General features: G+C 65.1%; 49 protein-coding genes (2 of these 49 cut by a window edge). 23 read left to right on the forward strand and 26 right to left on the reverse strand.

Features of this window, described 5'->3' with window-relative positions:
- From FJ979_RS08270 to FJ979_RS08295, 6 genes are all read right to left on the reverse strand, one after another.
- Positions 1-200, reverse strand: the start of a protein-coding gene (locus tag FJ979_RS08270) for a gamma-aminobutyraldehyde dehydrogenase (protein WP_140580506.1). It extends 1,228 nt beyond the left edge of the window; only the first 200 of its 1,428 coding nucleotides appear in the window; the start codon lies at positions 198-200; its stop codon lies off the left edge, out of view.
- A gap of 63 nt (positions 201-263) precedes the next feature.
- Complete coding sequence (locus FJ979_RS08275; protein ID WP_140556820.1) at positions 264-1,079, reverse strand: ABC transporter permease; 816 nt, start codon at positions 1,077-1,079, stop codon at positions 264-266.
- Positions 1,069-2,034 (reverse strand): ABC transporter permease, encoded by a 966-nt coding sequence (locus tag FJ979_RS08280; RefSeq protein WP_140497058.1) that lies wholly within the window; start codon positions 2,032-2,034, stop codon positions 1,069-1,071. Before FJ979_RS08280 ends, FJ979_RS08275 begins: the two co-directional genes overlap by 11 nt.
- A gap of 223 nt (positions 2,035-2,257) precedes the next feature.
- Positions 2,258-3,256: an ABC transporter ATP-binding protein gene (locus tag FJ979_RS08285; RefSeq protein WP_140580508.1), complete on the reverse strand. Its 999-nt coding sequence runs from the start codon at positions 3,254-3,256 to the stop codon at positions 2,258-2,260.
- Between the two features lie 188 nt (positions 3,257-3,444).
- Positions 3,445-4,599, reverse strand: a complete 1,155-nt coding sequence (locus FJ979_RS08290; RefSeq protein WP_140559728.1) for an ABC transporter substrate-binding protein — start codon at positions 4,597-4,599, stop codon at positions 3,445-3,447.
- 125 nt (positions 4,600-4,724) lie between these two features.
- Positions 4,725-5,651: a LysR substrate-binding domain-containing protein gene (locus FJ979_RS08295; protein WP_027023699.1), complete on the reverse strand. Its 927-nt coding sequence runs from the start codon at positions 5,649-5,651 to the stop codon at positions 4,725-4,727.
- A gap of 88 nt (positions 5,652-5,739) precedes the next feature.
- On the opposite strand from FJ979_RS08295, the gene FJ979_RS08300 reads away from it, so the two are divergent.
- Positions 5,740-6,189, forward strand: coding sequence for an Rrf2 family transcriptional regulator (locus FJ979_RS08300; protein ID WP_140513008.1), 450 nt, complete (start codon positions 5,740-5,742; stop codon positions 6,187-6,189).
- Entirely contained in the window at positions 6,179-7,078 is a 900-nt protein-coding gene (locus FJ979_RS08305; protein WP_140580510.1) for an NAD(P)/FAD-dependent oxidoreductase, read from the forward strand. Before FJ979_RS08300 ends, FJ979_RS08305 begins: the two co-directional genes overlap by 11 nt.
- Before the next feature lies 1 nt (position 7,079).
- On the opposite strand, the gene FJ979_RS08310 is transcribed toward FJ979_RS08305, so the two are convergent.
- Positions 7,080-7,850, reverse strand: a complete 771-nt coding sequence (locus tag FJ979_RS08310; protein ID WP_140497069.1) for a DeoR/GlpR family DNA-binding transcription regulator — start codon at positions 7,848-7,850, stop codon at positions 7,080-7,082.
- A 443-nt stretch (positions 7,851-8,293) separates the two neighbouring features.
- On the opposite strand from FJ979_RS08310, the gene FJ979_RS08315 reads away from it, so the two are divergent.
- Positions 8,294-9,172 (forward strand): phosphotransferase family protein, encoded by an 879-nt coding sequence (locus tag FJ979_RS08315; RefSeq protein WP_140497071.1) that lies wholly within the window; start codon positions 8,294-8,296, stop codon positions 9,170-9,172.
- 4 nt (positions 9,173-9,176) lie between these two features.
- Positions 9,177-11,630 (forward strand): FAD-dependent oxidoreductase, encoded by a 2,454-nt coding sequence (locus FJ979_RS08320; protein ID WP_140580512.1) that lies wholly within the window; start codon positions 9,177-9,179, stop codon positions 11,628-11,630.
- Here the strand turns inward: FJ979_RS08320 and FJ979_RS08325 are convergent, their stop codons facing one another.
- Positions 11,631-12,263: a class I SAM-dependent methyltransferase gene (locus tag FJ979_RS08325; protein ID WP_181181775.1), complete on the reverse strand. Its 633-nt coding sequence runs from the start codon at positions 12,261-12,263 to the stop codon at positions 11,631-11,633.
- Positions 12,264-12,367: 104 nt separating this feature from the next.
- On the opposite strand from FJ979_RS08325, the gene FJ979_RS08330 reads away from it, so the two are divergent.
- Positions 12,368-13,270 carry a phosphotransferase family protein gene (locus FJ979_RS08330; RefSeq protein ID WP_140580516.1) on the forward strand — a complete coding sequence of 301 codons (903 nt, stop codon included), beginning with the start codon at positions 12,368-12,370 and terminating at the stop codon, positions 13,268-13,270.
- Here the strand turns inward: FJ979_RS08330 and FJ979_RS08335 are convergent.
- The 3 genes from FJ979_RS08335 to ilvD all read right to left on the reverse strand — a co-directional run bounded on the left by FJ979_RS08335 (position 13,267) and on the right by ilvD (position 17,690).
- A complete protein-coding gene (locus tag FJ979_RS08335) occupies positions 13,267-14,190 on the reverse strand; it encodes a DMT family transporter (protein ID WP_140580517.1) in 924 nt (307 codons plus the stop codon). The genes FJ979_RS08330 and FJ979_RS08335 overlap by 4 nt on opposite strands.
- Before the next feature lie 102 nt (positions 14,191-14,292).
- Positions 14,293-15,573, reverse strand: coding sequence for an amidohydrolase family protein (locus tag FJ979_RS08340; RefSeq protein ID WP_140580519.1), 1,281 nt, complete (start codon positions 15,571-15,573; stop codon positions 14,293-14,295).
- Positions 15,574-15,845: 272 nt separating this feature from the next.
- Complete coding sequence (gene ilvD, locus FJ979_RS08350) at positions 15,846-17,690, reverse strand: dihydroxy-acid dehydratase (protein WP_140512994.1); 1,845 nt, start codon at positions 17,688-17,690, stop codon at positions 15,846-15,848.
- 269 nt (positions 17,691-17,959) lie between these two features.
- Here ilvD and FJ979_RS08355 point away from each other — a divergent pair, with 269 nt between their 5' ends.
- Positions 17,960-18,427 (forward strand): VOC family protein, encoded by a 468-nt coding sequence (locus tag FJ979_RS08355; RefSeq protein WP_140497085.1) that lies wholly within the window; start codon positions 17,960-17,962, stop codon positions 18,425-18,427.
- 170 nt (positions 18,428-18,597) lie between these two features.
- Here the strand turns inward: FJ979_RS08355 and FJ979_RS08360 are convergent, their stop codons facing one another.
- Complete coding sequence (locus FJ979_RS08360) at positions 18,598-20,190, reverse strand: peptide chain release factor 3 (RefSeq protein WP_140497087.1); 1,593 nt, start codon at positions 20,188-20,190, stop codon at positions 18,598-18,600.
- A gap of 140 nt (positions 20,191-20,330) precedes the next feature.
- On the opposite strand from FJ979_RS08360, the gene FJ979_RS08365 reads away from it, so the two are divergent.
- Complete coding sequence (locus FJ979_RS08365) at positions 20,331-21,398, forward strand: FAD-binding oxidoreductase (protein WP_140580521.1); 1,068 nt, start codon at positions 20,331-20,333, stop codon at positions 21,396-21,398.
- A 42-nt stretch (positions 21,399-21,440) separates the two neighbouring features.
- Here FJ979_RS08365 and FJ979_RS08370 read toward each other — a convergent pair whose 3' ends face one another.
- Both FJ979_RS08370 and FJ979_RS08375 read right to left on the reverse strand, forming a co-directional pair.
- The gene (locus FJ979_RS08370) at positions 21,441-22,235 is read right to left on the reverse strand and encodes a class II glutamine amidotransferase (protein ID WP_140580523.1); all 795 of its coding nucleotides are present in this window, start codon (positions 22,233-22,235) and stop codon (positions 21,441-21,443) included.
- Positions 22,236-22,249: 14 nt separating this feature from the next.
- Entirely contained in the window at positions 22,250-22,498 is a 249-nt protein-coding gene (locus FJ979_RS08375) for a DUF6356 family protein (protein ID WP_140580525.1), read from the reverse strand.
- A gap of 115 nt (positions 22,499-22,613) precedes the next feature.
- Between FJ979_RS08375 and FJ979_RS08380 the strand changes: the two genes are divergently transcribed.
- The 5 genes from FJ979_RS08380 to FJ979_RS08400 all read left to right on the forward strand — a co-directional run bounded on the left by FJ979_RS08380 (position 22,614) and on the right by FJ979_RS08400 (position 26,291).
- Complete coding sequence (locus FJ979_RS08380; protein ID WP_140497095.1) at positions 22,614-23,084, forward strand: Lrp/AsnC family transcriptional regulator; 471 nt, start codon at positions 22,614-22,616, stop codon at positions 23,082-23,084.
- Between the two features lie 97 nt (positions 23,085-23,181).
- A complete protein-coding gene (dut, locus tag FJ979_RS08385) occupies positions 23,182-23,667 on the forward strand; it encodes a dUTP diphosphatase (protein WP_140523635.1) in 486 nt (161 codons plus the stop codon).
- Positions 23,667-24,326, forward strand: a complete 660-nt coding sequence (locus FJ979_RS08390) for an HAD family phosphatase (protein ID WP_181167621.1) — start codon at positions 23,667-23,669, stop codon at positions 24,324-24,326. Before dut ends, FJ979_RS08390 begins: the two co-directional genes overlap by 1 nt.
- A 152-nt stretch (positions 24,327-24,478) precedes the next feature.
- The gene (locus FJ979_RS08395; RefSeq protein WP_140523629.1) at positions 24,479-25,279 is read left to right on the forward strand and encodes an oxaloacetate decarboxylase; all 801 of its coding nucleotides are present in this window, start codon (positions 24,479-24,481) and stop codon (positions 25,277-25,279) included.
- Positions 25,280-25,292: 13 nt separating this feature from the next.
- On the forward strand, positions 25,293-26,291 hold the full coding sequence (locus FJ979_RS08400; RefSeq protein WP_140580526.1) for a proline racemase family protein: 999 nt from the start codon (positions 25,293-25,295) through the stop codon (positions 26,289-26,291).
- Positions 26,292-26,302: 11 nt separating this feature from the next.
- Here the strand turns inward: FJ979_RS08400 and FJ979_RS08405 are convergent, their stop codons facing one another.
- Positions 26,303-27,016 carry a sulfate transporter family protein gene (locus FJ979_RS08405; RefSeq protein WP_140580528.1) on the reverse strand — a complete coding sequence of 238 codons (714 nt, stop codon included), beginning with the start codon at positions 27,014-27,016 and terminating at the stop codon, positions 26,303-26,305.
- Between the two features lie 418 nt (positions 27,017-27,434).
- Positions 27,435-28,337 (reverse strand): EamA family transporter, encoded by a 903-nt coding sequence (locus tag FJ979_RS08410; protein WP_140497107.1) that lies wholly within the window; start codon positions 28,335-28,337, stop codon positions 27,435-27,437.
- A 199-nt stretch (positions 28,338-28,536) separates the two neighbouring features.
- Here FJ979_RS08410 and FJ979_RS08415 point away from each other — a divergent pair, with 199 nt between their 5' ends.
- Both FJ979_RS08415 and FJ979_RS08420 read left to right on the forward strand, forming a co-directional pair.
- Positions 28,537-29,529: an adenosine kinase gene (locus FJ979_RS08415; RefSeq protein WP_140523618.1), complete on the forward strand. Its 993-nt coding sequence runs from the start codon at positions 28,537-28,539 to the stop codon at positions 29,527-29,529.
- Between the two features lie 470 nt (positions 29,530-29,999).
- Positions 30,000-30,701 carry a hypothetical protein gene (locus FJ979_RS08420; protein ID WP_140580530.1) on the forward strand — a complete coding sequence of 234 codons (702 nt, stop codon included), beginning with the start codon at positions 30,000-30,002 and terminating at the stop codon, positions 30,699-30,701.
- 42 nt (positions 30,702-30,743) lie between these two features.
- Here FJ979_RS08420 and FJ979_RS08425 read toward each other — a convergent pair whose 3' ends face one another.
- The gene (locus FJ979_RS08425; RefSeq protein WP_140497115.1) at positions 30,744-33,023 is read right to left on the reverse strand and encodes an NADP-dependent malic enzyme; all 2,280 of its coding nucleotides are present in this window, start codon (positions 33,021-33,023) and stop codon (positions 30,744-30,746) included.
- A gap of 217 nt (positions 33,024-33,240) precedes the next feature.
- On the opposite strand from FJ979_RS08425, the gene mutS reads away from it, so the two are divergent.
- A complete protein-coding gene (gene mutS, locus FJ979_RS08430) occupies positions 33,241-36,003 on the forward strand; it encodes a DNA mismatch repair protein MutS (protein WP_140580532.1) in 2,763 nt (920 codons plus the stop codon).
- Positions 36,004-36,087: 84 nt separating this feature from the next.
- Here the strand turns inward: mutS and FJ979_RS08435 are convergent, their stop codons facing one another.
- From FJ979_RS08435 to FJ979_RS08445, 3 genes are all read right to left on the reverse strand, one after another.
- Complete coding sequence (locus FJ979_RS08435; protein ID WP_140580534.1) at positions 36,088-36,933, reverse strand: aldo/keto reductase; 846 nt, start codon at positions 36,931-36,933, stop codon at positions 36,088-36,090.
- 78 nt (positions 36,934-37,011) lie between these two features.
- Positions 37,012-37,404 carry a DUF305 domain-containing protein gene (locus FJ979_RS08440; RefSeq protein WP_140556843.1) on the reverse strand — a complete coding sequence of 131 codons (393 nt, stop codon included), beginning with the start codon at positions 37,402-37,404 and terminating at the stop codon, positions 37,012-37,014.
- A gap of 43 nt (positions 37,405-37,447) precedes the next feature.
- Positions 37,448-39,952 carry a heavy metal translocating P-type ATPase gene (locus FJ979_RS08445; RefSeq protein ID WP_140580536.1) on the reverse strand — a complete coding sequence of 835 codons (2,505 nt, stop codon included), beginning with the start codon at positions 39,950-39,952 and terminating at the stop codon, positions 37,448-37,450.
- Positions 39,953-40,139: 187 nt separating this feature from the next.
- Between FJ979_RS08445 and FJ979_RS08450 the strand changes: the two genes are divergently transcribed.
- The 5 genes from FJ979_RS08450 to FJ979_RS08470 all read left to right on the forward strand — a co-directional run bounded on the left by FJ979_RS08450 (position 40,140) and on the right by FJ979_RS08470 (position 47,278).
- Positions 40,140-42,941, forward strand: coding sequence for a [protein-PII] uridylyltransferase (locus FJ979_RS08450; RefSeq protein WP_140580538.1), 2,802 nt, complete (start codon positions 40,140-40,142; stop codon positions 42,939-42,941).
- Positions 42,942-42,987: 46 nt separating this feature from the next.
- Positions 42,988-44,595 (forward strand): murein biosynthesis integral membrane protein MurJ, encoded by a 1,608-nt coding sequence (gene murJ, locus FJ979_RS08455; protein WP_140556847.1) that lies wholly within the window; start codon positions 42,988-42,990, stop codon positions 44,593-44,595.
- Positions 44,596-44,767: 172 nt separating this feature from the next.
- Positions 44,768-45,835 (forward strand): tryptophan--tRNA ligase, encoded by a 1,068-nt coding sequence (gene trpS / locus FJ979_RS08460; protein ID WP_140497129.1) that lies wholly within the window; start codon positions 44,768-44,770, stop codon positions 45,833-45,835.
- A 103-nt stretch (positions 45,836-45,938) separates the two neighbouring features.
- Complete coding sequence (locus tag FJ979_RS08465; RefSeq protein ID WP_140497131.1) at positions 45,939-46,430, forward strand: universal stress protein; 492 nt, start codon at positions 45,939-45,941, stop codon at positions 46,428-46,430.
- Positions 46,431-46,708: 278 nt separating this feature from the next.
- Complete coding sequence (locus FJ979_RS08470) at positions 46,709-47,278, forward strand: NifU family protein (protein WP_140497133.1); 570 nt, start codon at positions 46,709-46,711, stop codon at positions 47,276-47,278.
- A gap of 149 nt (positions 47,279-47,427) precedes the next feature.
- Here FJ979_RS08470 and FJ979_RS08475 read toward each other — a convergent pair whose 3' ends face one another.
- Entirely contained in the window at positions 47,428-48,045 is a 618-nt protein-coding gene (locus FJ979_RS08475; RefSeq protein WP_140580540.1) for a L,D-transpeptidase, read from the reverse strand.
- A gap of 223 nt (positions 48,046-48,268) precedes the next feature.
- Between FJ979_RS08475 and cueR the strand changes: the two genes are divergently transcribed.
- The 3 genes from cueR (at position 48,269) to FJ979_RS08490 (ending at position 49,836) form a co-directional block, all read left to right on the forward strand.
- Entirely contained in the window at positions 48,269-48,688 is a 420-nt protein-coding gene (cueR, locus tag FJ979_RS08480) for a Cu(I)-responsive transcriptional regulator (RefSeq protein WP_140497137.1), read from the forward strand.
- Between the two features lie 50 nt (positions 48,689-48,738).
- Positions 48,739-49,158, forward strand: a complete 420-nt coding sequence (locus tag FJ979_RS08485) for an OsmC family protein (protein WP_140512955.1) — start codon at positions 48,739-48,741, stop codon at positions 49,156-49,158.
- A gap of 177 nt (positions 49,159-49,335) precedes the next feature.
- A complete protein-coding gene (locus tag FJ979_RS08490) occupies positions 49,336-49,836 on the forward strand; it encodes an MmcB family DNA repair protein (protein WP_140497303.1) in 501 nt (166 codons plus the stop codon).
- A gap of 242 nt (positions 49,837-50,078) precedes the next feature.
- Here the strand turns inward: FJ979_RS08490 and nhaA are convergent, their stop codons facing one another.
- The 5 genes from nhaA to FJ979_RS08525 all read right to left on the reverse strand — a co-directional run.
- On the reverse strand, positions 50,079-51,275 hold the full coding sequence (nhaA, locus tag FJ979_RS08500) for a Na+/H+ antiporter NhaA (RefSeq protein ID WP_140580542.1): 1,197 nt from the start codon (positions 51,273-51,275) through the stop codon (positions 50,079-50,081).
- Positions 51,276-51,572: 297 nt separating this feature from the next.
- Positions 51,573-52,136 (reverse strand): ActR/PrrA/RegA family redox response regulator transcription factor, encoded by a 564-nt coding sequence (locus FJ979_RS08510; RefSeq protein ID WP_140497143.1) that lies wholly within the window; start codon positions 52,134-52,136, stop codon positions 51,573-51,575.
- 63 nt (positions 52,137-52,199) lie between these two features.
- Positions 52,200-53,531 carry an ActS/PrrB/RegB family redox-sensitive histidine kinase gene (locus FJ979_RS08515; RefSeq protein WP_140580648.1) on the reverse strand — a complete coding sequence of 444 codons (1,332 nt, stop codon included), beginning with the start codon at positions 53,529-53,531 and terminating at the stop codon, positions 52,200-52,202.
- Between the two features lie 72 nt (positions 53,532-53,603).
- On the reverse strand, positions 53,604-56,195 hold the full coding sequence (gene hrpB / locus FJ979_RS08520) for an ATP-dependent helicase HrpB (protein WP_140580544.1): 2,592 nt from the start codon (positions 56,193-56,195) through the stop codon (positions 53,604-53,606).
- Positions 56,196-56,242: 47 nt separating this feature from the next.
- Positions 56,243-57,071, reverse strand: partial view of a DMT family transporter gene (locus tag FJ979_RS08525; RefSeq protein WP_140497147.1) — the 3' portion only. Its footprint extends 62 nt past the window's final position; the window shows 829 of its 891 coding nt (coding positions 63-891); its start codon lies off the right edge, out of view; its stop codon occupies positions 56,243-56,245.

Raw genomic sequence — 57,071 nt, forward strand, 5'->3', positions numbered from 1 at the left:
AGATAGCCCGAGCGCTGCGCGGGCGTGGTACGCGACCAAGCCGTGAACGCCTTCCCGGCAGCCGCCACCGCCGCCTCGATCTGCGCCGGGCTCGCCTCGGGGAGATTGAGAATGGTCGCCCCGGTCTTCGGATTGAGGACCGACTCCTCGGTCTCGGTGCCTTTCTCGAACTTCGAGCCGATCAGCATCTGGGTGTCCATTGGTTTCTCCTTGAAGAGGAGCGAATGCGAATAGTGCTACCCGCTATTCCCTATTCGCTGTTTTCATTTCCCGCTGCCGGCGATCTGGTCGCCGTCGCGGGTCAGGTAGTAGGCGGCGAGGATCGGCAGCAGCGTCACCAGCACCACCACCATCGCCACGACATTGGTGACCGGGCGCTGGCGCGGGCGGATCAGTTCTTCAAGCATCCAGATCGGCATCGTCTGCTGCTGGCCGGCGGTGAAGGTGGTGACGATGACCTCGTCGAACGACAGCGCGAAGGCCAGCATGCCGCCGGCAAGCAGCGCCGTGGCGATGTTGGGCAACACGATATGCCGGAAGGTCTGGAAACCATCCGCGCCGAGATCCATCGAGGCCTCGATCATCGAGCCCGAGGTGCGGCGGAAGCGGGCAACGGCATTGTTGTAGACGACAACCACGCAGAAGGTGGCGTGGCCGAGCACGATTGTCCAGAACGAGAACGGAATGTCGGCCAGCGCGAAAGCCGAACGCAGCGCAATGCCGGTGATGATGCCGGGCAGCGCGATCGGCAGGATGACCAGCAGCGAAATGGTTTCACGGCCGAAGAATTTCGTCCGTGACACCGCGGCGGCGCACAGCGTGCCGAGAACCAGCGCGATGGCCGTCGAGATGGCGGCGACGCGCACCGAGAGCGACAGCGCTTGCCACACGTCCGGCCGGTTCCAGGTGACGGCGAACCACTGCGTGGTGAGCCCCGGCGGCGGCCAGACGAAGCTCTTCTCTTCGGTCGTGAAGGCATAGACGAAGATCAGCAGGATCGGTAGATGCAGGAACAGCAGGCCGCAGGCCGCAGCGATCTTCAGGCCAAGCGGAGCCGATTGGGCACGGTCAGAGCGCATCGAAGGCCCCCATGCGCTTGGCGCCCCAGAGATAGAAGCCCATGATGACGATCGGCACCACCGTGAAGGCGGCGGCGAGCGGGATGTTGCCGGCCGTGCCTTGCTGCGAATAAACGGCCTGGCCGATGAACAGGCGCGACGTGCCGATGATCTGCGGGATGATGTAGTCGCCCAATGTCAGCGAAAAGGTGAAGATCGAGCCGGCGACGATCCCCGGCAGCGCCAGCGGGAACAGCACATTGCGGAAGGTCTGGCCTGGCGAGGCACCGAGATCGGAAGAGGCCTCGACCAAATTGCCGGGCACGCGCTCGAGGGCTGCCTGCACCGGCAGGATCATGAAGGGCAGCCAGACATAGACGAAGACGATGAAGGTGCCGGTGAAGGACACCGACAGCGAGTTGCCGCCGACGACCGGCAGCGACAGCCACGCATCGAGCAACCACAACAGGTTCAGCTTGGCGAGCAGCCAGGTGAGAATGCCTTCCTTGGCCAGGATCAGTTTCCAGGCGTAGATCTTGACCAGGTAGCTCGACCACAGCGGCAGCATGACGCCGAGATAGAACAGCGCCTTCCAGCGGCCGCGCGCATAGCGCGCCGCGTAGTAGGCGATGGGGAAAGCGACGACGGCCGAGGCCAGGGTCACCAGGGCCGCCATCGTCACCGTGCGCAGGATGATGTCGAGATTGGCGGCCTGCAACAGGTCGCCATAGGTCTTCAACGTGAACTCACGATTGATGAGGCCGGAGAACTCGTCGATCGAGAAAAAGCTCTGCGCCAAAAGAGCGAACAACGAGCCGATGTAGACGATGCCGAGCCACAGGACCGGCGGCAGCAGCATAAGCAGAAGGAGCAGTTGCGGCCTGCGCCAGAAGAGGTCGGAGAGCGCGCCGCGTATGCCGCCGCTGCCGGGCAGGATGGCAGGGGCTGGGCTGGGGTTGAGCGCGGCAATGGTCATGGGGCCGCCGTGTGCTGAAGAGAATTATATGAGAGGCCGCGTTCTGCGTCGCCCCCCTCTGTCCTGCCGGACATCTCCCCCTCACGGGGGGAGATTGGCAATTTCTCGGCCTCGCCAATTCTGCGACGTTGGAAATTGGCGAAACCCGAAAGGGCAGCCAATCTCCCCCCTTGAGGGGGAGATGTCCGGCAGGACAGAGGGGGGTGCTTCGCGCAAGCCTTCATCACACCGGCTCGTCCATCAAATGCAGGCTCTCGCGGTTGAAGGTGAGCACCACCGCCTCGCCTTCCCTGGGCAAGGCCGTGCCGGCAGGCACGATGGCGTGCAATTTCAGACCGTCGGCATCGAGCGCCAGCCTGGTGGTCGCCCCGAGATAGTTAGTTGAGACGAGGCGCGCGGCGACGCCCTCGCCGCTCGCCGCGCGGCCGACGCGGATGGATTCGGGGCGCAGGCTGCCCCAGCCGCGCTGGCCGCAATAACGCTGGACGAAATCCGGCGGCAGCACGTTGGAGGAACCGACGAAATCGGCGACGAAGCGAGTGCTCGGCCGCTGGTAGATATCTTCCGGCGTGCCGATCTGCATGATCCTGCCGTCGTTGAAGACGGCGACGCGATCGGCCATCGACAGCGCCTCGCCCTGATCGTGGGTGACGAAGACGAACGTTATGCCGAGCGCCTTTTGCAGCGACTTCAGCTCTTCCTGCATGTTCTCGCGCAATTTGAGGTCGAGCGCGCCGAGCGGCTCGTCGAGCAGCAGCACCTTGGGCTGGTTGACCAGTGCGCGGGCCAGCGCGACGCGCTGGCGCTGACCGCCGGAAAGCTGGCCGGGGCGGCGGGCGCCGTAGCCGGGCAGCCTGACCAGCGACAGCGCCTCTTCCGCTGCCTTGTGCCGCCCGGCTTTGCCGACGCCCTTGACCATCAAACCATAGGCGACATTGTCGAGCACATCGAGATGCGGGAACAGCGCATAGTCCTGGAAGACGGTGTTGACGTTGCGGCGATAGGGCGGAACACCCTCGGCGCGCTCGCCGAAGATCGAAATCGAACCCGCCGTCGGCTGCTCGAAGCCGGCAATGAGGCGCAGGCAGGTCGTCTTGCCGGAGCCCGACGGCCCGAGCATGGCGAAGAACTCGCCAGGCACGATTTCGAGGTCGACCGTGTCGACGGCGCGCACGCTGCCGAAATGGCGCGAGACTTTTTGAAAGGAAACGGCTGAGGTCATGGAGTGTCCTGATCTGCCGGGCTCATCGATCTCAGGCGGCGCCGCCCCTCATCCGCCTGCCGGCACCTTCTCCCCGTGAAGGACAGGGAAAGGGACGCGCGCCAACGCTGGCGATACCCTCTCCCCGTTCTTCACGGGGAGAGGGTAAGGGTGAGGGGCGGCGCCGGCTTCGGCAAAGTAAGGCTAGGTCACCGCCCGCCGATGACGCCGATATAGTCCGACACCCAGCGGTAATAGGGCACGCACTGGTCGTTCTGGGTGGCGCATTTGGTCACCGGCGTCTTCCAGAACTTGATCTTGTCGAAATTTTCGTAGCCGTTGGTCTTGCAGCCTTCGTCGGTCAGCAGCTCGTTGCCCTTGCAGGCGGCGGGGACGACCGGCAGCGAGCCGAACCAGGCCGAGACGTCGCCCTGCACCTTGGGCGAAAGCGAGTGTTCGAGCCACATATAGGCGCAGTTCGGATGTGCCGCGTCGGCTTCCATCATGGTGGTGTCGGCCCAGCCGGTGACGCCTTCCTCCGGCACGGTCGAGGCTATGGGCTTCTTGGCCGCGATCAGCGTGTTGACCTGGTATGGCCACGAGCCGGAGGCAACCACGCCTTCGTTCTGGAAATCGTCGACCTGGATGGCGGCGTCGTGCCAGTAGCGGCCGACCAGCGTGCGCTGGACGCGCAGCAACTCAAGCGCGGCCTTGTACTGGTCCTCGTTCAACTCATAGGGGTCCTTGATGCCGAGCTCCGGCTTGTGGAACATCAGGTAGTTGGCGGCATCGGCAATGTGGATCGGGCCGTCATAGGCCTGGACGCGGCCCTTGTTGGACTTGCCGTCCGGCAGCTTCATCTCCTCGAAGACGATGTTCCAGCTCTTGGGCGCTTCCTTGAAGACATCGGTATTGTACATCAGCACGTTCGGCCCCCACTGGTAGGGAACGCCGTAATGCACCTTGTCGACGGTGAACCAGGGGGCGTCCTTGATGCGGTCGTCGACCGTCTTCCAACTCGGGATGAGATCGGTATTGATCGGCTGCACGCGCTTGCCGGCAACGAGGCGCAGCGATGCATCGCCCGAAGCGGTGACGAGGTCGAAGCCGCCCTCGTTCATCAGCGAGACCATCTCGTCCGACGTGTTGGCGGTCTTGACGTTGACCTTGCAGCCGCTTTCCTTCTCGAAGGCGGTTACCCAGTCATAGCCCTTGTCGGTTTCGCCACGCTCGATATAGCCCGGCCAGGCGACGATATTGACCTCGCCTTCACCTTTGCCGAGTTCCGTGACCTGAGCGATGGCCTGGCCGGAGAAGGTCAGCGCGACCGTCAATGCAGTGCATGACTTCAGGAATGAATTCATCGTCGATCTCCCATTGATAGGGCCCGCGCTTCGGCGGCGGCTTGTTCCCTGAAGCGAAGTTGCTGTGAAAATCCCGGTTTCGCAAATTCATTTATCAGAAGGGGGATATCGGTTTTTCCGATAGATCAGCGGCCGTTCTTGTCGGGGCGCTGGCGAACCATGCGCTGCGACTGCGCCAGGCCGATGAAATCGCGCGCAGCCTGCGGCAGGCCGGAGCCGCGGCGCCAGACCATCCCGACCTGGACGACGGGTAGGGCACCGGAGACGTCGCGCGATTCGATGCGGTCGCCTTCCAGCGACCACGGCCGGTAGACGAGGTCGGGCAGCAGCGCCACGCCCGCGCCGGTGGCGACAAGGCTGCGCACCGCTTCGACCGAACGGGTGCGGAAGGCGACATGCGGCTTGGCGCCGATTGCCGTCAGCAGCTTGCCGGTGTTCTCCTCGATCTCGTCGACGGTCAGCATGATCAGCGGCTCCGAAGCGATGTCGCCGATGCCGATGATGTCGGCGCCGGCGAGCGGATGCCCGAGCGGCAGCCACAGGCGGTAAGCCGAGACTTCGAGGATTTCGGATTGCAGCGCGGTTCGGTCGCGCAGATTGGACGTGACCATGACCGCGATGTCCAGCTTGCCGCCGATCAGCAGATGCTCGAGATAGTCGCCATTGTCCTCGATTGCCGAGACCTCGACGCCGGGATAGGCACGGCGGTAGCGGGCAAGCAGGTCCGACAGCACATAGCCGGCGACCAGCGAGGTGACGCCGAGCTGCAGCCTGCCGCCCGCTGTCGCCTGCTCGCCGAGGAAGGCGCGGCGCGCATCGGACACATCGGCCAGGATCTTGGTGGCATGACGCAGGAACTGGTGGCCCTTGTGGGTGATGTTGAGGCCGCGCGGATGGCGGTCGAACAATTCGACGCCGAGGTCGCCTTCGAGCTCCTTGATCGCTTCGGTGACCGAGGATTGCGAAATGGAGAGGTTCTGCGCGGCACCCGACACCGTGCCCTGCTCGGCGACGGCGATGAAGAACTGCAACTGGCGGATGGTGAAAGCCATGGCCCGGACTAAACACGGCGGAGACGACGCTGGGAAGTGGAACGGATCGGCAACTTGACGGCCCCAGAATCGTAACTAAATAAGTTACATGAAACGCAACAGCCGGCTGTCTTCCACCTTGCACATTCTGGTCCACATGGCCGAGAAGCCCGAGCGGGCGCTGACCTCGGAGCAGCTTGCCACCTTCATCCATACCAATCCGGTCGTGGTGCGCCGCACCATCGCCGGATTGCGGGATGCCGGCATCGTCACCTCGTCACGCGGACACGGCGGCGGCTGGCTGCTCGGGCGCCCGCCCGACGAGATCTCGCTGGCCGAAATCAGCGCCGCGCTTGGCGAGACGCTGCTGCCGTTCGGCACCGAGCCGGAGAGCCCCGGCTGCCTTGTCGAGCAGGCCGTCATCGCCGTCCTCGACGATTTTCGCATCGCGGCGGAGAAGCTGCTGGCGGAAAAGCTCAGCCGTATCACGCTGGCCGACCTGACCGCCGACTTCCGCCGCCGTTACGACCTCATCGGAGTCTCCAGCCATGCAGTATGATCTTGCCGTCGTCGGCGGCAGCTTTGCCGGCCTGTCCGCTGCCATCCAGGCGGCCCGGGCCCGGCGCAACGTCCTGGTGATCGACGCCGGCCAGCCCCGAAATCGGTTCGCCGCGCATTCGCACGGCTTCCTCGGCCAGGACGGGCGCACGCCAGGCGCCATCCTGGAGGAGGCAAGACGGCAGTTGCTAGCCTATCCGACGGCTCGCCTTGTCAACGGACGTGCGGACAAGGCGGTCGCCAATAGCAGCAGCGACTTCGAAATCAGCACAGAGGGCGGCGAGACCTTTGGCGCCGCGCGGCTGGTTCTGGCCACCGGCGTGCGCGACATCCTGCCGGAAGTTCCCGGGCTTGCCGAGCAGTGGGGCAAGACCGTGCTGCACTGCCCCTATTGCCACGGCTACGAGGTTTCCGGCGGGCCGCTTGGCGTGCTGGCGACCGGGCCCATGTCCCTGCATCAGGCGCAGTTGATCGCCGACTGGGGCGACGTCACGCTGTTCGGCAATCGCCTGATCGAGCCCGATGCCGAACAGATGTCTGCCCTGGAAGGCAAGAATGTGAGGTTCGAACCCGCTGCGGTCGCCGAACTGCGGGAGGATGGCACGGGCGGCTTGACGGTGATCCTCGACGACGGCCGAAAGGCCGGGGTTCGCGCGATATTCACCGCGCCGCGCAATAGCATGGCGAGCCCGATGGCCGAACAGCTCGGTTGCGGCTTCACGGACGGTCCCCTTGGCCCGGTGATATCAATCGATGACAGGCAGCAGACGACGGTTCCCGGCGTCTACGCCGCCGGGGACGCGTCACGCGCGATGCACAACATCGCCTTCGCCGTATCGGGCGGCGCCTTCGCCGGCATATGCGCCCACCAGTCGCTGGTATTCGGTTAGCTCAGGCTGCCTCGCCCGCGACGCTGAGCCGCGCGCCGGCCTGCGCCAGGCCAGCAGCGATGTCGCGCGGCGGCGGCCGGTCGGTGGCGAGCTCGGAAAAGCCATCGAAGCCGCAGACCTGGACCAGGCCTTGGCGCCCGAACTTGGAATGATCGGTGACGACGAGCGAACGCTGGCCGCGCGACAGCACCATGCGGGCGAACTCGGCCTCGTCGAGATCGTAATCCATGACACCCGTCACCGCATCGACGGCACCCGTCGAGATCACCGCATGGCTGACCGAGAAGCGGCTGACGAAGTCGATGGCCGAGGCGCCGAAGGCGGCGCCGGAATCGCTGCGCAGCTCACCGCCGGCCATGTAGACCTTGTTGCCGTTGACGGTGGCCAGCGTGCGGGCGATGTCGGATGAGTTGGTGACGACCGTCAGCCGCCGATGGCCGAGCAGTTCACGCGCCAGGAACGAGGTGGTCGTTCCCGTGTCGAGCATGATCGATTCGCCGTCGCGGATGGTGGCGGCGACCATGCGGGCGATGAGGCGCTTGGCCTCGGCGTTCTCGCGCATGCGCCGTTCGAACGGCGCTTCGCCGATCGTCGACGGCAGGCCGACGGCGCCATGCATCTTCAGGAGCGAGCCGTCGCTGGTGAGGGGCTTGACGTCGCGGCGCACGGTCTCCAGCGAAACGCCCAGCCGGTCGGCCAGGCTGGCAATGGTGACGGTGCCTTCCTCCTGCAGAAACCGCAGGATTTCGCCGTGCCGCTTGGAATGGCTCATCGGGTCATTTCCAGTCGCGCCATGATGCAGTGACCGCTTCTATGGCAAATCTGCCGCATATTACAAGGAATCTCGAAAGAATACGGGCAGGAAAGCAGAAAAAGCCACAGAATCTCGTTGACAACGTGGCTTACCCGGCGTGACACTGATGCCGTGTCAGGCTCGCACTGCCACGGAAAAGCGATAGCGGAGCCTGATCCGAATTTGTGTGCCCCAAGGTCTGGAAACTGCCTGACGCGAGGGCGACTGGAAGAATTTTCTCATCCGCGGGGGCGGATGCCGGCCTCGAAGAGCCCGGCACGTGGGGCTCGTCGGTGCGGCGCGGGATACCGATCCCGAATGCCGCGCCGGCGAGGTCTTTGCCAGAACGAGCGTCCGGACAAACGGCGGGTCGTCACGGCGGCGCCGCCCCGTCGGCGCCTTGCCGTACGAAGGGCGAATTCATGACGGCCGAGGACCGCATCCGCGCCCTGCCTTGCTGGACAGGCAGCGTCGAGATCGAGCCGCTGCCCGGCGGGCTGAGCAATGCCAATTATCGGGTTAAGGACGCCGCCGGGAGGCATGTCGTGCGTTTCGGCAGGGACTATCCCTTCCACCACGTCTTTCGCGAGCGTGAGGTGATGACCGCACGCGCCGCGCATGCCGCCGGTTTCGCGCCGGCGGTCCGCCATGCCGAACCCGGCATTCTCGTGACGGAGTATCTCGGCGCCAAGACCTGCCTGGCTGAGGACGTGCGCGCCAATCTCGGCCGTGTCGCCGCCCTGATGCGCGGCTTCCACCGCGAGATGCCCAACCACGTCTCCGGTGCCGGCTTCATGTTCTGGGTGTTCCACGTCATCCGCGACTATGCGCGCACGCTGGAGGACGCCGGCAGCCGCAAGGCGAGCGACCTGCCGCGTCTGCTGATGCTGGCCGACGAGCTCGAACGCGCCCAGAAACTGCTGCCGATCGTGTTCGGCCACAATGATCTTTTGCCGGCGAATATTCTCGACGACGGCAGCAGGCTATGGCTGATCGACTTCGAATATGCCGGCTTCAATACCGCGATGTTCGACCTTGCCGGCGTCGCCTCGAACGCCGGCATGAGCGACGAGGAATCCTTCGCCTTCCTGACCGCTTATTTCATGAAGGAGCCGGATGAGGCGATCCGCCGCTCGCATGCGGCCATGCAATGCGCCTCCCTGCTGCGCGAGGCGATGTGGAGCATGGTTTCGGAACTCTACCTCGACGTGCCCGGCATCGACTACGTCGCCTACACGGAAGAGAACCTGACGCGGCTCGACGCCGCGCTGGAAAACTACCGGACAAAATACGGGACCTGAATTCATGACCTTGCCAACCCAGGCAGCGATCGTCGTCATCGGCGGCGGCATTATCGGCTGCTCGACGGCCTACCATCTGGCCCGCGACCACAAGGCAGATGTGGTGCTGCTCGAACAGGGCAAGCTGACCTCGGGCTCGACCTGGCACGCCGCCGGCCTGGTCGGGCAGCTGCGCTCGTCGGCCTCGATCACCCGCGTGCTCAAATATTCGGTCAACCTCTACAAGGGGCTGGAGGCCGAGACCGGCCTTGCCACCGGCTGGAAGATGAGCGGGTGCCTGCGCCTTGCCACCAATGCCGACCGCTGGACCGAGTACGAGAGGCTGGCGACGACAGCCAAGAGCTTTGGCATGGACATGCAATTGCTGTCGCCGGCGGAGGTCAAGAACATGTGGCCGCTGATGGAAACCGGCGATCTCGTCGGCGCTTCCTGGCTGCCGACCGACGGTCAGGCGAGCCCATCCGACGTCACCCAGTCGCTGGCCAAGGGCGCGCGCATGCATGGCGCAAGGCTTTACGAGGAAGTGCGCGTCACCGGCTTCGAGATCAAAGGCGGCCGCATCATTGCGGTGAAGACCAACATGGGCGACATCGCCTGCGACAAGGTGGTGAACTGCGCAGGACAATGGGCACGGCAGGTTGGCGCCATGGCCGGCATCAACGTGCCGCTGCAGCCGGTGAAGCACCAATTTATCGTCACCGAGAAGATCGACGAGCTAGCGACCGATGTCCCGACCATCCGCGACCCGGACCGGCGCACCTATTTCAAGGAAGAGGTCGGCGGGCTGGTGATGGGCGGCTATGAGCCAAACCCGCAGGCCTGGACGACTGATCTCCCCGGAGGCGACGTGCCCAATGACTGGGAGTTCCGGCTGTTCGACGACGACTATGATCATTTCGAACAGCATATGAGCCAGGCGATCGCGCGCGTGCCGGCGCTGGAAACCGTCGGCGTCAAGCAGATGATCAACGGGGCCGAGAGTTTCACGCCGGACGGCAATTTCATCCTCGGCGTGGCGCCCGAATGCGCCAACATGTTCGTCGGCGCCGGCTTCAACGCCTTCGGCATCGCTTCGGGCGGCGGCGCCGGCTGGGTGCTGGCGCAATGGGTGGTCGATGGCGAGGCGCCGTTCGATCTGTGGGTCGTCGACATCAGGCGCTTTTCCAGCCTGCACCGCGACCGGCACTGGGTCCGCGAGCGCACGCTGGAAGCCTATGGCAAGCACTACACGATCGGCTTTCCACATGAGGAGTATATTTCCGGCCGGCCGCGCATCGTTTCGCCACTGTACAACAGGCTGAAACAGCATCGCGCCGTGTTCGGTTCGAAGCTCGGCTGGGAGCGGCCGAACTGGTTCGCCCCCGAAGGCGTCGAGCCGCGTGACGTCTATTCCATGGGCCGGCAGAACTGGTTTTCAGCCGTCGGCGACGAACATCGCCATGTGCGCGAGAAGGTCGGCATCTTCGACCAGTCGTCCTTCGCCAAATACGAACTGACCGGGCCCGACGCGCCGAAGGCGCTGGACTGGATCTGCGCCAATGACGTCAACAAGCCGGCCGGCCGGCTGACCTATACGCAGCTTCTCAACACGCGCGGCGGCATAGAGGCCGATCTCACCGTGTCGCGGTTCGGCGAGGACAGGTTCTATATCGTTACCGGCACGGGCTTCCGCACCCATGACTTGTCCTGGATCAGCGACCATGTCGAAAAGGAGCTCGACATCACGCTCACCGACGTCACCGAGGATTTCGGCACGCTGTCGCTGATGGGACCGCGCGCCCGCGAAGTGCTGGCCGGCGTGACCGATGCCGACGTTTCCAACAGCGGTTTCCCATTCGGCCATGCCCGCGAGATTGTCGTTGCCGGCCACACCGTGCGGGCGTTGCGCGTCACCTATGTCGGGGAACTCGGCTGGGAGCTGCACGTGCCGATCTCCGCAACCGGCGAGATCTTCGACGCGTTGATGTCGGCAGGCAAGCAACATGATATCCGCCCGGTCGGCTACCGGGCCCTGGAATCGCTGCGACTGGAAAAGGGCTATCGCGCCTGGGGCTCCGATATCACCCCCAACGACACGCCGCTGGAAGCCGGCCTCGGCTGGGCGGTGAAGCTTCGCAAGAACACGGATTTCGTAGGGCGGCGCGCCTTGGAGAAAATCACTGGCGGGCCATTGAAGAAGCGTTTCGCCGGCTTCACGGTCGACGATCAGGACGTCGTGCTCGTCGGGCGCGAGACGATCCTGCGCAATGGCGAGCCGGTCGGCTATCTCAGCAGCGGCGGCTATGGCTACACCGTGGAGAAGAACATCGGCTACGGCTATGTGCGCAATGCCGACGGCGTGAGCGACGATTTTCTCGCCTCGGGCCGCTATGAGCTGGTCGTGGCGATGCAGCGCACGCCGGCAAAGATCCATCTCGAGCCGATGTATGATCCGGCCGGGAACAGGATCAAAGCCTGATCAGTTCACACGCAAGGCGAGGCAGCGGCTGGGCACCGTGTCGGCCTCGCCCGGCATCGAGACGTACGGGCGCGTTTCCTCGATGCGGGTGACCAGCCCCTGCGCCTCCAGCTCCGCGACCCGCGCGTTAAAGCCCAGATCCCAGATCGTATTCTTGACCGTCAGCACGATCACGCCGCCCGGCCGGCAGATGCGGATCAGTTCGTCCAGCCCTTCGGCACCGACATGGCCCGAGGTAAAGACGCCGGCCGAGATCACCCCGGCATAGGCATTGTCGGCAAAGGGCAGCGGCCCGCCAAGCGCCAGGCAATGCAGGGCCGAATAGACGCCCTTGCGCTCTGCCTGATCCAGCATGCCTTGCGAGATGTCGAGCGCCTCGACCTCGGGATAGCCGGCAATGTCGAGCCATTCGCCGATGAGCCCGGTGCCGGCCCCGGCATCGAGCAGCGGGGCCGAGCCACGCGGCAGATGCCTTGCCAGCAAGGCCAGGCAGATGGTGGGATGACGATAGCCGGCGGCCGACATGTCGCTGTCGTAGGTCTGCGACCAACGGTCATAGAGCGCCGCCACGTCTTTCGGGCGCTTGGCCGCGTAGGCAGCGCCAAGCGCGCCCTTATGCTTGCTGTCGGTCACTTTCGTCCTGTCCGCCATGCCCTAAATTGGTCTCGCACGAATGATAGCCAAAGCACGAATTTTGTGGAACCGTCTCTGCGACAAATAACAGCGGGGGAGCGGGCATGACAATGGACGAGGCACGGACAAAACTTGCCGCCATTCCCATGCTGGCCGGCTATAACGGGACGCTGGAGCGGCTTGGCGGCCTCACCAACCTGGTTTTCAAGGCCGGGGACTTCTGCCTGCGCATTCCAGGCAAAGGCACCGAGGAATATATCAACCGCGCCAATGAGGCGGTGGCGGCGCGCGAGGCGGCTAAGGCAGGCGTCAGCCCCGAGGTGCTACATGTCGATCCGGGCACCGGCGTGATGGTGACGCGCTTCGTCGCCGGCGCCGTGACGATGTCGCCGGAAAAATTCAGGGTTCGGCCGGGCAGCCCGGCGCGTGCGGGAGAGGCCTTCCGCAAGCTGCATTCGTCCGGTGCGGCGTTTCCGTTCCGTTTCGAACTGTTCGCGATGATCGATGACTATCTCAAGGTGCTGTCGACCAATGAGGTCGCCCTGCCCGCTGGCTATCATGACGTGGTGCGCGAGGCCGGTGGCGTGCGCGCGGCGCTGTCGGCCCACCCGCTGCCCGTCGTCGCCTGTCATTGCGACCCGCTGTGCGAGAATTTCCTCGATGCGGGTGACAGGATGTGGATAGTCGACTGGGAATATTCAGGAATGAACGATCCGCTCTGGGATCTTGGCGACCTCTCCGTCGAAGGCAAGTTCGATGCCGCGCAGGACGAGGAGATGATGCGCGCCTATTTCGGCGGCGAGGCGAAACCGGCGGAGCGCGGCCGCATCGTCATCTACAAGGCGATGTGCGACCTGTTGTGGACGCTGTGGGGACTGATCCAACTCGCCAATCACAATCCTGTCGACGATTTTCGGGCCTATGCCGACGGCCGCTTCGCACGCTGCAAGGCGCTGATGGAGACGCCGGAATTTTCGCGGCACCTGGCAGCGATCCGCGAGGGCTAATTCACACCCTTCGGCACGTTTTCAGGCGGCACCGTCGTGTCGACCACTTTCTGGCGGTGGAAGATGAACAGGCCAGCCAGCACGACGATGCCCGAGCCGATGAGGATGCGCGAGCCGGGAACGTCGCCGAAGAACGCCAGCCCGAAGACCACCGCCCATAGAAGCAGCGTGTAGTGCAGCGGCGCCAGCGTCGAGGCCGGCGCCAGCTTGAGCGCCCGCGTGATCATCAGATGGGCGCCGCAGGAGACGATGCCGAGCAGCAGCATGGCGCCGAAATCGAGCGCCGACGGCGTCTGCCAGGCGCCGATGGTCAGGGCGCCGCCGACCAGCAGCGTGCCGATGGTCTGCCATGTCACCAGATTGGTGTCGCTGGTGCCGCGCAAACGCCGGTTGAGGATGATGGCGAAAGCGAAGGCAATGCTGCCCGCCAGCGCGAAGCCCGACGACAGCGAGAAAGCCGCCGAGGAGGGCTTGAGCATGATCAGCACGCCGCAGAAGCCGAGCAGGATCGCCATCCAGCGGCGCCAGCCGACCTTCTCGCCAAGCAGGAGATGCGAGAGTGCCGCCACATAGATCGGCCCGGCCATATAGAAGCTCATCACATCCGCAAGCGGCAGATAGACGACGGCGGCATAGAAGAGCCCGGTATCGAGCGTGGTCATGATGACGCGCAGGACCTGCAATTCGGGCCTTTCCATGCGGAACAGCTTGGCGGCGCCCTGGTGGGCGATCATCGGACCGAGCACGAAAAACGCGCCGATCGACCTGATCAGAACCACCTGGCCGACGGAAAAGCTGGCGACCAGCCATTTGCCCATGGCGTCGTTGAGTGCAAACAGGAAGTCGCCGGCCAGCATCAGCAGAATGCCGGCCAGAAGCACGTTCCTGATTGTGGTATTCTGCGCCACGGGTTGCGTCATGCCGATCCCTTGCCTGTCCAGGCCGCGTCGTAGACGGAAGCGGCCGTTTTGACGAGGAGAAATCCGGGAATCGGCAAGGCCAGCGCCGGAAATCGGCTGGGTCTAGGACGATACGTGCCGCCGGTTCACCAATGCCGGCCTGCCGGGGATGGCAAGCCTGGTGTCCTGCCTGGTTCGTTCCGCCACCACTTTGCCCCTGGCGATGACGCAAATGCGTTCGGGGCGCAGGCGAATGGCCTCGACCGGATTGCCGGCGTCGAGGACGACCAGGCTGGCGCGCTTGCCGACGGCGAGGCCTAGATGATCGAGCCCCATGATGGCGGCATTGACGTTAGTGACCATGTCGAAACAGCGCGCCATGTCGGCCGGGCTCGACATCTGGGCGACGTGAAGCCCCATGAAGGCGACGTCGAGCATGTCGGCGGTGCCCAGCGAATACCAGGGATCGAGCACGCAATCCTGGCCCCACCCGACGCGGATGCCCAGCGCCAGCATCTCCTTGACCCGGGTCATGCCGCGGCGCTTGGGAAACGCGTCGTGGCGCCCCTGCAGCATGATGTTGATCAAAGGATTGGGTATGGCGGAGACGCCTGCCTCGGCAATCAGCGGCAGGAGTTTCGAGACGTAGTAATTGTCCATCGAATGCATCGAGGTGAGATGCGAGCCGGCCACCTTGCCCTGAAGGCCGAGGCGCTGCGTCTCATAGGCCAGTTGCTCGATGTGGCGCGACAGCGGGTCGTCGGTCTCGTCGCAATGCAGGTCGACCATCAGGCCGCGTTTTGCCGCGATCTCGCAAAGCTCGGTCACCGAGCGCGTGCCGTCGGCCATGGTGCGCTCGAAATGCGGAATACCGCCGACGACATCGACGCCCAGATCCAGCGCGCGGATGGTGTTTTCCCGTGCCCCGGGCGAGCGGTAGAGCCCATCCTGCGGAAAGGCGACCAATTGCAGGTCGATATAGGGCGCCACCGTCTTCTTGACGTCGAGCAGGGCTTCGACCGCCAGCAGCCTGTCGTCACAGACATCGACATGGGTGCGGATGGCGAGCAATCCCATCGACACCGCCCAGTCGCAATAGGCGAGCGCGCGATCGCGCACCGCCTCATGCGTCAGGAGCGGCTTCAGTTCGCCCCACAGAGCAATGCCTTCGAGCAGCGTGCCCGAGGCGTTTATCCGCGGAATGCCGTAGGAGAGCGTCGCATCCATATGGAAGTGCGGGTCGACGAACGGCGCAGAGACCAGATTGCCCCGCGCGTCGATCGTCGTGCCGGCGTTGCCATCGAGCTTCGGCTCGATCGTCGCGATCGTCTCGCCGACGATGCCGATGTCGGCAACCCTGCCGTCAGGCAATGTGCCGCCGCGAACGATAAGGTCGAAATCCATCTGTGTCGTCCCCGAAGAATCAGCACCTGTCGGCTGCCGCCGTGATCGCGGCGGGCGAAAAATCTTGCCACGTGGCGCCGCCTCTCATCCGCCTGCCGGCACCTTCTCCCCGTATAGAGACGGGGAGAAGGGAGATGCTGCGACCTCGCCGCCATTTTTGCAACGTCTACAATTGGCGAAATCTTTGGTTATAGCCCTTTCTCCCCGTCACTTACGGGGAGAAATGTCCGGCAGGACAATGAGGGGCAGCACGAACCTGGCCGATTCGAGCCCTACTCCGGAACGTGCCTCACCGCACCCTTGTCGGCGCTGGTGGCGAAGGCGGCGTAGGCGCGCAACGCGGTCGTCACCTTGCGCTTGCGTTTTTCTTCGGGCTTCCAGGCCAGGGCGCCCTTGGCCGCCATCGCCGCCCGGCGGCTGGCGAGCTCCTCATCGCTCACGGCGAGGCGGATCGAGCGGTTGGGGATGTCGATCTCAATCGTGTCGCCTTCCCGCACCAGCCCGATCGTGCCGCCTTCCGCGGCTTCCGGCGAGACATGGCCGATCGAGAGCCCCGATGTGCCGCCGGAGAAGCGCCCGTCCGTGATCAGCGCGCAAGCCTTGCCCAAGCCCTTCGATTTCAAATAGCTGGTCGGATAGAGCATTTCCTGCATGCCGGGGCCGCCGCGCGGTCCTTCATAGCGGATGACGACGACGTCGCCGGCCTTGATCTCGTTCGACAGGATCGCCTTGACCGAGGCATCCTGGCTTTCGAACACCCGCGCCGGGCCGGTGAATTTCAGGATCGACTCGTCGACGCCGGCCGTCTTCACGATGCAGCCGTCGAGCGCCAGGTTGCCCTTGAGCACGGCAAGGCCGCCGTCTTTGGAAAAAGGCGTCTTCGCCGAGCGGATAACGCCCGTCTCGCGGTCCAGATCGAGCTCGTCCCAGCGACGATCCTGGCTGAAGGCGACCTGCGTCGGCACGCCGCCGGGCGCGGCGAGGAAGAAATCTCGCACGTTCTGGCTTGAGGTGCGCGAAATATCCCAATGATCGAGCGCCTCGCCGAGGCTTGATGTGTGCACGGTCGGCAGGTCGCGGTTGATCAGTCCGGCTTGGTCGAGCTGGCCGAGGATCGCCATGATGCCGCCGGCGCGGTGGACGTCCTCCATGTGCACGTCGGACTTGGCCGGCGCCACCTTGCACAGCACGGGCACCCTGCGCGACAGCCGGTCGATGTCCTCCATGGTGAAGCCGACCTCACCCTCATGCGCCGCGGCCAGGATGTGCAGCACGGTGTTGGTCGACCCGCCCATCGCGATGTCGAGCGTCATGGCGTTCTCGAACGCGCCTTTTGAAGCGATGCTGCGCGGCAGCGCCGTCTCGTCGTCCTGCTCGTAATAGCGTTGGGCGAGATCGACGATCAAGTGTCCGGCCTCGACGAACAGCCGCTTGCGGTCGGCGTGCGTCGCCAGTGTCGAACCGTTGCCCGGCAGCGACAGGCCGAGCGCTTCGGTCAGGCAGTTCATCGAATTGGCGGTGAACATGCCCGAGCAGGAACCGCAGGTCGGGCAGGCGGAGCGCTCGATGACCTTGACGTCCTCGTCGGAGATCTTGTCGTCGGCGGCGGCGACCATGGCGTCGACCAGGTCGAGCGCCTGCGCCTTTCCGGCGAGCACCACCTTGCCGGCTTCCATCGGCCCGCCGGAGACGAAGACGGTCGGGATGTTGAGGCGCAGCGAGGCCATCAGCATGCCAGGCGTGATCTTGTCGCAATTGGAGATGCAGACCATGGCGTCGGCGCAGTGGGCGTTGACCATGTACTCGACGGAATCGGCGATCAGCTCGCGCGACGGCAGCGAATAGAGCATGCCGTCATGGCCCATGGCGATGCCGTCATCGACGGCGATGGTGTTGAATTCCTTGGCGACGCCGCCGGCCTTCTCGATCTCGCGCGCGACCAGCTGGCCGAGATCCTTCAGGTGGACGTGGCCCGGCACGAACTGGGTAAAGGAGTTGACCACGGCGATGATCGGCTTGCCGAAATCGCTGTCCTTCATGCCGGTGGCGCGCCAGAGGCCGCGGGCGCCGGCCATGTTGCGGCCATGGGTGGTGGTGCGGGAGCGATAGGCAGGCATGAACTTTCCTTAGCTGGCTGGCTGCGCCCGATGTGGAGCGTCGCGGCCCTGAATATGGATCGCAGGCGTTATAGACCGGCAATTATTGTCTGGCCACATTTTTGCAATGCGCCAGATTCTCCAGAAAAATTCAGAGTTTGCGAAAAAAATCGCCTGCTCTGTCGGATCGCCTGCCGGACGCCCGTCCTTGGATCAACGGCAAGGGAGTGGGACCATTTTCTCAGACAGCCGTTCCATTGTAGCAGCAAGAAGCAACCGAGGAGCACGACATGCAAAAGATCACCACCTGCCTGTGGTTCGATGGACAGGCCGAAGAGGCGATGAACCACTATGTCTCCATCTTCAAGAATTCGAAGGTGCTGAGCGTCATGCGTTGGCCCAAGGGCCACGCCGATGAAGGCAAAGTGCTGCTGACCACGTTCGAGCTCGACGGCGTGCCGTTCCAGGCACTCAACGGCGGACCGCAATTCAAATTCAATGAGGCGATGTCACAGTCGATCGACTGCAAGACGCAGGAAGAGGTCGACTATTTCTGGGAGAGGCTCACCGAGGGCGGCGAGCCGGGCCCCTGCAGCTGGCTGAAGGACAAGTTCGGCGTCTCCTGGCAGGTGGTGCCGGAACAGCTGCCGCGCCTGCTCCAGGATCCGGACCGGGAAAAGGCCGGCCGGGTGATGAGTGCGATGATGAAGATGGGCAAGATCGACATCGCCAAGATCGAAGAGGCGGCGAAGGGGTGAGAAGTGGTCCGCGTAAGCGGACGGAAAGCCAATTGATTGGCTTTTCCGAGCTTCGAACGCCCTGAGCCTGCGAAGGGCAGGGCTGTCCATTGATTTTTGAGGCCGGCGCTGCCCCTCATCCGCCCTTCGGGCACCTTCTCCCGTGAACGGGGAGAAGGGAAGACCGCCCCTCAAGCCGCCTTGTCGCGGACCTGATAGTCCTTGATCGTGGCGAAGCGGATCGCTTTCCAGCGCTCGGCTTCGTAGTTCAGCGAGAAGGCGTGCTGGGCGAGGAACACCGGGTCGTTGTCGAGGTCGCGGGCGATGTCGCCGCGATGGGCTTCGATGAAGCGCTGCACTTCCGTCTTGTCGTCAGCCGAGATCCAGCGGCAGACTGAAAAACGCGACATCTCGAATTCGACCGGCAGCGTGTATTCGAAGTTCAGCCGCTCCTTCAGCACGTCGAGCTGCAGCGCACCGACGACGCCGACGATGGCCGGCGAGCCGTCTTCCGGCGAAAACAGCTGCACGACGCCCTCCTCCGCCATCTGGTGCAGCGCCTCCTTCAGCTTCTTGGCCTTCATCGCATCACCGAGCCGCACACGACGCAGGATTTCCGGGGCGAAGTTCGGCACGCCGCGGAACAGGATTTCCTCGCCCTCGGTCAGCGTGTCGCCGATGCGCAGCGTGCCGTGGTTGGGGATGCCGACGACGTCGCCGGCAAAGGCCTCGTCGGCGGTGACGCGGGTGCGGGCGAAGAAGAATTGCGGCGCAGACAGGCTCATCGGCTTGCCGGTGCGCACCAGCTTGGCCTTCATGCCGCGCTCGAGCTTGCCCGAGCAGACGCGCACGAAGGCGATGCGGTCGCGGTGGTTGGGATCCATGTTGGCCTGGATCTTGAAAACGAAGGAGGTCATCTTGTCCTCGGTCGCCTCCACCATCCGGGTGTCGGCATCCTGCGCGCGCGGCGGCGGCCCGAAAGCGCCGAGCGCCTCGATCAGGTCGCGCACGCCGTAATTGCGCAGCGCCGAGCCGAAATAGACCGGCGTCAGATGGCCCTCGCGAAAGGCGTCGATGTCGAGCGGACGGCAGGCTTCGCGCGCGAGTTCCAGCTCCTCGATGAAGGCCTCGCGCTCGTTTTCCGGCAACAGGCCGGCGACGCGGTTGGAATCGGGACCGTTGACCGGAGTGCGTTCCTTCTCGTCATCGCCCTTGCGCACGGCGTTCAGCGCCAGGTGGTAAGTGCCCGAAAACGTCCTGCCGCGGCCGATCGGCCAGGTGATGGGCGCGGTATCGAGCGCCAGCTTCTGCTCGATTTCGTCCAGTATCTCGAAGGGATCGCGGCTCTCGCGGTCCATCTTGTTGACGAAGGTGATGATCGGGATGTCGCGCAGCCGGCAGACCTCGAACAGCTTCAGCGTGCGCGGCTCGATGCCCTTGGCGGCGTCGATGACCATGACCGCTGAGTCGACCGCCGACAGCGTGCGGTAGGTGTCGTCGGCGAAATCCTCGTGGCCGGGCGTGTCGAGCAGATTGAAGACATTGTCCTCATACTCGAACGTCATCACCGAGGTGACGACCGAAATGCCGCGTTCGCGCTCGATCTTCATCCAGTCCGATCGGGTCTGGATGCGGTCCTTCTTGGCCTTGACCTCGCCGGCAAGCTGGATGGCGCCACCGAACAGCAGCAGCTTTTCGGTGAGCGTCGTCTTGCCGGCGTCCGGGTGGGCGATGATCGCGAAAGTACGGCGGCGCGATACCGCCTGTTCGATGTCTTCAGCCAATTTATGGAATCCTGTCTGTGGCGCGGGCTTCTAGCAGCGCTTTCCCGGCCTGTCGAACAGATTTGCCCGGATTGGTCCGCCGGCTCTTGAGATAGGGACGACGCGATGGCATCAGAAGACCTGTTCGATGGAGATCCTGCATGAGCAAGAAAGTGATCGTCATCGGCGCCGGCATCATCGGCGCCTCGATCGCCTGGCACCTGGCCAAGGCGGGCGCGCAGGTGACGGTCATTGCCGACAGCGCTGCCGGCGGCGTGGCGACGCCGAACTCGTTTGCCTGGATAAATGCCAGCTGGGGCAATCCGGAACCGTATTTCCGGCTGCGCATCCGCTCCATGGCGGAATGGTCGCGGCTGGCGCAGGACCTGCCCGGCCTTCCGCTCGCCTGGTGCGGCGGGCTGTGCTGGGACTTGCCGGCGGACAAATTGGAGGCCTATGCGGCGGAGCATTCGTCCTGGGGTTATGGCATCAGGCGGGTCGACCGCGCCGGCGCGGTCGGCATCGAGCCCAATCTCGCCGGGCTTCCCGACTTTGCCTTACATGTCGCCGAGGAGGGTGTCGCCGAGCCGGTCGCAGCGACGAACGCGCTGCTGGCCGACGCCGAACGGCGCGGTGCGCGCTTCGTCTCCAGCACGGTTACAGCGCTTGTTCAGACCGGGGGCAGGACGACGGGCGTGGACACCGCCCATGGCCTGCTCGCCGCCGACGAGGTGGTGATCGCGGCTGGCGTCGGCTCGCCAGAGATTGCCGCGACGGCCGGCATAAGGCTACCGATCGAAATGCCGCCCGGCCTGATCGTCCATTCGCGGCCTTACAAAAAATTGCTCAACGGGCTGGTGCTGACCGAGCGGCTGCACATGCGCCAGACGGCGCAAGGCCGCATCATCGCCGGATCAGATTTCGGCGGTGCCGATCCGGGGATGGATGCGGCGGCGACGGCGCGCGAGCTGTTTGCGGCGCTGCAGGCCATGCTGCGCGGCCGTGACGGCCTGGAGCTCGATTTCCATACGCTCGGTTACCGGCCGACGCCGATCGACGGCTTCCCGATCATCGGCCGCGCCGAGGGCATGGACGGCCTCTATATCGCGGTCACGCATTCCGGCATCACGCTGGCGCCGGCGGTCGGCTTGTTCGCCGCGCGCGAAATCCTCGACGGCGAGCGTGATCCATTGCTGGCGCCCTATGGGTTGGATCGATTCGCTCAATAGCTTGGTGGACGGCTCTCTACGGCAATTCGCGCCGCGAGGAGGCTACCCGGCCAACGCCAGCTTCGCGGGGGCCGGCGCAAACGGCTGAATATTCATGCCATCCCTGGTCATGGTGATGAAGCTCGATGGCGGGATCGCCTGCCAGTCGCCGCCTTCACGGTCGAAGGGTTCGGAGACGATGCAGCGGCCGCCGCCCTTGGAGGCGGTATAGAGGGTGGGCGCGTGGTCGTCCGTGGCGTAGCGGACCGCGTGGAGCGCCTGCCCGTCGGAAAGGGCGGCCGTCAGCTTCAGCGCCGGCTCGATGCCGGCACGCCGCGAAGCCTCCAGCACGCGGCTGGTGGCACGGGCGACGGCGCCTTGCGGATCGGCGGCCAACCCTTCGTCGATCATCAGGAGAAAAAACAGCTCGGAATCGGTGGTGCCCTCGCGCTGGTCGAAGACGGCGTCGGACAGCGAATTTTCCAGCGCGCGGCGGATCTTCTCGAAGCCGCCGATCTGGCCGTTGTGCATGAACGACCAAGGGCCCGAGATGAAGGGATGGCAATTCATGCGGCTGGTGGCGCCGCCGGTCGAGGCGCGCACATGGGCGAGAAACAATCCGGATTTGATCTGTCGGCACAAGCTCTTCAGATTGGGATCGGACCAGGCCGGCAGGATGTCGCGGTAGAGGCCGGGCTCGGGCCGGTCGCCATACCAGGCAAGGCCGAAACCATCGCCATTGGTCGGCGACTTGGCTTCCTCGGCGCAATGGCTCTGGGCGATCAGCGAGTGGCAGGGCGCCGTGAGGATGTTTTCGAGGAAGACCGCTTCACCGAGATAGGCCGCCCACCGGCACATCGCTTCGTCCGTTCCTAGGCGCGGTCCGGAAGGGCCTCGGGCTCCTTGACCGCGTGCGAACCTCTGTTGTGCGTCCGCTCGTAAAGTTCGCGGACGATTCGGCTGGCGGTAGTCTCGAACAGAAATGGCAAGAAAGCGTGAACGAGGGCGGCCCCGGCGGCCGTCAGCAGGCGCGAGGAAAACCAGGCGGCAAAGGCCATGTGACCGAAATAGGTTTCGCCGACCTTGGCCGGATGGGAGGTGAAAATCCGTGCGACCGACATGTTGCTTCCCCTTCAGCGCTTCAAGTTCTCGATAGGGGTATCCTGGCACGGTTCGTCGGTTCATCGGTCTCAAAATGTCCTTGTATTTTGCTTGTTCGTGGGACAAACATCCCACATGGCCATCGAAATCGACGAAATCGATCGGAAATTGCTCGCCGAATTGCAACGCGACGGCACGTTGTCGGTCGACCAGCTGTCGGAGCGGGTGGCGTTGTCGCGCAACGCCTGCTGGCGACGCGTCAAGCGGCTGGAGGAGGATGGCGTCATCACCGGCCGGGTGGCGTTGGTCGATGCCGAGAAGCTCGGGCTCGGCCTCTCCGTGTTCATCCTGGTTCGGACCTCAAATCATGATCCCGAGTGGTTGCAGAAATTCCGGGCGGCGGTGACCGGGTTTTCCGAGATCACGGGAGTCTACCGCATGTCCGGCGACCTCGACTATGTCTTGCGCGCCCGCGTCGCCGACGTGAAGGCCTATGACCGGCTCTACCAGCGGCTGATCGCCAAGGTGGCGCTGTCGGACGTTTCGGCGTCCTTCGTGATGGAGGAGATCAAGGAGACCACGGTGGTGCCGATGGAAGTGCGCTAAGGGTTGGCTCCGGCCATAGTGATGCCCGAAAGAAAGCCGTTGATAGGGTCGCGGGCGAATTGACCGAATCGGCAATCGCGCCGATAGGATCGATTTTATGCGCGCAGCCATCCAAAATTCCTCCGTCATCGGTCCGACCGTCGGCTTCGTAAGGTTACCGCATGCGGAAGGACTCCCCCTCCCTGCCTATGAAAGCCCCGGCGCCGCCGGCATGGACCTGCGCGCGGCGGTGCCCGACGATCGGCCGCTGCTGATCCTGCCGGGAAAACGTGCGCTGGTGCCGACCGGACTGATCCTGGAAATTCCCGAAGGCATGGAAGGCCAGGTGCGGCCGCGCTCCGGCCTTGCCTTCAAACACGGGCTGACCGTCCTCAACACGCCGGGCACGATCGACAGCGACTATCGCGGCGAGGTGAAGGTGCTGCTGGTCAATCTCGGGGACGAGGATTTTGCGGTGACGCGCGGCATGCGCATCGCCCAGATCGTGTTCGCCGCGGTGACGCAGGCGGGCGTTGAAGAGCGCGCCCTGGCCGGCGGCACGGCGCGCGGTTCGGGCGGGTTCGGCTCGACCGGCACGGCCTGATGAACATACCGAAACTTGTCATCTTCGACTGCGACGGGATTCTGGTCGATACCGAGAACCTGGCCAACCGGCGTCTCGCCGAATGGCTGAGCGAAGCCGGGTATCCCACCAGCTTTGAATATTGCCGCAAGAACTTCTCCGGCCGCAGCATGGTCTCAGTGCAGAAGCAGATCGAAGAAGAGACCAGCGTCAGGCTCGGCGCAGACTTCGTCGAGCGCTGGAATGCAGGGCTGCCGGACCTGTTCGCCCATGGGGTCGAGGCGATTCCCTATGTCCGGGAGTTCGTCGAGGCTGTCCGCGCGGCCGGCATCGCCTATTGCGTCGCCACCTCGGCCAGGGTGTCGAAAATGCACATCACGCTTGGCCAGACCGGCCTGCTGCCGCTGTTCGAACATGCGATGTTTTCCTCGACTATGGTCGCGCGCGGCAAGCCGTTTCCGGACCTGTTCCTGCATGCGGCCAAGACGATGGGCTTTGCGCCTGCCGACTGCATCGTCATCGAGGACAGCGTCGCCGGCACGCAGGCCGGCATCGCCGCCGGCATGCGGGTATTTTCCTATCATGGCGATCCCTACAGCGACCGTGACGGCTTGATGCGAGCCGGCGGCATCCTGTTCGACGACATGCGCACACTGGCCGGACTGGTGCCAATCCACTGATCTGGACCGTTTTTCTGGGGTTGCGAGGACGCGCCGGACGAATTGTCAGCAGAGAACGCGAAACGCTTCTGAGCCAACCGCATTCGTTTGCCCGGGCAAGGCGGGCAAGCTAAAATCCGCGCCATCGCACTCAACACGATGGGGGAACTTCCATGGACAAGGGCAAGATCTTTCGCGACCTGCATGCCTCGACCTTCGTCATGCCCAACCCTTGGGACGTCGGCACGACGAAGCTGCTTGGATCCTTCGGTTTCAAGGCGCTGGCGACGACCAGCGCCGGTTTCGCCTTCTCGCGCGGCCTGCCGGACGGCGCGGTGACCTTCGACCAGATGATCCATCATTGCCGCGAGGTGACGGCGGCAACCGAGCTGCCGGTTTCGGCCGACCTCGAACGCGGCAAGGGCGACAGCGCCGAGCAGGCCGCCGAAACCATCTTCGCGGCTGAAGCCGCCGGCCTTGCCGGCTGCTCGATCGAGGACCACACCGGCGACCCGAACAAGCCGATCTATGATTTTTCGCACGCGGTGGAGCGCGTCGCGGCGGCGGCGGAAGCGGCCCGCGCGCTGAAACGCGATTTCGTCTTCACCGCGCGGGCGGAGAACTTCCTCTGGGGCAAGTCCGACCTCGACGACACGATCAAGCGGCTGCAGGCATTCGAGAAGGCGGGCGCCGACGTGCTCTACGCGCCGGGCATCGGCGACGTCGAGATGGTGCGCACGGTCTGCTCGGCGGTGAGCAAGCCGGTCAACGTCATGGCAAGGCCCGACTTCACCATTGCCGATCTGACCGCGGCCGGGGCAAAGCGCGTTTCGCTTGGGCCGTGGCTCACCAACTTCGCCTATGGCATGCTGGAAACGGCGGCGCGCGAGATCCAGCAGGACGGCACGTTCGGCTTCGCCCGCGCCGCCATGCCCTTCGGCAAGTTGCAGGCGCTGTTTGGCAAATCGGGATAAGCGGGCCGAACACATGACGCTGACCGTCGTCGACATGCACACCGGCGGCGAGCCGCTGAGGATCGTCACCGGGGGTTACCCCGATATCCCGAAGGGCACGATCCTGGAAAAGCGCGCCCATGTGCGCGACCATCTCGATCATCTCCGGAAAATCCTGATGTTCGAGCCGCGCGGCCATTACGACATGTACGGCGCGCTGCTGGTCGAGCCCGATTTGCCGGGCGCCGACCTTGCCGTGCTGTTCATGCACAATGAGGGCTATTCGACCATGTGCGGCCACGCCATCGTCGCGCTCGGCCGCTATGCCGTCGACGAAGGGCTGGTGGCCAAGCGGGAACCGGTGACGATGGTCAACATCGAGGCGCCCTGCGGCATGGTGATTGCCTCGGTCGAGGTGCACGACGGCAAGGCAGGTGCTGTGTCGTTCGACAGCGTGCCGGCTTTCTTGTTCGCAGGCGACCGCAGGATCGAGCTGCCCGGCTACGGCGCGATCGACTTCGATATCGCGTATGGCGGCGCTTTCTACGCGCTGGCCGACTGCCACCAGTTCGGATTGGAATTCGGCCGCGACCGGGTGCGCGATTTCGTCGATGCGGCGACGACGCTGACCGAAAGACTGAAGCAGGAATTTCCCCTGTCGCACCCCGACCATGCCGACCTCGCCTTTCTCTACGGCTCGATCCTGACCGATGGGAAGGACGCGTTTTCCGGTGAGCCGACGAAAAACGTCTGCGTCTTCGCCGAGGCGCAGGTCGACCGCTCGCCGACCGGCTCCGGCGTCACCGCCCGGCTGGCGGCGATGCATGCCAAAGGCGAGATCGCAACAGGCCGGACACGCACTTTCGAGAGCATCGCCGGCTCGCGCTTTTCCGGCGCGGTGGCGCGGATGGCGAAAGCCGGACCGCATGAAGCGATCATCGCCCGCGTCGGCGGCCGCGCCTACTATTGCGGCCGGGCGGAATTCATCGTCGAGCCCGACGACGAACTGGGGCGCGGCTTTCTGCTGCGGTAGGGACTGGCGCATCAACGGGACGGCTTGCTCCCCCGATCGGGCCGGGCCGAGATCGCCTTGTGCAGATGCACCATCATGGCTGCGGCGAAGAGCGGCGTCACCAGGTTGAGCACCGGCACGGCAAGGAAGGCCGCTATCACCAGGCCGGCGAGAAAGACCGTCCCGGCATGGTGCCGGCGCAAGGCCCTGGCCTCTTCTTCCGGACGGAAGCGCATAGCGGCGAATTCGAAGAATTCGCGCCCAAGCAGGTAGCCGTTGACGATGAAAAAGGCGGCGATGTTGATGCCCGGCACCAGCAGGAGCAGCAGGGCGACGATGTTGCCCAAAACGACGACGCCGAAGAACTTTATCGCCAGCACCAGCGAGCGCAGCGCCGGCATGGCGCGGCCGGGCGGATCGCCGGGATAGTCGGTATGCTCCACCACTTCGGCGACATCGTCGAGGAACAGCCCGGCGACGACAGCCGTGACCGGCGCGACGAGCAGCGCCATGCCGAAGGCAAGCGCGATGGCCGCGATGATGCCGCCCAGCCAACCGGCCCAGGACGGCAGGCCGGGAAAGAGCGTGTGCAGCCATGGCAGCGCCAGCCACTCGACGAGGCTGGTCAGCCCGAACCACAGGCCGACCAGAGCAAGCACAGTCAGGCCTAGCGTCTTGAGGAAGACGGCGCGGAATTCGGGCGAGAACAACTGGCCGGCGGCGGCGCGGGCGGCGCTGGAGATCACGGTGCTTCCTCGCTTCGGCGGATTGCCCCGGGAGGATAGGCAGCAGGTTCGCCGGTCACAAGCCTCTATTACCTGTCGCGGGGTTCAGGGCGGTTTTCAGGTCTGGAATTCTCCGCATCACCCCTCTTGCGAGCGCCGGCGCCGCCCCTCACTGTCCTGCCGGACATCTCTCCCCGTAGAACGGGGAGAGATGAGCTGGCCGCAACGCCGACGCCTTCATTGCAATGTGGTGGTTTGGCGAACCCGGTGATGACAGCGCCCCTCTCCCCGTCATGTACGGGGAGTTGAGGAGCGGTCCGCGAAGCGGACGAAAAGCCAACTGCTTGGCTTTTCGAGTGACGAACGCCGGCAGGCGGATGAGGGGCAGCGCTACCTCGACAATCGGAGCCATTTGGTCTGAGGCGATTGCCCTGTCTGCCTATTGTGCGAGCGCCGGCTTGCGGGTGGGAATGGTCATGGCCGCGACGCCGGCGACGACGAAGGCCATGCCGAGCCAGGCCGTCGAACCCAGGCTTTCGCCAAGGAAAACGGCGCCGATGCCGACGCCGATCGGCACGCGCAGATAGGCCTGCGAGGTCGTGCCGACCGAGCCCAGCGTGTGGATCAGGCGGAAATAGATGACGAAGGCCAGCGCGGTCGAAAACACCGACAGGCCGAGCAAGGCCAGGATCGACGCCGTCGACGGCGCCAAGGTCCAGGGCTGGTCGACGGCGAGGCTGAGCGGCACCAGGATGACGGCGCCGCAGAGCATCGAGCCGGCGGCGGGCAGCATCGGGTCGAGGCCCTTGAAGCCTCGGCCGAAGATCGCCGCCCCCGCATAGCAGACCGTTGCAAGGACGATGGCAAGCTGCGCCCAAAGTTCATGGCCGAGACCGCCCAGCGCCTGTGTGCCCACGATGAGGCAGATGCCGGCAATGCCGGCGCCGACGCCGATCAGTTTGCGCAGCGTCACCGGTTCATGGCGGGTGATGAGCGCGGTCAACAGGAAGGTGAAGATAGGCGACGTCGCGTTGAGGATGGTGGCGAGGCCGGCATCCACCGAGCGCTCGGCGGCGGCGATCAGGGTGAACGGGATGACGCTGTTGAGGCACGCCTGGAAGGCGAAACGACGCCAGCTCGCTGCATCGCCCGGCATGGCGAGCCCGCGCCAGCGGATGATGGCCAGCAGGATCGCGCCCGCGATCAAGGTGCGGGCGGCGATGAACGTCACCGGCGGGATCGTCTCGACGCCGATCTTGATGAACGTATAGGAGGCGCCCCAAAGCACCGCCAGGAGGGCGAGCAGCGCCAGATCGGTGTTCATGTCGTTTCTTGCAGGCATGGGCTTGCCGCCTTCGGACCGGGATCGAACGGCCCTTTTTAGGCAAAGCCGCGGTAAAATGCTTCGGCCACGACCGAATTGTCGTAGCGCCTAGGCGTCAGGCGATATGAACATGGCCTAGGCAAACCGGTTGCAAATCGCTAGACCCGCGCCCGGCCGGCATGGCAAGAAGCCGGCGCGGATTTTGGCGGAGACATTGATGCCGGACTATGACGTGCTTTGCATCGGCAACGCGATTGTCGACATCATCGCCCAGTGCGAAGAGGAATTCCTGGAGACCAATGGCATCATCAAGGGCGCGATGAACCTCATCGACACGCACCGCGCCGAACTGCTCTACAGCCGCATGGGCCCGGCGATCGAGGCGTCCGGCGGCAGCGCGGGCAACACGGCGGCCGGCGTTGCCTCCTTCGGCGGCCGCGCCGCCTTCTTCGGCAAGGTCTCCAACGACGCGCTCGGTGAGATCTATGCGCATGACATCCATGCCCAGGGCGTCGCCTTCGACACCAAGCCGCTTCAGGGCGAGCCGCCGACGGCGCGCTCGATGATCTTCGTCACCCCCGACGGCGAGCGCTCGATGAACACCTATCTCGGCGCCTGCGTCGAGCTCGGGCCGGAGGACGTCGAGGCCGACAAGGCGTCGGGCGCCAAGGTTACCTATTTCGAGGGCTATCTGTGGGATCCGCCGCGCGCCAAGGAGGCGATCCGGCAGACGGCCAAGCTGGCGCACGCGGCGGGCCGCGAAGTGTCGATGACCTTGTCGGATTCGTTCTGCGTCGACCGCTACCGCGACGAGTTCCTCGAGCTGATGCGCTCGGGCACCGTGGACATCGTCTTCGCCAACAGCCACGAGATCAAGTCGCTCTACCAGACCTCGTCCTTCGACGAGGCGCTGGCCCGGATCCGCAAGGACTGCAAGGTCGCCGCCGTGACGCGCTCGGAAAAAGGATCGGTCATCGCGCGCGGCGACGAGACCGTCGTCATCCAGGCGACCGCCATCAAGGAGCTGGTCGACACGACAGGCGCCGGCGATCTCTACGCTGCCGGTTTCCTGCATGGCTACACGCAAGGCCGCGACCTCAAGACCTGCGGCGATCTCGGCTCACTGGCGGCCGGCCTGGTGATCCAGCAGATCGGGCCGAGGCCAAGGCAGAATCTGCGTCGCGAGGCCGAACTGGCGGGGCTGCTGTAGGGGGGCGGTGAAGCTGCCGATCTCCCCCCTCGTGGGGGAGATCGCCGGCAGGCCAGAGGGGGCGCTGTCCCGCTGGCATCTCCAGGGTTCTACACTGCCGCCAAGCCCGAAATGAACGGCATGAGCGTACTGTCATGTCGGGGCGCCAGTTCGAAGAGTATGGGCACGCGGAAGGGAACCACCGCAACCTAGCGATCCTTCGCGCCCCCCTCTGCCCTGCCGGGCATCTCCCCCACGAGGGGGAGATCGGCAGCTTCACCGTCGCGCGGCTGTCACACATCGCACCTACACGCAATCGGGGCGTCCTTGACTGACATTTGGGCGCCCTCAGCCAGTTGGGGTGCCAAGATGCAAGACAGCAAGCTGTCGGGCCGCCGGATTTGTTGCCGCCGCGATTTCCGCTTTCCACATTAGAAATTCAGCAACGGGCCGCGATCGGGGAGGAGCGCTCGCGGCCAGAAGACAGATGCATGAACAGATTTCACATAACCGGTCTTAAACAAGACGACTTCGCGGACATGGTCGCGGAGAAGGTCGAGCGGGCGCTTGCCCACTATGACGAGGCCATCAACAAACCCACCATGGTCTCGGTCGGCAAGATCGCCGGCAGCATAGCGTCCGCCGTCACCTTGCTGTCGCCGAAGCATCAGCGCGCCATCGACGCCATCCATGCCGACCTTCCGGGGCTGGCATCGAAATTCGTGCGTGCGCTGGCCGTGGAAGCCGCGCGCCGCAGCGAAGCCGGCACCGCGGGCGCCACAAATCCGTCGGCGGGTTTCGACGGCCCCGCCTCCCCGCTTCCGCGCACCCAGTCCGACGATCTCGAATCAATGCTGATCGAAGACTGGGCCGGGCGGGTCGCCGGTTCGACCTATCTGGAGGAACACCTGCGCATTGCCCGCTCGACCCTGCACCGCTGGCAAAGGCGGGGCGAGGTGGTCGCCTTGCGCAAGGGCGGCCGCAAGCACGTCTTCCCGCTGGCGCAGTTCGTGGACGGCAGGCCGGTGGCGGGCATTCGAGACGTGCTGTCGTTGATCGGCAATCCGAGGCTGGCATGGCTGTGGCTGACCCGCCCCTCGGCGCTGCTCGACGAGCGCATTCCCATCGACCTGCTGCGGCAAGACCAGGTCAAGGAGGTCGTCGAGGCGGCGCGGGTGTTTTCCGCGGGTTAAGCAGATCCGCCGCAGCTTTCGCATCCGACGCGCGGACCTTCCTCAGGTCCCCGCCGTGTAGGCCGCGATCGCCGCCATGTTGACGATATCGCTGTCCTTGGCGTTCAGCGAGACGATCTGCACCGGCTTGTTCAGCCCGACCAGCAGCGGGCCGATGACCGTCGAGCCGCCGAGCTCCTGCAGCATCTTGGTGGAGATCGAGGCGGAGTGGAAGGCCGGCATGATCAGCACATTGGCCGGGCCGGTCAGCCTCATGAACGGGTATTGCGCCATGGCACGGGCGTTGAGCGCGACGTCGGCGGCCATCTCGCCGTCATACTCGAAATCGACGCGACGCTTGTCGAGGATGCGCACGGCTTCCTGGATGCGCTCGGAGCGCTCGCCGTGGGGATGGCCGAAGGTGGAATAGGCGAGCATGGCGAGCCTCGGCTCATAGCCCATGCGGCGGGCAAAGCCTGCCGCTTCCTCCGCGATATCGGCGATCTGCTCGGCGTTCGGCATGTCGTGCACGGCGGTGTCGGCGACGATCACGGTGCGGCCACGTGCCAAAACGATCGACACGCCGATGACGCGGTGGCCGGGCTTGGCGTCGATGACGCGCCTGACATCGTCGAGCGCGGTGGAATAATTGCGGGTGACGCCGGTGACGATGCCGTCGGCATCCCCCAGCGCCACCATGCAGGCGGCGAAATGGTTGCGGTCGTTGTTGATCAGGCGCTGGCAGTCGCGGAACAGGAAGCCTTTGCGCTGCATGCGCTCGTAGAGATAATCGGTATAGACCGAATTGCGGCGCGACAGGCGAGCATTGATGATCTCCAGCCCCTGCTTGTCGAGGTCGATGCCGGCGTGCCTGGCGTTCTCCTTGATGACGTCGTCGCGGCCGAGCAGGATGGCGGTGCCGAGCCGCTGGTTCACATAGGAGACGGCGGCGCGCATCACTTGCTCCTCCTCGCCCTCGGCGAAGACGATGCGCTTGGGCTGGCGGCGCACACGGTCATAGATGCGCTGCAAGGTCGAGGCGATCGGATCACGGCGGGCCGACAGCTCCTGCGCGTAGCGGTCGAGATCGAGGATCGGCTTGCGGGCGACGCCAGAATCCATCGCCGCCCTGGCGACGGCCAGCGGAATGGCCGAAATCAGGCGCGGATCGAACGGCACCGGGATGATGTAGTTGGGGCCGAATTTCGGCCGGTTGCCCTGGTAGGCTGCGGCGACGTCGTCGGGCACGTCCTTGCGTGCCAGGTCGGCAAGCGCACGCGCGGCGGCGATCTTCATGTCGTCATTGATGGTGGTGGCCCGCACATCCAGCGCGCCGCGGAAAATATAGGGGAAGCCGAGCACGTTGTTGACCTGATTGGGATAATCCGAACGCCCGGTCGCCATAATGGCGTCGGTGCGGATCTCCGCCACTTCCTCGGGCGTGATCTCGGGATCGGGGTTGGCCATGGCGAAGATGATCGGGTTCTTGGCCATGGAACGCACCATGGCGGTGGTCAGCGCGCCCTTGGCGGAAAGGCCGAGGAAGACGTCGGCGCCGTCCAGCGCCTCGGCCAGCGACCGCGCGTCGGTCTTGACTGCATGCGCCGACTTCCACTGGTTCATGCCTTCGGTGCGGCCCTGGAAGACCACGCCCTTGGTGTCGCACAGGATGATGTTTTCGGGCGCAAAGCCCATCGCCTTCATCAGCTCGATACAGGCGATGCCGGCCGCACCGGCGCCGTTGCAGACCATCCTGGTGGTCTTCATGTCGCGGCCGGTGATCTCCAGCGCGTTGATCAGGCCGGCGGCCGAGATGATGGCGGTGCCGTGCTGGTCGTCGTGGAAGACCGGGATGTCCATCAGCTCGCGCAACCGCTGCTCGATGATGAAGCATTCCGGCGCCTTGATGTCCTCCAGGTTGATGCCGCCGAAGGAGGGCCCAAGGAAGCGCACGCAGTTGATGAACTCGTCGGCGTCCTCGGTGTCGACCTCGAGGTCGATGGAATCGACGTCGGCGAAGCGCTTGAACAGCACCGCCTTTCCCTCCATGACCGGCTTGGAGGCCAGCGCGCCGAGATTGCCCAAGCCCAGGATCGCGGTGCCGTTGGAGATGACGGCGACCATGTTGCCGCGCGACGTGTAGTCGAAGGCGCGGCTGGGATCCTCCGCGATGGCCAGTACCGGCACGGCGACGCCAGGCGAATAGGCGAGGCTCAAATCGCGCTGCGTGGCCATCGGCTTGGTGGCGACGATCTCGAGCTTGCCGGGCCGCCCCATGGCGTGGAATTCGAGCGCTTCCTGCGCGCTGACGGACGGACCGCTGTTTTCGGTTTTCCTTGCCATGATGCTTTTGATTTCCTCGCCATGCGGCACCTCCTTGAGGCGGGTGCCTTGTGTGATTCCGAATTAAGACTACGCGCCGCCGCGTGTAAACCGCCAAGCGTTACCGAACTGGCGTCGGAAGGACGCATGGCGTTCAATGGTGGTTGATCTCCGTTCTTCCCCTGCTTTTCCAATGGCCGGCATTAAACCCCGCCGCCACATCTGCTAGCGTGAGCGCATGAACATGCACATTCAAAACGAACCGGACGCTCCCGAGGCGATCACGCCGGCAGCCGCTGGCGGCGTCACGCCGATGATGGAGCAGTTCATCGAGATCAAGGCGGCGAACCCGGATTCGCTGCTGTTCTACCGGATGGGCGATTTCTACGAGCTGTTCTTCGAGGATGCGGAGAAGGCGAGCCGGGCGCTCGGCATCGTGCTGACCAAGCGCGGCAAGCATCAGGGACACGACATCCCGATGTGCGGCGTGCCAGTGCATGCGGCGGACGACTATCTGCAGAAACTGATCGCGCAGGGTTTCCGCGTCGCCGTCTGCGAGCAGATCGAGGATCCGGCCGAAGCCAAGAAGCGCGGCTCCAAATCGGTGGTGCGCCGCGATGTGGTGCGGCTGGTGACGCCTGGCACCATCACCGAGGACAAATTGCTGGCGCCGTCGGAATCGAGTTTCCTGATGGCGCTGGGACGAGTGAAGGGCGGCGGCGATCCAAGAAGTGGGGAGCGCGGCGGCGCGACCGGGACCCAAGGAAGCTTTGCCCTGGCCTGGATCGACATTTCGACCGGGGCTTTCCGGGTCACAGACACCACCGCCGACCGGCTGCTGGCCGACATCTTCCGCGTCGATCCGCGCGAGCTGATCGTCGCCGATCCGGTGTTCCACGATCCCGAATTGCGATCGGTATTCGACGTGCTCGGCCGCGTCGCCAACCCGCAGCCGCCGAGCCTGTTCGATTCGGCCTCGGCGGCCGCGCGCATCGCCCGCTTCTTCGAGGTGGCGACACCGGACAGCTTCGGCGCGTTTTCGCGGGCCGAGCTGTCGGCGATCTCGGGCGCAATCGCCTATGTCGAAAAGACGCAGAAGGCCGAGCGGCCGCCGCTGTCGCGGCCCGAGCGCGAGGAGGCCGGCTCGACTTTGTTCATCGACCCGGCGACGCGCGGCAACCTGGAACTCCTGCGCACGCTGTCGGGCAGCCGCGAAGGCTCATTGTTCAAGGCGATCGACCGCACGGTGACCGGCGGCGGCGCCAGGCTGCTCGCCGATCGGCTGATGGCGCCGCTGACCGATCCGGCGGCAATTGCCGCGCGGCTGGATTCGGTGTCGTTCTTCCGTTCCGAGACGCGGCTTTGCCAGGCGGTGCGGGCGAGCCTGAAGAGCGTCGCCGACATGCCGCGCGCGTTGTCGCGGCTGGCGCTCAACCGCGGCGGCCCGCGCGACCTCGGCGCGCTGCGCGCCGGCTTCGAGGCGGCCGGCGCGATCGCGGAGATCTTTGCCGCGACCGCCCTGCCCCAGGAATTGGCGGCGGCGCTCGCCGCCATCCGGGCGCTGCCGCACGCGCTTGCCGGGCATCTGACGCAGGCACTTGGCGAGGAACTGCCGCTGCTGAAGCGCGACGGCGGCTTCATCCGAGGCGGCTACAACGCCGAGCTCGACGAGATGCGGGCGCTACGCGACGAGTCGCGAAAAGTGATCGCCGGGCTGGAGCGTTCGCTGATCGAGGAGACCGGCATTCGGTCCCTGAAGATCCGGCACAACAATGTGCTCGGCTACTACATCGAGGTGACCGCCAACCATCACGCGGTGATGACCGGCAGCGATGGCGCCAAGGCGCGCTTCATCCATCGCCAGACCATGGCCAACGCCATGCGCTTCACCACGACGGAGCTGGCGGAGCTGGAAACAAAGATCGCCAACGCCGCCGACCGGGCGCTGAGCATCGAGCTTGCCGCCTTCGACGCGCTGACGGCGGAAGCGGTCGGCGAAGCGGAGAAGATCCGCGCCGCGGCCGATGCGCTCGCCGTGCTGGACGTGTCGGCGGCGCTCGCGCTTTTGTCGGAAAGCGAGGCCTGGTGCCGGCCGCTGGTCGATGCCAGCCTTGCCTTCGAGATTTCGGGTGGGCGCCATCCCGTGGTCGAACAGGCGCTGCGGCGCTCGGGCGAAGGGCCGTTCGTGGCCAATGACTGCGACCTGTCGCCGGAGGGCAGCGCCAAGAACGGCGCGATCTGGCTGCTGACCGGCCCCAATATGGGCGGTAAATCAACATTCCTGCGGCAGAACGCGCTGATCGCCATCCTGGCCCAGACCGGCTCTTTCGTCCCGGCGACATCGGCCCATATCGGCGTCGTCGACCGCCTCTTTTCCCGCGTCGGCGCCTCGGACGATCTGGCGCGCGGCCGATCGACCTTCATGGTCGAGATGGTCGAGACGGCGGCGATCCTTAACCAGGCCGGCGAACGGGCGCTGGTAATCCTCGACGAGATCGGCCGCGGCACCGCCACGTTCGACGGCCTGTCGATCGCCTGGGCCGCGGTGGAATATCTGCACGAGAAGAACCGCTGCCGGGCGATCTTCGCCACGCATTTCCACGAAATGACCTCGCTTGCCGGCAAGCTGGCGCGGCTCCACAACGTCACCATGCGGGTCAAGGAATGGGAGAACGACGTCGTCTTCCTGCACGAGGTCGGCAAGGGCGCGGCCGACCGCTCCTACGGCGTCCAGGTGGCGCGGCTGGCCGGCCTGCCGGAGGCGGTGGTGGACCGTGCCAAGGAAGTGCTGCACCAGCTCGAGGAAGGCGAGGTTTCGGGCAAGACCAACCGGCTGGTCGACGACCTGCCGCTGTTTTCAGTGGCGGTGAAGCGGGAAGCGCAGAAGCCGGTCAAGAGCGACGCGCTGGGCGTCGCACTCAGTGACATCAATCCCGATGAGATGACGCCGAGGGAAGCGCTGGAAGCGCTTTATCGGTTGAAGGGGTTGGCGGGGACGTAAATTGAACCTGCTGGCACGGCGGTATCGCCGAAACCGCCAATCTCCCCCCTCGAGGGGGGAGATTGGCAGCTTCACCGACAACGCTCAGATCATCTCCAGCCCGCGTTTGCGGCTCGGCGGCGGGAAGGCGCGGTCGAGGTCGGCGAGGTCTTCGCGCGTAAGCTCGATGTCGAGTGTCGCGACATTCTGGCGGACATGGTCCTGGCTGCTGGCCTTGGGAATGGCGATGACGCCATCCTGGTGCATCACCCAGGCCAGTGCGATTTGTGCCGCGGTCGCACCGTGGCGGGCTGCGACCGCGTCTAAACTGGCGTTGCGCGCCAAGGCGCCCTGCTCGACCGGCGAATAGGCCATAAGAGGAATTCCGCGTTTCCGGTTCCAGGGCGCCAGATCGAACTCAAGGCCGCGCCGGACCAGATTGTAGAGCACCTGGTTGGTCTGGACGTTGCCGCCGTCGGGCAGGCCGACCAGCTCTTCCATCTCCCCTGTGTCGAAATTGCTGACGCCCCAGTGGCGGATCTTGCCGGCTTTCTTCAGCGCCTCGAAGGCTTCGACCGTTTCCGCCAGTGGCACGCTGCCCGGCCAATGCAGCAGATAAAGATCGATGCGGTCGGTCGCGAGGCGCTTCAGGCTGTTCTCGCAGGCGCGCTGCGCACCGGCGCGCGAGGCGTTGGACGGCAGCACCTTCGAGACCAGGAAGACCTCGGCACGCTGCCCGGCAATGGCTTCGGCCACCACCTCCTCGGCGCCGCCGCTGGCGTACATTTCGGCGGTGTCGATCAGCTTGACGCCGAGATCGAGGCCAAGCTTGAGGGCATTCACCTCCTCCGCGCGGCGGCGCGAATCCTCGCCCATTTTCCAGGTGCCCTGGCCGAGAACGGGGATGGCTTCGCCGCAGGGCAGCGTGGTGGTTCTGACGCTCGATGGCATGGCAGGCTCCAGTTGAGACGGGATCGCATCACAGGCCGGACGAGAAATTCAGAGGCGTTCTCGCCGAGCCGCGAAAGCTTACTTCACCGGATGGGCGGCGAGCCAGTCCTGCATCTGCTTGATCTCGGCTTCCTGCGCCGCGATGACCGCCTCTGCCAGCTTGCGGATCTCGGGGTCCTTGCCGTTGGCGAGTTCGACCTTGGCCATGTCGATGGCGCCCTGGTGGTGAGGGATCATGCCGCGGACGAAATCGACGTCGGCATCGCCGGTGTATTTGGAGGCCATCATGTCGGCGTGCATCTTGTCCATCGCCGCCTTGTAGCCTGCGGTCGATGGGCCTTCCGCCCCCGTAGCCATGCCGGCCATGTCGTGCTTCATCTCTTCGCTCTGTGCGGGAACGCTTTCGAGGAAGACGGCAACCAGCATTCCAGCCGCCATCAGCAGCAGCACGATTTTCTTGGCCAAGGTCATTGATGGTCTCCTGTTGATCGGGTTTCGTATTTGGGGGATCGGCTCAAAGTTTCAATGTCCTCAGCCGCAACGCATTGGCGATCACTGAAACCGAGGACAGGCTCATCGCCGCCGCCGCCAGCATCGGCGACAACAGCGTGCCGGTCAGCGGATAGAGCACGCCGGCCGCAACCGGCACGCCAAGCACATTGTAGAGGAAGGCGAAGAACAGGTTCTGCCTGATATTGCGGATGGTCGCCTGCGCCAGTGTGCGGGCACGCACGATGCCGTTGAGGTCGCCCTTGACCAAAGTGATGCCGGCGCTTTCGACGGCGACATCGGCGCCGGTGCCCATGGCGATACCGACATCGGCGGCGGCCAAGGCCGGTGCGTCGTTGACGCCGTCGCCGGCCATGGCGACGCCGGCGCCCTTGCCGCGCAATTCCTCGACCAGCGCGCCCTTCTGTTCCGGCAACAGGCCGGCGCGGACTTCGTCGATGCCGAGACTCCTGGCGATCGCGTTTGCCGTGCGCTCATTGTCGCCGGTCGCCATGATGATCCTCAAGCCGCTGTCGTGCAGGGCCTTGATCGCCTCGGCGGTGGTCGCCTTGACCGGATCGGCGACGGCCACGATGCCGGCCAATTTCCTGTCCACGACGACGAACATCGCCGTCTTGCCATCGCCTTGTAGCGCTTCGGCCGCGGCCGAAACGGTGGACACGTCGGCACCGAGATCACGCATCATCGCGGCGTTGCCGAGCGCTACATTCCTGCCCGAAACGGCACCGGAAACACCCTTGCCGGTGACCGCCTCGAAGCCATTGGCTTCGGCGACCCTTACACCGCGGGTCGCGGCGCCTTCGACAATAGCCTCGGCCAGGGGATGCTCCGAGCCCTTCTCCAGGCTCGCGGCGAGGCCCAGCAATTCCTCCTCCGAAAACCCATCGGCCGCCACGACATCCGTCAGTTTCGGCCGGCCTTCGGTCAGTGTCCCCGTCTTGTCGACGATCAGCGTATCGACGGAAGCGAAGCGTTCGAGCGCGGCGGCCTCCTTGATCAGCACGCCGGCGTGGGCGCCACGTCCGGTGGCGGTCATGATCGACATCGGCGTGGCGAGGCCGAGTGCGCAGGGACAGGCAATGATCAACACCGAGACCGCCGAGACGATGGCGAAGATCAGGCTGGGCGTGGGCCCAAAGATCGCCCAGGCGACAAAGGCAGCGATGGCGACCAGAACGACAGCCGGGACGAAGTAGAAGGAAACGCGATCGGCCAACCCTTGTATCGGCGCGCGCGAGCGTTGCGCCTTGGCGACCAGCTCGACGATGCGCGAGAGCGTGGTCTCGGCGCCGATCCGCTCGGCGCGCATGATCAGCGAGCCATTCTTGTTGAGCGTGCCGCCGGTGAGGGCATCCCCTTCGGCCTTCTCGACCGGCAACGGTTCGCCGGTGATCATCGATTCATCGATGGAAGAGCGGCCTTCGAGCACGGTACCGTCGACCGGCACGGCATCGCCGGGCCGGATGCGCAGGCGCTCGCCGGCCTTGACGCTGTCCAGCGGCACATCGCTCTCGGAACCGTCCTCTCCTATGCGGCGGGCGGTCTTGGGCGCAAGGTCGAGCAGGGCGCGGATCGCCGAGCCGGTCTTTTCGCGGGCGCGCAGTTCCAGCACCTGGCCGAGAAAGACCAGCGCGACGATGACGGCTGCGGCCTCGAAATAGACCGGCACCGCCCCGCCATGGCCGCGGAACTGATGCGGAAAAATGTCCGGGAACAGCGTCGCGACGACGCTGTAGAGATAGGCCGCACCGACGCCGAGCGAAATCAGCGTCCACATGTTCGGGCTGCGGTTGCGGATCGAGTCCCAGCCGCGATGAAAGAACGGAAATGCGGCCCAAAGCACGACCGGGCTTGCGAGCGCCAGCTCGATCCAGACCTTTGTCCGGTCCTCGATCAGGTTCTCGAACGACAGACCGATCATCGGCGCCATGGCGACGATGAGAAGGGGCACCGAGAGCACCGCACTGACCCAGAACCGCCTGGTGAAATCGACCAGTTCGGGATTTGGCCCCTCATCGCCTGTCGGCACGCCCATCGGCTCGAGCGCCATGCCGCAGATCGGGCAGGAGCCGGGCTTGTCGCGGACGATCTCGGGATGCATCGGGCAAGTGTATTGGGTGCCTTTCGGCATCGCTTCCGGCGCCGGTCTGTCGCCGAGATAGGTTTGCGGCGCCGCCTCGAATTTCGACTTGCAGCCGGCGGAGCAGAAATAGAAGCCCTGGCCGTCATGGCGCAGAAAATGCTTTGCCGTGGCGCGGTCCACGCTCATGCCGCAGACGGGGTCGGTGGCGGTCAGGTATTGTTTCGGCTCGGCTTGGAACTTTGTCCGACAGCCTTCGCTGCAGAAATGATAGAGGCGGCCAGCATGCTCCGATACCGGCTTGCCGGCGGCTGGATCGACGATCATGCCGCAAACCGGATCGCGCGTGACGGCGCCGGCATCCACGGCCGCGCCTTTTGCCGCGCAGCAACCACCATGCGCGTGATGATCGTGATCTGAATGCGTCATTTCGAATGCCTCTATCAAACTGCTTCGAGCCGGAGGTAGTCCTTCCAGTAACTGGAAGGTCAAGGACTGGCTTGAATTTTATTGTCGCGGGTGTCCCGCACCATGGAAACGCGTCAACCCGCCCCCATACCCAGCGCCGCGGAAACGCGCTATAGACGCCGCCCAAAAGGCAAGGCCAACCGGTACCATGGCGAAAATCTTCTTGAAGCTCGATGAACTGATCAACGGCGACGCCTTGCGCCGCGAGATGACCGCGCTGACGGCGGCCACGACCGGGGACGGCTCCGGATCGGCCGCCCGCGCCGGGGTTCTCCAGCTTCTCAAGGGCCGACTCGCCGCGGGTCGCAAAACAGCCGAGGCCATGCTGAAACAGGATGGCGGCGGCAATGCCTGCGCCGAGCGGCTGTCGCATCTGATGGATGAGCTGATCCGGGCGCTCTACGATTTTGTCGCGACCCATGTCTACCGGGTAAAGAACCGGTCGGTCGCCGAACGCATGGCCGTCGTCGCGGTCGGCGGCTATGGGCGCGGCACGCTGGCGCCGGGATCCGACATCGACCTCCTGTTCCTGCTGCCCTACAAGCAGACGCCGTGGGGCGAACAGACAGTCGAATACATGCTCTACATGCTGTGGGATCTGGGGCTGAAGGTCGGCCACGCGACCCGCAATATCGAGGAATGCCTCAGGCTGTCGCGCACCGACATCACCATCCGCACCTCGATCCTGGAAGCGCGCTTCCTGTGGGGTGAGCAGAAGCTCTACGACGAACTGATGCTGCGCTTCGACCATGAGGTGGTGCGCACCACCGGACCGGAATATGTGCAGGCCAAGCTCGCCGAACGCGACGAGCGCCATGCCAAGGCCGGCGAAAGCCGCTATCTGGTCGAGCCCAACGTCAAGGACGGCAAGGGCGGCCTGCGCGACCTGCAGACGCTGTTCTGGATCGGCAAATATTTCTACCGGGTGCGCACCGGCGAGGAGCTGGTCGAGAAGGGCGTCTTCACGCAGGCCGAATACCGCGAATTCCAGAAGGCCGAGGATTTCCTGTGGGCCGTGCGCTGTCACATGCATTTCCTCACCGGCAAGGCCGAGGAGCGGCTGCATTTCGACATCCAGCGCGAGATCGCGGAGCGGCTGGGCTACACCACGCATCCCGGCCTGTCGGCGGTCGAGCGCTTCATGAAGCACTATTTCCTCGTCGCCAAGGATGTCGGCGACCTGACCCGCATCTTCTGCGCCGCGCTCGAAGAGGAGCAGGCCAAGCATGTGCCGGGCTTCAACCGCATCTTCCTCACCTTCCAGCGCCGCAAGCGCAAGCTTGCCGGCACGTCGGATTTCATCGTCGACAACCACCGTATCAACATCGCCGACGACCAGGTGTTCGAGCGCGATCCGGTCAATCTGCTCAGGCTGTTCTGGTTCGCCGACAAGCACGGGCTGGAGTTTCACCCCGACGCGCTGAAGCTGCTCACCCGCTCGCTCGGCCTGGTCAACAAATCGCTCCGACGCGACGAGGAGGCCAACCGGCTGTTCCTCGACATCCTGACCTCGGACCGCAACGCCGAGCTCAATCTGCGCCGCATGAACGAGGCGGGGCTGCTCGGCCGGCTGATCCCCGATTTCGGCAAGATCGTCGCCATGATGCAGTTCTCGATGTACCACCACTACACGGTCGACGAGCATCTGATCCGCTGCATCGGCGTGCTGGCCGAGATCGAGCGCGGCGACGGCGAGAAGGTGCATCCGCTGTCGCATTCGCTGATGCCGGGACTGAGAAAGAGCCGCGAGGCGCTCTACATCGCCGTGCTGCTGCACGACATCGCCAAGGGCAGGCCGGAGGACCATTCGGAAGCCGGCGCCCGGATCGCCCGGCGCATCTGCCCGCATATGGGACTTTCGACCACCGACACCGAAACGGTGGCCTGGCTGGTCGAGAACCATCTGGTCATGTCGATGACGGCGCAGACGCGCGATCTCAACGATCGCAAGACGATCGAGGACTTCGCCTCGATCGTGCAGTCCGTCGAGCGGCTGAAGCTGCTTCTCATCCTCACCGTCTGCGACATCAGGGGCGTCGGACCGGGCGTCTGGAACGGTTGGAAGGGCCAGTTGCTGCGCACGCTGTACTACGAGACCGAACTGCTGCTCACCGGCGGCTTCTCGGAAGTGTCGCGCGCCCAGCGCACGGCGGCGGCGCGCGAGTGCCTGGCCGAAGCACTCGCCGGCTGGCCCGACAAGATCCGCAAACGCTATGTCGGCCTGCACTATGAGAATTACCTGTTGACCGTCGACCTGCCGGACCAGCTTCGCCACGCCGAATTCATCCGCGAGGCGGATGCGTCCGGCAACAAGCTCGCCACCATGGTCAAGACGCACCAGTTCGAGGCGGTGACCGAGATCACCGTTTTGGCGCAGGACCATCCGCGCCTGCTGTCGGTGATCGCCGGCGCCTGTGCGGCGGCCGGCGGCAACATCGTCGACGCGCAGATCTTCACCACCTCGGACGGCCGCGCGCTGGACACGATCCTGATCTCGAGGGAGTTCGATCGCGACGAGGACGAGCGCCGGCGTGCCGAGCGCGTCGGGCGGCTGATCGAGGACGTGCTGTCGGGCAAAAGCTGGCTGCCGGAGATGATCGAGAAGCGCACCAAGCCCAAGCGCGGCGCCAAGGTCTTCCGGATCGCGCCGCGCGCCGAAATCCGCAACACGCTGTCGAACCGATTTTCGGTGATCGAGGTCGAGGGGCTGGACCGGCCGGGCCTGTTGTCGGAGATCACCGGAACGCTGTCCGACCTGTCGCTCGACATCGCGTCGGCCCACATCACCACCTTCGGCGAAAAGGTGATCGATACGTTCTATGTCACCGATCTCACCGGCCAGAAGATCGACAGCCCGTCACGCACCACCACCATCCGCAACCGGCTGACGGCGACGCTCGAGGGCACGGCCTCCGAACGCGGCAGCAGGACCAGGGCCGCCGCCGAGTGAGCGCCACCATCACTTTGTCCCAATCGCGCAGGCAGTCTCCAAACGCATGAGCCTCGTCAAGAAATTCGCTACGGTCGCTTCCGGCACGCTGATGAGCCGCGCGCTCGGTTTCGGCCGCGAGATGCTGATGGCGGCAGCACTGGGCACCGGACCGGTGGCCGACGCCTTCAACGCCGCCTTCCAGTTTCCCAACACCTTTCGCCGGCTGTTCGCCGAAGGCGCCTTCAACGCCGCCTTCGTGCCGCTGTTCGCCAAGGAGATCGAGACGCACGGCACCGACGGCGCCAAGCGCTTTTCAGAGGAAGTGTTCGGGGTGCTGTTCACGGCGCTGCTGGCGCTGACCATCGCCATGGAACTGGCGATGCCGCTGATCGTGCGCTACCTGGTGGCGCCGGGTTTCGCCGACACGCCGGGGAAGTTCGAGACGACCGTCACGCTGGCGACGATCATGTTCCCCTATCTCATCTGCATGTCGCTGGCCGCCATGATGGCGGGCATGCTGAATTCGCTGCGCCGCTATTTCGCCGCGGCGATCGCGCCTGCCTTTCTCAACATCATCCTGATCAGCGTGCTTGGCTATGCCTGGTATCATGGGCTGGATGCGCATGCCGTCGGCTTCAGCCTGTCCTGGGGCGTTCTGGCGGCGGGCCTCGTGCAGCTCGCCATCGTCTGGGTGGCGGTTCGCAACGCGGGGATCTCGATCGGTTTCCGCCGGCCGAAGATGACGCCGAACGTGAAGCGGCTCCTGATCCTGGCGCTGCCGGCGGCGATCACCGGCGGCATCACCCAGATCAACCAGCTGATCGGCACCGCCATCGCGTCGGCGCAGGACAGCGCCGTCTCCTCGCTCGCCTATGCCGACCGCGTCTACCAGCTGCCACTTGGCGTGGTCGGCGTCGCCGTTGCGATCGTGCTGTTGCCGGAACTGTCGCGGGCGCTGAAGTCGGGCAATCTGATCGAGGCGGCCAATCTGCAAAACCGCTCGGTCGAATTCACCTTGTTCATGACCTTGCCGGCTGCGGTGGCGCTCTGGGTCATGTCTGAGCCGATCGTGCGGCTGGTCTATGAGCGCGGCGCGTTCGCCGCCAACCATTCGACGCCTGTCGTGGCGGCGATCCTGGCGATCTTCGGGCTTGGCCTGCCGGCCTTCGTGCTGATCAAGGCGTTCACCCCGGGCTATTTCGCCCGCGAGGACACACGCACGCCGATGATCTTCGCCGCCATCTCGGTGGCGGTGAACGTCGCCACCGCGCTGACGCTGTTTCCGAGGATGGGCGCGCCCGGCATCGCCGTGGCCTCGGCGGTGGCCGGCTGGGTCAACGCGCTGATGCTGCTCGGGGTGCTGATCCGGCGCGGCCATTGGGGCCGCGACGTGCCTCTTTTGAAGCGCATTCCGCGTCTGGTGCTCTCGGCGGCGGTGATGGGCGTCGCCCTCTATTTCGCCGAACACTGGCTGAGCGCCAGGCTCGGCTCCGGCTCGCCGCTGGTCGTCAAGGCGACGACGCTGCTGGGGCTGGTGGCCGGCGGGGCGCTGCTCTACTTCGTCACGGCCTTTGCCAGCGGCGGCGCCGATTTCGGCATGATCCGCCGCAATGTGAAGCGCGGCTCAGGCAAGGCGACACCACCAGCCGTAAACGCCGAGCTGGACGAGTAGGCCGGGCAGCCCGACTGCAATAGCAGTCTTGATCGCAGCGTCATGTTCGTCCATAAGCGCGCCGTCGCAAGACTTTCGCCGCACGCGGTTTCCAGCCGCGTGATTGGCTCCGAAAAGTCTGCAACTTTTCGGAATCACGCTTATACGGCCCTCCACAAGCCACGAGGAAACCATGTCCGCCTTCAAGCCACTCGTCTTCTCCGGCGTCCAGCCAACCGGCAATCTGCATCTTGGCAACTATCTCGGCGCCATCAAGAAATTCGTCGCCCTGCAGGAGACGTCCGACTGCATCTACTGCGTCGTCGACCTGCATTCGCTGACGGCCCAGCTGGTTTATGACGACCTCAAGGACCAGACGCGCTCCATCACCGCGGCATTCCTGGCCTCCGGCATCGATCCGAAGAAGCACATCGTGTTCAACCAGTCGCGGGTGATGCAGCACGCCGAGCTCGCCTGGATTTTCAACTGCGTGGCGCGCATCGGCTGGATGAACAAGATGACGCAGTTCAAGGACAAGGCCGGCAAGGACCGCGAGAACGCCTCGCTCGGCCTGCTTGCCTATCCCTCGCTGATGGCAGCCGACATCCTGCTCTACCGCGCCACCCATGTGCCGGTCGGCGAGGACCAGAAGCAGCATCTGGAACTGACGCGCGACATCGCCCAGAAATTCAACAACGACTTTTCGGACCGCATCGCCGGTCTTGGCGTCGGCGTCGAGATGCAGGTCGGAGAGGAAATTGTGAACGGCTACTTTCCGATCACCGAGCCGGTCATCGGCGGGCCGGCGGCGCGCATCATGAGCCTGCGCGACGGCTCCAAGAAGATGTCGAAGTCGGACCCGTCGGATCTGTCGCGCATCAATCTGACCGACGATGCCGACGCCATCTCCAAGAAGATCCGCAAGGCCAAGACCGATCCGGAAGCCTTGCCGAGCGAAGTGGACGGCCTCGCCACCCGGCCGGAAGCGGAAAACCTGGTCGGCATTTATGCCGGTCTTGCCGACATATCGAAAGAGGCGGTGCTGAAGGAGTTCGGCGGCCAGCAGTTTTCGGTGTTCAAGCCGGCACTGGCCGACCTGGCAGTCGAAAAACTGGCTCCCGTCGCCGCCGAAATGCGCCGCATTTCCGATGACCGCGCCTATGTCGACGCGGTACTGCGGGACGGCGGCGAGCGCGCCGGCGTGCTGGCCGAAGCGACGATGAAGACGGTGCGCGACATCATCGGGCTGCTGCAGGACTGATCCGCATCCTTATGCCCCGCACCATACCGGCCAAAGACCGGCGGCTTGCCGCCGGTCAGCCGCAGTGGCAGATTGCGGCCGAAATGACATCGAGTAAATAGACATGGTCTCCAAACGCCTCAGCCGCGAAGCCGGACATCGCCGGAAGTTCCTGGCGATCATCGACGATACGCCCGAATGCGAGCGCGCCGTCGCCTACGCCTCGAAGCGGGCGCTGAGCACCAGCGGCGTGCTGGTGCTGCTCTATGTCATCGAACCGGACGATTTCCAGCACTGGCTGGGCGTCGAGAAGATCATGCGCGAGGAGGCGACCGCCACCGCACGCACCGCGCTCGACAGCTATGCCAACAAGGTGCGCCAGAAGCTCGGCATCGAACCGGAGATGGTGGTGCGCGAGGGCAAGCCCACCGAAGAGATCCACAAGCTGATCGAGGAAGACCAGGATATCGCCATCCTGGTGCTGGCGGCCGGCGCCGGCAAGGAAGGGCCCGGGCCGCTGGTCGGCGCGGTGGCAGGCAAGGGCGCCGCCTTCCCTATCCCGGTGACCGTGGTGCCGCAAAACCTGTCGGACGAGGAGATCGACAGCCTCGCCTGAAGTGTATCGGTATCCGGGTGATGCCGGCCTGCAAATGCCGGGTTCCTGCGCTTCCGGTGCTCACGTACTTCAAGTACGCTCCGCTTCGGTTCTCGGAAACCACCATTTTCGACTCGGCCTGACCCGAATCTCGGCGCACTTCATAATGCTTGGCAGGAGTCGCAAAAACATTCCGCCAGCCAGCCATTCGGGCGATGCGTTTCGCTTGAATGTCCAGCCGATAGAGCTTATTTAGAATTATTCCAAACTATCTGCCCGAGACGGGCACGGAGACGGCCATGTTCATCCAGACCGAATCGACGCCAAACCCGGCGACGCTGAAATTCCTGCCCGGCAAGGAAGTGCTTTTGGAAGGTACCGCCGATTTCCGTGATGCCGACAGTGCGGCGACGGCCTCGCCGCTGGCCGGCCGGCTGTTCGAAATACCGGGCGTCACCGGCGTCTTCTTCGGCTACGACTTCATCACCGTGACCAAGGACGGGCCCGACTGGCAGCATCTGAAGCCAGCGATTCTGGGCGCCATCATGGAGCATTTCATGTCCGGCGCGCCTGTCATGGCCAATGCCGGCCCGGCCGCGGAGACCAGCCAGACCGGCGAGTTCTATGACAAGGCCGACGAGGAACTCGTCATCACCATCAAGGAGCTGCTCGACACACGGGTGCGCCCGGCAGTGGCCCAGGATGGCGGCGACATCACCTTCCGCGGCTTCGAGAACGGCACTGTGTTCCTGCACATGAAGGGCGCCTGCGCCGGCTGCCCGTCATCGACGGCGACGCTGAAGCACGGCATCCAGAACCTGCTCCGCCACTTCGTTCCCGAGGTCCAGCAGGTCGAACAGGTCGCCTGACCATTCGTCTTCGCCGAGCGCGGCGACGATTCTCAAAAAGCAAGCAACAAAAAACCGGGCCGAATTGCCCGGTTTTTTGTTGGGGACGTCCGTTGTTGCCTAGACGGTCCGCGTACGAACGGTTTTGACCATGAACCTCGCGGTCACGGTCAGAGGACGATGACCTTGGCGCCGACCTCGGCGCGATCGTAAAGGTCGATGATGTCCTGATTCATCAGCCGGATGCAGCCCGAAGACATCGCCTTGCCGATCGAGTTCCATTCCGGGCTGCCATGCAGGCGATAGCCCATGTCGCCGCCCTTGTTGAACAGGTACAGAGCGCGCGCGCCGAGCGGGTTCTTCAGGCCCGGCTCCATGCCGCCGGCGAACTTGGCGAGTTCCGGCTGGCGCTTGATCATCTGCGACGGCGGCGTCCAGGTCGGCCATTCGCGCTTGATGGCGACATGGGCGGTGCCATGCCACTCGAAGCCCTCGCGGCCGACGCCGATGCCGTAGCGAATTGCCCGGCCGTCACCCTCGACGAAGTAGAGGAACTTGTTCTGCGTATCGACGATGATGGTGCCCGGCTTTTCCTTGGTGTCGTAGTTCACCTCCTGGCGGTGATACTTCGCGGGCACCTTTTCGATCGGGATGCGGGGCAGCTGGTAGCCGGCGTCGGTCACCGCGCCATAGTCGTTGGAGAATATCTGCCCGCCAATGGTGCTGCAACCGGCGAGTGCGGTGGACAGCGCCAGTGCGGCAACTACTGCAAGCGACTTCATGCGCATGAGGTGATCCGTGCCCCGCCAAACATCCGCGGCACGAGTCGGCCGCTTTCTTGCCATCATTCATGCTGGCATTTGCTTTGCTTGCCAAGTACGCGATGCCTATATGCAAGACCTCACCTGCCGGTAAGCCAGCAACTGCGGCATTTCGGCAACAGCCTTCACCGGATTGTGAAGGAAATTCAATGGCCATGACTCTCGGGCCAGCAGGAATCGAGGAACAACCATGAATGTCGGCGACGCCGCCCAGCGTTCCGGTCTGCCAGCCAAGACCATCCGCTACTATGAGGAAATTGGCCTGATCGCGCCTGCGCGTGCCGGCAATGGCTATCGCGACTATTCGGGCGACGACATCCATCGGCTGACCTTCCTGCGCCGTGCCCGCAACCTGGGCTTTTCCATCGACGATTGCCGCCAGTTGATGGCGCTTTACCAGGACCGCAGCCGCGCCAGCCACGACGTGCGCGAGATCGCCACCGCCCATGTCAGGGCGATCGAGGAGAAGGTGCGCGAGCTGCAGTCGATGCGATCGACCCTGCAGAAGCTCGTCCAGGCCTGCCATGGCGACGACCGGCCGGACTGCCCGATCATCGATGACATTGCGGGAACCGCGCCGCTCGGCGATAAAGCCGTCACGGTCGCATAGATCCGTGCCGGCCAGGCCCGACGCCTCTCGGCTACGGAGGGAGGATGCCGATGGCCTCGATGACTGTCGAACTGCACAATGTCGAAGGCACCGAAGCCGCCATGGGCTGGGCCGGCGGCCACACGATCGTCGTCGACCGGCCCGAGGGCAAGGCCGGCGGCATGGGCCTGGGCTTCAATGGCGGCCAGCTGCTGGCGCTGGCGATTGGCGGCTGCTTCTGCAACGACCTTCGCTATGTCGCCGACGAGATCGGCGTGAAACTCGGCAGGATCGCCGTCTCGGTGAGGCTTGACCTCGACGGCAAGCCCCTGCTGGCGACCGCGGCAAGGATGACGGTTTCCTGCGAGACCTTGGACGGGTCCGATCCCCAAAGGATCATTGACCGTGCCAGCGCGGTTTCGACGGTCAGCAACTCGTTGCGCCAGGGCGTGCCGGTTACGATCGAAACGACGGGGCCTGGTCGCTCATAAACGCCAGGACTTCTCCCGCGCCGTAGGTCGTCCCGCCACGTTCACCCATCACGGAAAGTGAAGGTGGCCATACGGTTCTCCGTGCCTGCTCATGCTATCGAGCACCCATTGATTTGGGTGGCCACCAAATGAGCGGTACGGGTTCAAATCGTGAACAAAATCTGGCATGGTCCCGTCATGCCAATCATCTCACCGATTCCCCTGAACCCGCTCATCGATGGTCGCCAGTCCGAACGCGCCATGCTGGTGCGGCGCGGGGTGCAGCGCCTGCTCCGCGAAATGGGCGCGCATGTGCTGCCTGAACTGTCGCTGGCGACCGGCCGCCGCGCCGACCTCGTCGCGCTGACCCGCCACGGCGACATATGGATCATCGAGATCAAATCCTCGGTCGAGGATTTTCGTGTCGACCGCAAATGGCCCGACTACCGGCTGCACTCGGACCGCTTCTTCTTCGCCACCCATCCCGGCGTGCCGGCGGAGATTTTTCCCGAAGAATGCGGCTTCATCCTCTCCGACGGCTATGGCGCCGAGATTTTGCGCGAGGCGCCCGAGCACCGCATGGTGGCGGCGACGCGCAAGGCGCTGATGCTGCGGATCGCGCGGGCCGGCGCCGCGCGGCTGCTGGCGGCGGAGCTCGCCGGGGTGGCCGTGCCTGCGCTGGAGGGGGAGAGCGAATAGGCTGGCAGGCAGGAGATAGAACGCAACCGACGGCGCCGCCCCTCATTGTCCTGCCGGACATTTCTCCCCGTATAGAGACGGGGAGAAAGGTGCTGTCGTCGGCGATTCGCCAACTTATGGAAGAAAGCGCCAAGGGGTCGCGTCACCCCTTCTCCCCGTCTCTATACGGGGAGAAGATGCCGGCAGGCAGATGAGGGGCAGCGCGACCTCGAAAAGAGTGCATTGAAGTCGCTGATAGGCCCCTACTCCTCGCCCTCATCCACCTCAGTCGCCGCCGGCGCCATCAGCAGGACGGCCGCGCCGAGCAGCGCTGCGACCAGGGAGCCGGAGAGAATGCCGACCTTGACCGCGTCCTGCAGCGCCACGTCGTTGGCGAAGGCGAGCAGGCCGATGAACAGGCTCATGGTGAAGCCGATGCCGCACAGCAGCGAGATGCCGATCATGTGCAGCCAGCCGGCATGGGCCGGCAGGTCGGCGAGACCGAAGCGGATGGCGAGCGCGGAGGAACCGAACACGCCGACCAGCTTGCCGACGACGAGGCCGGCGGCGACGCCGAGCGTCAGCGGCTCGAACAGCGCGCCGACGCTGAGGCCCGCCAGCGAAACGCCGGCATTGGCGAAGCCGAAGATGGGGATGACGACGAAGGGCACTATTGCGTGCAGGCCGTGCTCGAGCCGGTGCAGCGGCGAATGATCGAGATCGTGTTCGATGCCGGCGGTGCGTTCGAGCGGAATGGTCAGGGCCAGCGCCACGCCGGCAAGCGTGGCATGCACGCCCGACTTCAGCACCAGCACCCACAGGATCGCGCCGAGCACGAGGTAAGGCACGAGGCTCATCACCCGCATGCGGTTGAGCACGACAAGCGCGGCGATCACCGCGAAGGCGGCGCCCAAATAGGCAAGCGACAGACCGCTGGTGTAGAAGATCGCGATGATGATGACCGCACCGAGATCGTCGATGATGGCAAGGGCGGTGAGGAATATCTTCAGCGAGGCCGGCACGCGGCTGCCGAGCAGCGACAGCACGCCGAGCGCGAAGGCGATGTCGGTGGCGGTCGGGATCGCCCAACCGGACAGCGCGCCCGCGTTGTCACGGTTGATGGCGACATAGGCCAGCGCCGGCACCACCATGCCGCCGGCCGCCGCGATGCCGGGCAGCACCCTGCGCGGCCAGGTCGAGAGCTGGCCGTCCAGCATCTCGCGCTTGATCTCCAGGCCGACGAGCAGGAAGAACACCGCCATCAGTCCATCATTGACCCAATGCGACACGCTGAGCGGGCCGAGATAGGCGTGGAGGACGGCAAAATAGGTTCCGGAGAGCGGTGAGTTGGCGACGATCAAGGCCAATGCCGCCGCTACCATCAGCATGATGCCGCCGGCCGCCTCGCTGTCGAGAAATTCGCGCAAGACGGAAACCGGCCGCTGTTTCAAGTCCCGCATTTCACCCTCCGTTATGCCGCCTGTTCGGCAGGCTTATTGTCGAGGCCGGCGGCGCCCCTCATTGCCCTGCCGGGCATTTCTCCCCGTATAGTGACGGGGAGAAAGAGGCTGGCCGCAGCGTCGGCGCCTTTTTGCAACGCTGGTGGTTAGCGAAATCGGCGATGACAGCGCCCCTCTCCCCGTCACTATACGGGGAGAGGATGCCGGCAGGCAGGTGAGGGGCGGCGCCGAGTTCGACAATTGGATGCTTCCCCGTAAGCAGAAACCGGTCCGAAGGAATGCTCAGCACATCGCGCTCTAGCGCGGCGCGCGCTTGGCCAGGATGCGCTGCAGGGTGCGGCGATGCATGTTGAGGCGGCGCGCGGTCTCGGAGACGTTGCGCTCGCACATTTCGTAGACACGCTGGATGTGCTCCCAGCGCACGCGGTCGGCCGACATCGGATTTTCCGGGGGTGCGGCGCGCTCGCCGGCCGTGCGGGTGAGCGCGGCAAAGACGTCGTCGGCGTCGGCCGGCTTCGACAGATAGTCGACGGCGCCGAGCTTCACCGCCGTCACCGCGGTGGCGATGTTGCCGTAGCCGGTCAGGATGATCGCGCGGGAATCCTCGCGCTTCTCACGGATGGCGGCCACGACGTCGAGGCCGTTGCCGTCGCCAAGCCGCATATCGACCACCGCGTAGGCGGGCGGATTGGCGCGTGCCTTGCCAACCGCCTCCTCGACGCTCTCGGCCGTTTCGACCACGAACCCCCTGGTTTCCATGGCGCGGGCCAGACGGGTCAGGAACGGTTTGTCGTCGTCGACGATCAGAAGCGAGGTGTCCTCGCCCTCAACCATTGCGCCACTGTTTTCATCGCCTGTCATCGTCTTGAAATTCCTGCTGCCTTAATTTTACGCAGATATAGTTTTGCGTCGCGATTGTCCAATTTACGCGGTGTCAAACATCGTCGCGGGCGCCGATTCCGGGTTCAGGAAAACATTTCTGGGCCATGAAATCCGCACCATGGCGCCCTCGCCCAGTCCGCTCGAATTGCGAAAGTCGAGCGTGGCGCCCGATCGCTCGAGCAATGTCTTGGCGATGAACAGGCCCAGCCCCAGCCCGCCGCCGGCCTCCGTGCCCTGGCGTGTCGACATATAGGGCTCGCCGATGCGGTCGATGATCTCGGGCGGAAAGCCGGGACCGTCATCGATGATCGAGAAGGAGACGGTGGCCTCGTCCCAGCTCCAGCGCACGGTGACGCTCTCGCGGGCGAAATCGACGGCGTTCTCCACCAAATTGCCAAGGCCGTAGATGACGCCGGGATTGCGGCGCCCGACCGGCTCGGGGCCGCTGCGCTCGCCGGGCCTGAGCTTGATCGAGATGCCGAAGTCGCGGTGCGGCGCGGTGACCTCCTCGACCAGCGAGGTCAAAGGCAGGCGGGACAAATGCGCCTCTCCCTCGGACGACAGGCTGGTCAGGCGCTTGAGTATCTCGCGGCAACGCTCGCTCTGGGAGCGCAGCAGCGTCACATCCTCCCCGTATTTCGCGTCCTTGCCGAGCGCCTTTTCCATCTCCTTGGCGACCAGCGTGATGGTGGCGAGCGGCGTGCCGAGCTCATGCGCGGCGGCGGCGGCCAGCCCGTCGAGCGCCGACAGATGCTGCTCGCGCTGGAGCACCAGTTCGGTGGCGGCGAGCGCATTGGCCAGCAGGCGGGCTTCCGCGGCCACGCGGAAGGCGTAAATAGCGGTGAAGGCGATCGATGACAGCACCGCCATCCACATGCCGGCAACATAGATGAAGGGCATCGCCAGCGGCGCGCCTTCATGCCAGGGCAATGGCAAGTGGAAAAAGACCAGCAAGGTCGCCGCCGTCATCACCAGCCCCCCAAGCACCGCGGTCAGGCGCAAGGGCAGCGACGTCGCCGAAATGACCACGGGCACCGTCATCAGCAGCGAGAACGGATTGGTAAGGCCGCCGGTCATGTAGAGCAGGCCGGCAAGCTGGAGGCTATCAAAGATCAGGATGCCGAAGGCCGCGAACGGCGTGAGCCGGTGCGCGGCCGGGAACCGAAAGGCAAGGAGCAGGTTCATCCAGGCCGAACAGGCGATCAGGGCAAAGCACAGGCTGACCGGCAGTGGGAATTTCAGGCCGTAGGCGACGAAAAGCACCGTCACGCTCTGGCCGACAATGGCAAGCCAGCGCAGCCGGATCAGCGTGTTGAGGCGCAGTCTCTGGCTCTGCTGGAAATCGGGAGAACGCAATACGTTGATCATGGCCATGAAATACAGCCGCGAGGCGGCCAGCGCTAGGTGGATGACGAAGCGATGGCGTTTGCGCCAATCGCCAAGCAACTACGTCCCGCGCGGCTTGGCGCGGCTGGTGGCGGCGGCGAGCAGCGGATTTTCCGGCCACACGTGCTTGGGATAGCGGCCGCGCATGTCGGCGCGCACATCGGCCCAGGAGCCGCGCCAGAAGCCGGGCAGGTCGCGCGTCGTCTGGATCGGCCGGTGCGCGGGCGACAGCAGTTCGAGCGTCAGCGGCACGGTGCCGCCTGCGATTGCAGGGTGCCGGTCGAGACCGAACAGTTCCTGGACACGAACCGCCAAAACGGGCCATTCGCCGTCATAGCGGATCGGCACGCGACTGCCGGACGGCACGTCGAAATGGGTCGGCGCAAGCGCGTCGATCCGGCGCTGCAAATCGTGCGGCACAAGCGCCGTCAGCCCGGCCGGGACGACACCCGGATCGATGGCCGAGAAGGATGCGGCACCCGACAGGAACGGCAGCAACCAGTCGTCGAGGCGATCGATAAGCGCCGTGTCGGACATATCGGGCCACGGCGCCCCAAGGCCGCGATGCAGCCAGGACAGGCGCTGGCGCAGCGTCTCGGCCTCCTTGCTCCAGCTCAGCAGCGAAAGTCCATGTTCGCGCAAGGCGTCAAGCATGGCGCGGTCGGCCTCATTGCCGGTTGGCGGAGGCAGCATGCGCTCGGCCAGCGTGATGGCGCCGAGGCGTACGGTTTCGCGCACGCGCACGGCGCGGCGCTCGCGATCGAAGCTCGTTTGCCTGCGGGTTTCGGTCCTGTCCGCCAGTGCTGAACGAATATCGTCCTCGCTGATCGCCGCCGCCGCCGTGATGCGCGCATTCTGCGCCTTGCCCTGCAGATCGGCGACAACCAGAAACGCCTCGCCGGCAAGCGGATCGGCGGCGTCGAGCATGGCGCCGGAGCCGTTGGCCAGTACGAAACGCCCCCGCTCGCCGCGCGCCTTGGCGACCCGGTCCGGCCAGGCATGGATGAGGAGAGGACCAGCGCTGCCACCCTCCCCCTTGTGGAGAGGGTCGGCGCGTAGCGCCGGGGTGGGGGTGCGGCGCCAAAGCCCCCCGCCCCGCTCCGCTTCGCGGATCGACGTTCCGGGGCGAGCCACGGGTCTCGCCCGTCCTTCGGACCCCCATAAGGGGGAGGGTGAAGAGGCCTGCCTCGCCAGGCGTTCGGCGAGTTGCCGCGCGGCGGTGGCGCGCGGCGATCTTTCCTGGCGAAAGCGCATCAGCCGGCGTTCGAGATCGGCGCCGTCACCGCCCAACCCGCGCTCGGTCAGCAGCACCGCGAGCATGGCCGCCTCGCCGGCATGGCCGCCGCGGGCCGCCTCGGCGACCATATGCGCCAGCCGCACCGGCAGAGCGAGCTTGCGCATCGCGGCGCCCGCTTCCGTCAGCCGCCCCGCCTCGTCGATGGCATCAAGCGCGCGCAGCAGCGCCCTTGCCTCGTTGAGCGCCGGGGCCGGCGGCGGATCGAGGAAGGCGAGGCTCGTCGGATCGGCGACACCGAAGGCGGCGCAGTCGAGCAGCAGGCCGGAAAGGTCGGCCTCGAGGATTTCCGGCGGGGTGAAGGCTGGAAGCGACGCCGTCTGTTCGGCGCGCCACAGTCGGATGGCGACGCCGGCCTGCGTGCGTCCGGCACGGCCGGCGCGCTGGTCGGCGGAGGCCTTGCTGGCGCGCACCGTCTCCAGCCGCGTCAGGCCGCTGGCCGGCTCGTAGCGCGGCAGCCGCGACAGGCCGGAATCGATGACGACCCGCACGCCGTCGATGGTGATGGAGGTCTCGGCGATCGACGTAGCCAGCACCACCTTGCGGCGGCCCGCCGGCGCCCGCCTGATCGCCGCGTCCTGCGCCTTGCCATCGAGCATGCCGTAGAGCGGCACGATATCGGTGTCGGCGCCGACCTTGCCGGCAAGCCGCTCGGCGGTGCGCTCGATCTCGCGCTGGCCGGGCAGGAAGGCAAGCACGCTGCCGCTTTCGTCGGCAAGAACGTCGCGGATCGCCTTGGCCATGGCGTCCTCGATTGCGGTGCCGGCCGGCCGCTCGTCGTAGCGAATGTCGACGGGAAAGGCACGGCCTTCGCTTTCGATCACCGGCGCGCCCGACAACAGCTTCGCGACACGGGCGCCGTCCAGCGTCGCCGACATCACCAAGACGCGCAGGTCCGGCCGCAGCGCGCCTTGCACGTCGAGCGCCAAAGCGAGGCCGAAATCGCCGTCGAGCGAGCGCTCGTGGAATTCGTCGAAGATCACGGCCGAGATTCCGGGCAGTTCGGGATCGTCAAGGATCATCCGCGCCAGCACACCTTCTGTGACGACCAGTATTTTTGTCCGGGCCGAAGTGTGGTTCTCCATGCGCATGGCATAGCCGACGGTGGCGCCGGGCTCCTCATCAAGCAATTCGGCCATGCGGCGGGCGGCGGCGCGGGCGGCGAGCCGGCGCGGCTCCAGCAGCACGATCTTGCCCGTGCCCAGCCATGGCGCATCGAGCAGCGCCAGCGGCACCAGCGTCGTCTTGCCGGCGCCGGGCGGCGCCACAAGCACGGCGCCGTTGCCGGAGCCGAGTGCATGGCCCAGCGCCGGCAGCACGGCGGATACCGGAAGCTCCGGCAAGACTTTTGTCGTCATCGCGCCCGCATATCAGCGCTCGTGGTCGCCATGCAACCGGCGCCAGATCAAAGCCGGGTGCGCGAAAACGGGTTCCAGCGCACCGTGCCCAACCGTACTTCCTCGCGCACCATGGTGAGCAGGCCGGACCCACCGACGACCGCGAGGCCGACCAGCGACAGCCAGTCAGGATATTCCCGGAAGAACAGCGCACCGAGGATGACCGCCCAGACCATCTGCGAATAATGCGTCGGCGCGATCCGGTTGGCGGGCGCGTATTTGACGGCCAGCAGCTGCAGCAATTGTCCGCATGCGGTGAAGGCGCCGGCCATTATCAGCCATGCAAGCTGCCTTGCGTCGGGAAGCGTGAACGAAGTGGCGGCGATGCCGATGCCGTTGAACAACAGGCCGTAGCCGATCAGCACGCCGAGCATGGTCGTGCGCTTTTCCTGCTTTGCCAGCGAGCGCATCAGGATGACGCTGGCGGCTGCCAGAAAGGCCACGCCAAAGGCGGCGAGGTGCCCAAGATTGAGTTCGCGAAACCCCGGTCGCACCACCAACATGACGCCGGCAAAGCCGGCGACCACCGCCAGCCAGCGCCAGGGCCCGACCTTTTCCTTGAGGACGACCGTGGAGAGGATGGTGACGCAGAGCGGCGCCAGGAAGACGAGCGCGTAGACTTCGGCCAGTGGAATGGTGGTGAAGGCATAAACGCTGAGCACGCCCGAGGCGATGCCGGCCCAGGCGCGCGCCTGCACCGCCCAAGGCCGTTTGGTGCGCCAGAAATCACGCCAACGCTCGTCCGCCGGCCGGGTGAAGAAGAGAAAGCAGCCGGCGAACAATATCGAGAAGAAACCGATCTCGAACACCGTGAACTGCCCACCCAGGCTTTTGACA

The sequence above is a fragment of the Mesorhizobium sp. B1-1-6 genome (assembly GCF_006443035.1).
Taxonomy (GTDB): domain Bacteria; phylum Pseudomonadota; class Alphaproteobacteria; order Rhizobiales; family Rhizobiaceae; genus Mesorhizobium.

Excerpts from the sequence above, each read along its gene's own strand:
- FJ979_RS08400 (WP_140580526.1), top strand. The coding sequence starts at position 25,293 with ATGACGCTGACCGTCGTCGACATGCACACCGGCGGCGAGCCGCTGAGG.
- FJ979_RS08365 (WP_140580521.1), top strand. The coding sequence starts at position 20,331 with ATGAGCAAGAAAGTGATCGTCATCGGCGCCGGCATCATCGGCGCCTCG.
- FJ979_RS08425 (WP_140497115.1), bottom strand. The coding sequence starts at position 33,023 with ATGGCAAGGAAAACCGAAAACAGCGGTCCGTCCGTCAGCGCGCAGGAA.
- FJ979_RS08445 (WP_140580536.1), bottom strand. The coding sequence starts at position 39,952 with ATGACGCATTCAGATCACGATCATCACGCGCATGGTGGTTGCTGCGCG.
- FJ979_RS08305 (WP_140580510.1), top strand. The coding sequence starts at position 6,179 with ATGCAGTATGATCTTGCCGTCGTCGGCGGCAGCTTTGCCGGCCTGTCC.
- FJ979_RS08355 (WP_140497085.1), top strand. The coding sequence starts at position 17,960 with ATGCAAAAGATCACCACCTGCCTGTGGTTCGATGGACAGGCCGAAGAG.
- FJ979_RS08295 (WP_027023699.1), bottom strand. The coding sequence starts at position 5,651 with ATGGCTTTCACCATCCGCCAGTTGCAGTTCTTCATCGCCGTCGCCGAG.
- FJ979_RS08320 (WP_140580512.1), top strand. The coding sequence starts at position 9,177 with ATGACCTTGCCAACCCAGGCAGCGATCGTCGTCATCGGCGGCGGCATT.
- dut (WP_140523635.1), top strand. The coding sequence starts at position 23,182 with ATGCGCGCAGCCATCCAAAATTCCTCCGTCATCGGTCCGACCGTCGGC.
- hrpB (WP_140580544.1), bottom strand. The coding sequence starts at position 56,195 with ATGACGACAAAAGTCTTGCCGGAGCTTCCGGTATCCGCCGTGCTGCCG.
- FJ979_RS08435 (WP_140580534.1), bottom strand. The coding sequence starts at position 36,933 with ATGCCATCGAGCGTCAGAACCACCACGCTGCCCTGCGGCGAAGCCATC.
- FJ979_RS08330 (WP_140580516.1), top strand. The coding sequence starts at position 12,368 with ATGACAATGGACGAGGCACGGACAAAACTTGCCGCCATTCCCATGCTG.
- FJ979_RS08280 (WP_140497058.1), bottom strand. The coding sequence starts at position 2,034 with ATGACCATTGCCGCGCTCAACCCCAGCCCAGCCCCTGCCATCCTGCCC.
- FJ979_RS08410 (WP_140497107.1), bottom strand. The coding sequence starts at position 28,337 with ATGCCTGCAAGAAACGACATGAACACCGATCTGGCGCTGCTCGCCCTC.
- nhaA (WP_140580542.1), bottom strand. The coding sequence starts at position 51,275 with ATGCGGGACTTGAAACAGCGGCCGGTTTCCGTCTTGCGCGAATTTCTC.
- FJ979_RS08315 (WP_140497071.1), top strand. The coding sequence starts at position 8,294 with ATGACGGCCGAGGACCGCATCCGCGCCCTGCCTTGCTGGACAGGCAGC.
- FJ979_RS08370 (WP_140580523.1), bottom strand. The coding sequence starts at position 22,235 with ATGTGCCGGTGGGCGGCCTATCTCGGTGAAGCGGTCTTCCTCGAAAAC.
- FJ979_RS08510 (WP_140497143.1), bottom strand. The coding sequence starts at position 52,136 with ATGACAGGCGATGAAAACAGTGGCGCAATGGTTGAGGGCGAGGACACC.
- FJ979_RS08420 (WP_140580530.1), top strand. The coding sequence starts at position 30,000 with ATGAACAGATTTCACATAACCGGTCTTAAACAAGACGACTTCGCGGAC.
- FJ979_RS08375 (WP_140580525.1), bottom strand. The coding sequence starts at position 22,498 with ATGTCGGTCGCACGGATTTTCACCTCCCATCCGGCCAAGGTCGGCGAA.
- FJ979_RS08515 (WP_140580648.1), bottom strand. The coding sequence starts at position 53,531 with ATGGCCATGATCAACGTATTGCGTTCTCCCGATTTCCAGCAGAGCCAG.
- FJ979_RS08275 (WP_140556820.1), bottom strand. The coding sequence starts at position 1,079 with ATGCGCTCTGACCGTGCCCAATCGGCTCCGCTTGGCCTGAAGATCGCT.
- FJ979_RS08285 (WP_140580508.1), bottom strand. The coding sequence starts at position 3,256 with ATGACCTCAGCCGTTTCCTTTCAAAAAGTCTCGCGCCATTTCGGCAGC.
- FJ979_RS08485 (WP_140512955.1), top strand. The coding sequence starts at position 48,739 with ATGGCCTCGATGACTGTCGAACTGCACAATGTCGAAGGCACCGAAGCC.
- FJ979_RS08290 (WP_140559728.1), bottom strand. The coding sequence starts at position 4,599 with ATGAATTCATTCCTGAAGTCATGCACTGCATTGACGGTCGCGCTGACC.
- FJ979_RS08450 (WP_140580538.1), top strand. The coding sequence starts at position 40,140 with ATGGCGAAAATCTTCTTGAAGCTCGATGAACTGATCAACGGCGACGCC.
- FJ979_RS08300 (WP_140513008.1), top strand. The coding sequence starts at position 5,740 with ATGAAACGCAACAGCCGGCTGTCTTCCACCTTGCACATTCTGGTCCAC.
- FJ979_RS08475 (WP_140580540.1), bottom strand. The coding sequence starts at position 48,045 with ATGCGCATGAAGTCGCTTGCAGTAGTTGCCGCACTGGCGCTGTCCACC.
- FJ979_RS08490 (WP_140497303.1), top strand. The coding sequence starts at position 49,336 with ATGCCAATCATCTCACCGATTCCCCTGAACCCGCTCATCGATGGTCGC.
- FJ979_RS08340 (WP_140580519.1), bottom strand. The coding sequence starts at position 15,573 with ATGGATTTCGACCTTATCGTTCGCGGCGGCACATTGCCTGACGGCAGG.
- FJ979_RS08395 (WP_140523629.1), top strand. The coding sequence starts at position 24,479 with ATGGACAAGGGCAAGATCTTTCGCGACCTGCATGCCTCGACCTTCGTC.
- ilvD (WP_140512994.1), bottom strand. The coding sequence starts at position 17,690 with ATGCCTGCCTATCGCTCCCGCACCACCACCCATGGCCGCAACATGGCC.
- cueR (WP_140497137.1), top strand. The coding sequence starts at position 48,269 with ATGAATGTCGGCGACGCCGCCCAGCGTTCCGGTCTGCCAGCCAAGACC.
- murJ (WP_140556847.1), top strand. The coding sequence starts at position 42,988 with ATGAGCCTCGTCAAGAAATTCGCTACGGTCGCTTCCGGCACGCTGATG.
- FJ979_RS08470 (WP_140497133.1), top strand. The coding sequence starts at position 46,709 with ATGTTCATCCAGACCGAATCGACGCCAAACCCGGCGACGCTGAAATTC.
- mutS (WP_140580532.1), top strand. The coding sequence starts at position 33,241 with ATGAACATGCACATTCAAAACGAACCGGACGCTCCCGAGGCGATCACG.
- FJ979_RS08415 (WP_140523618.1), top strand. The coding sequence starts at position 28,537 with ATGCCGGACTATGACGTGCTTTGCATCGGCAACGCGATTGTCGACATC.
- FJ979_RS08440 (WP_140556843.1), bottom strand. The coding sequence starts at position 37,404 with ATGACCTTGGCCAAGAAAATCGTGCTGCTGCTGATGGCGGCTGGAATG.
- FJ979_RS08390 (WP_181167621.1), top strand. The coding sequence starts at position 23,667 with ATGAACATACCGAAACTTGTCATCTTCGACTGCGACGGGATTCTGGTC.
- trpS (WP_140497129.1), top strand. The coding sequence starts at position 44,768 with ATGTCCGCCTTCAAGCCACTCGTCTTCTCCGGCGTCCAGCCAACCGGC.
- FJ979_RS08465 (WP_140497131.1), top strand. The coding sequence starts at position 45,939 with ATGGTCTCCAAACGCCTCAGCCGCGAAGCCGGACATCGCCGGAAGTTC.
- FJ979_RS08310 (WP_140497069.1), bottom strand. The coding sequence starts at position 7,850 with ATGAGCCATTCCAAGCGGCACGGCGAAATCCTGCGGTTTCTGCAGGAG.
- FJ979_RS08380 (WP_140497095.1), top strand. The coding sequence starts at position 22,614 with ATGGCCATCGAAATCGACGAAATCGATCGGAAATTGCTCGCCGAATTG.
- FJ979_RS08335 (WP_140580517.1), bottom strand. The coding sequence starts at position 14,190 with ATGACGCAACCCGTGGCGCAGAATACCACAATCAGGAACGTGCTTCTG.